This window comes from Actinoplanes xinjiangensis (genome assembly GCF_003148685.1).
In the GTDB taxonomy this organism is placed as follows: Bacteria; Actinomycetota; Actinomycetes; order Mycobacteriales; family Micromonosporaceae; genus Actinoplanes; species Actinoplanes xinjiangensis.
This window is the reverse complement of the sequence record NZ_QGGR01000001.1, coordinates 749,731-805,024: the sequence shown is the minus strand read 5'-3', so window position 1 is coordinate 805,024 and position 55,294 is coordinate 749,731. Positions and strand designations below refer to the sequence as shown.

At 71.7% G+C, this 55,294-nt stretch carries 48 protein-coding genes (1 of these 48 cut by a window edge); 32 read left to right on the top strand and 16 right to left on the bottom strand.

What is annotated here, in order from left to right:
• Positions 1-91: 91 nt before the first annotated feature.
• Positions 92-706 carry a hypothetical protein gene (locus BC793_RS03530; RefSeq protein ID WP_146246180.1) on the bottom strand — a complete coding sequence of 205 codons (615 nt, stop codon included), beginning with the start codon at positions 704-706 and terminating at the stop codon, positions 92-94.
• 229 nt (positions 707-935) lie between these two features.
• Positions 936-1,094 carry a hypothetical protein gene (locus tag BC793_RS49460; RefSeq protein ID WP_158319193.1) on the bottom strand — a complete coding sequence of 53 codons (159 nt, stop codon included), beginning with the start codon at positions 1,092-1,094 and terminating at the stop codon, positions 936-938.
• A gap of 405 nt (positions 1,095-1,499) precedes the next feature.
• Here BC793_RS49460 and BC793_RS03525 point away from each other — a divergent pair, with 405 nt between their 5' ends.
• Both BC793_RS03525 and BC793_RS03520 read left to right on the top strand, forming a co-directional pair.
• The gene (locus BC793_RS03525) at positions 1,500-1,964 is read left to right on the top strand and encodes an Asp23/Gls24 family envelope stress response protein (protein WP_109589039.1); all 465 of its coding nucleotides are present in this window, start codon (positions 1,500-1,502) and stop codon (positions 1,962-1,964) included.
• A 79-nt stretch (positions 1,965-2,043) separates the two neighbouring features.
• Positions 2,044-2,640: a hypothetical protein gene (locus BC793_RS03520; protein ID WP_109589128.1), complete on the top strand. Its 597-nt coding sequence runs from the start codon at positions 2,044-2,046 to the stop codon at positions 2,638-2,640.
• Here BC793_RS03520 and BC793_RS03515 read toward each other — a convergent pair.
• On the bottom strand, positions 2,633-3,526 hold the full coding sequence (locus BC793_RS03515) for a PfkB family carbohydrate kinase (RefSeq protein ID WP_239169745.1): 894 nt from the start codon (positions 3,524-3,526) through the stop codon (positions 2,633-2,635). The genes BC793_RS03520 and BC793_RS03515 overlap by 8 nt on opposite strands.
• 203 nt (positions 3,527-3,729) lie before the next feature.
• Here BC793_RS03515 and BC793_RS03510 point away from each other — a divergent pair, with 203 nt between their 5' ends.
• On the top strand, positions 3,730-4,512 hold the full coding sequence (locus tag BC793_RS03510) for a protein kinase family protein (protein WP_109589037.1): 783 nt from the start codon (positions 3,730-3,732) through the stop codon (positions 4,510-4,512).
• Between the two features lie 42 nt (positions 4,513-4,554).
• Positions 4,555-5,976 carry a protein adenylyltransferase SelO gene (locus BC793_RS03505; protein ID WP_109589036.1) on the top strand — a complete coding sequence of 474 codons (1,422 nt, stop codon included), beginning with the start codon at positions 4,555-4,557 and terminating at the stop codon, positions 5,974-5,976.
• Positions 5,977-6,143: 167 nt separating this feature from the next.
• On the opposite strand, the gene BC793_RS51035 is transcribed toward BC793_RS03505, so the two are convergent.
• Positions 6,144-7,766, bottom strand: coding sequence for an aminotransferase-like domain-containing protein (locus BC793_RS51035; RefSeq protein ID WP_239169746.1), 1,623 nt, complete (start codon positions 7,764-7,766; stop codon positions 6,144-6,146).
• On the opposite strand from BC793_RS51035, the gene BC793_RS03490 reads away from it, so the two are divergent.
• The 4 genes from BC793_RS03490 (at position 7,765) to BC793_RS03475 (ending at position 13,289) form a co-directional block, all read left to right on the top strand.
• On the top strand, positions 7,765-8,700 hold the full coding sequence (locus BC793_RS03490) for a DMT family transporter (RefSeq protein WP_109589035.1): 936 nt from the start codon (positions 7,765-7,767) through the stop codon (positions 8,698-8,700). The two genes, BC793_RS51035 and BC793_RS03490, sit on opposite strands and share 2 nt — an antisense overlap.
• A 29-nt stretch (positions 8,701-8,729) precedes the next feature.
• Entirely contained in the window at positions 8,730-10,331 is a 1,602-nt protein-coding gene (locus BC793_RS03485) for an N-6 DNA methylase (protein WP_203896056.1), read from the top strand.
• Position 10,332: 1 nt separating this feature from the next.
• Positions 10,333-11,955, top strand: a complete 1,623-nt coding sequence (locus BC793_RS03480; protein WP_109589033.1) for a TM0106 family RecB-like putative nuclease — start codon at positions 10,333-10,335, stop codon at positions 11,953-11,955.
• Between the two features lie 155 nt (positions 11,956-12,110).
• On the top strand, positions 12,111-13,289 hold the full coding sequence (locus BC793_RS03475; RefSeq protein WP_109589032.1) for an MFS transporter: 1,179 nt from the start codon (positions 12,111-12,113) through the stop codon (positions 13,287-13,289).
• Between the two features lie 1,344 nt (positions 13,290-14,633).
• Here BC793_RS03475 and BC793_RS03470 read toward each other — a convergent pair.
• Entirely contained in the window at positions 14,634-15,644 is a 1,011-nt protein-coding gene (locus tag BC793_RS03470) for a formylglycine-generating enzyme family protein (RefSeq protein ID WP_249037373.1), read from the bottom strand.
• Positions 15,645-15,762: 118 nt separating this feature from the next.
• Here BC793_RS03470 and BC793_RS03465 point away from each other — a divergent pair, with 118 nt between their 5' ends.
• A complete protein-coding gene (locus tag BC793_RS03465) occupies positions 15,763-16,788 on the top strand; it encodes an aldo/keto reductase (protein ID WP_170167188.1) in 1,026 nt (341 codons plus the stop codon).
• Between the two features lie 53 nt (positions 16,789-16,841).
• Complete coding sequence (locus BC793_RS03460; protein ID WP_109589030.1) at positions 16,842-18,443, top strand: methyl-accepting chemotaxis protein; 1,602 nt, start codon at positions 16,842-16,844, stop codon at positions 18,441-18,443.
• Here the strand turns inward: BC793_RS03460 and BC793_RS03455 are convergent.
• Entirely contained in the window at positions 18,433-20,709 is a 2,277-nt protein-coding gene (locus BC793_RS03455; protein WP_239169749.1) for a putative bifunctional diguanylate cyclase/phosphodiesterase, read from the bottom strand. The two genes, BC793_RS03460 and BC793_RS03455, sit on opposite strands and share 11 nt — an antisense overlap.
• Positions 20,710-20,815: 106 nt before the next feature.
• Here BC793_RS03455 and BC793_RS03450 point away from each other — a divergent pair, with 106 nt between their 5' ends.
• The 5 genes from BC793_RS03450 to BC793_RS03430 are packed head-to-tail and all read left to right on the top strand — an operon-like array spanning position 20,816 to position 25,857.
• Complete coding sequence (locus tag BC793_RS03450; RefSeq protein WP_109589028.1) at positions 20,816-22,450, top strand: ABC transporter substrate-binding protein; 1,635 nt, start codon at positions 20,816-20,818, stop codon at positions 22,448-22,450.
• Entirely contained in the window at positions 22,447-23,391 is a 945-nt protein-coding gene (locus BC793_RS03445; RefSeq protein WP_109589027.1) for an ABC transporter permease, read from the top strand. The genes BC793_RS03450 and BC793_RS03445 overlap by 4 nt, the downstream gene beginning before the upstream one ends.
• Complete coding sequence (locus tag BC793_RS03440) at positions 23,388-24,215, top strand: ABC transporter permease (RefSeq protein ID WP_109589026.1); 828 nt, start codon at positions 23,388-23,390, stop codon at positions 24,213-24,215. The genes BC793_RS03445 and BC793_RS03440 overlap by 4 nt, the downstream gene beginning before the upstream one ends.
• Positions 24,212-25,144, top strand: coding sequence for an ABC transporter ATP-binding protein (locus BC793_RS03435; protein ID WP_109589025.1), 933 nt, complete (start codon positions 24,212-24,214; stop codon positions 25,142-25,144). Before BC793_RS03440 ends, BC793_RS03435 begins: the two co-directional genes overlap by 4 nt.
• Positions 25,144-25,857: an ABC transporter ATP-binding protein gene (locus BC793_RS03430; RefSeq protein ID WP_109589024.1), complete on the top strand. Its 714-nt coding sequence runs from the start codon at positions 25,144-25,146 to the stop codon at positions 25,855-25,857. The genes BC793_RS03435 and BC793_RS03430 overlap by 1 nt, the downstream gene beginning before the upstream one ends.
• Here the strand turns inward: BC793_RS03430 and BC793_RS03425 are convergent.
• Positions 25,844-26,431, bottom strand: coding sequence for a TetR/AcrR family transcriptional regulator (locus BC793_RS03425; RefSeq protein WP_146246179.1), 588 nt, complete (start codon positions 26,429-26,431; stop codon positions 25,844-25,846). The two genes, BC793_RS03430 and BC793_RS03425, sit on opposite strands and share 14 nt — an antisense overlap.
• Before the next feature lie 79 nt (positions 26,432-26,510).
• Here BC793_RS03425 and BC793_RS03420 point away from each other — a divergent pair, with 79 nt between their 5' ends.
• The 3 genes from BC793_RS03420 (at position 26,511) to BC793_RS03410 (ending at position 30,170) form a co-directional block, all read left to right on the top strand.
• Positions 26,511-26,975, top strand: coding sequence for a DUF3237 domain-containing protein (locus BC793_RS03420; protein ID WP_109589125.1), 465 nt, complete (start codon positions 26,511-26,513; stop codon positions 26,973-26,975).
• Position 26,976: 1 nt separating this feature from the next.
• Entirely contained in the window at positions 26,977-28,659 is a 1,683-nt protein-coding gene (locus BC793_RS03415) for a CocE/NonD family hydrolase (RefSeq protein ID WP_109589022.1), read from the top strand.
• Positions 28,660-28,763: 104 nt separating this feature from the next.
• Entirely contained in the window at positions 28,764-30,170 is a 1,407-nt protein-coding gene (locus BC793_RS03410; protein WP_109589021.1) for an amidase, read from the top strand.
• Between the two features lie 16 nt (positions 30,171-30,186).
• Here BC793_RS03410 and BC793_RS03405 read toward each other — a convergent pair whose 3' ends face one another.
• The gene (locus BC793_RS03405; RefSeq protein ID WP_109589020.1) at positions 30,187-30,597 is read right to left on the bottom strand and encodes a MarR family winged helix-turn-helix transcriptional regulator; all 411 of its coding nucleotides are present in this window, start codon (positions 30,595-30,597) and stop codon (positions 30,187-30,189) included.
• 132 nt (positions 30,598-30,729) lie between these two features.
• Here BC793_RS03405 and BC793_RS03400 point away from each other — a divergent pair, with 132 nt between their 5' ends.
• Genes BC793_RS03400 through BC793_RS03385 form a run of 4 tightly spaced genes read left to right on the top strand, consistent with a single transcriptional unit; the run spans position 30,730 to position 34,431 of the window.
• Positions 30,730-31,611: an SDR family oxidoreductase gene (locus BC793_RS03400; protein ID WP_109589019.1), complete on the top strand. Its 882-nt coding sequence runs from the start codon at positions 30,730-30,732 to the stop codon at positions 31,609-31,611.
• Positions 31,563-32,480, top strand: a complete 918-nt coding sequence (locus BC793_RS03395; protein ID WP_373871192.1) for an amidohydrolase family protein — start codon at positions 31,563-31,565, stop codon at positions 32,478-32,480. Before BC793_RS03400 ends, BC793_RS03395 begins: the two co-directional genes overlap by 49 nt.
• Positions 32,477-32,935: a MaoC family dehydratase gene (locus BC793_RS03390; RefSeq protein WP_109589017.1), complete on the top strand. Its 459-nt coding sequence runs from the start codon at positions 32,477-32,479 to the stop codon at positions 32,933-32,935. The genes BC793_RS03395 and BC793_RS03390 overlap by 4 nt, the downstream gene beginning before the upstream one ends.
• Before the next feature lie 11 nt (positions 32,936-32,946).
• Positions 32,947-34,431, top strand: coding sequence for an acyl-CoA synthetase (locus BC793_RS03385; protein ID WP_109589016.1), 1,485 nt, complete (start codon positions 32,947-32,949; stop codon positions 34,429-34,431).
• 28 nt (positions 34,432-34,459) lie between these two features.
• On the opposite strand, the gene BC793_RS03380 is transcribed toward BC793_RS03385, so the two are convergent.
• Positions 34,460-35,218 carry an SIR2 family NAD-dependent protein deacylase gene (locus tag BC793_RS03380; protein ID WP_373871193.1) on the bottom strand — a complete coding sequence of 253 codons (759 nt, stop codon included), beginning with the start codon at positions 35,216-35,218 and terminating at the stop codon, positions 34,460-34,462.
• Between the two features lie 73 nt (positions 35,219-35,291).
• On the opposite strand from BC793_RS03380, the gene BC793_RS03375 reads away from it, so the two are divergent.
• Positions 35,292-35,507 carry a hypothetical protein gene (locus BC793_RS03375; protein WP_109589015.1) on the top strand — a complete coding sequence of 72 codons (216 nt, stop codon included), beginning with the start codon at positions 35,292-35,294 and terminating at the stop codon, positions 35,505-35,507.
• Positions 35,508-35,542: 35 nt separating this feature from the next.
• Here the strand turns inward: BC793_RS03375 and BC793_RS03370 are convergent, their stop codons facing one another.
• Positions 35,543-36,328, bottom strand: coding sequence for an alpha/beta fold hydrolase (locus tag BC793_RS03370; RefSeq protein WP_109589014.1), 786 nt, complete (start codon positions 36,326-36,328; stop codon positions 35,543-35,545).
• A gap of 88 nt (positions 36,329-36,416) precedes the next feature.
• On the opposite strand from BC793_RS03370, the gene BC793_RS03365 reads away from it, so the two are divergent.
• Together BC793_RS03365 and BC793_RS03360 are read left to right on the top strand one after the other, a co-directional pair.
• Positions 36,417-38,069, top strand: coding sequence for a GMC family oxidoreductase (locus BC793_RS03365; protein WP_109589013.1), 1,653 nt, complete (start codon positions 36,417-36,419; stop codon positions 38,067-38,069).
• On the top strand, positions 38,066-39,559 hold the full coding sequence (locus BC793_RS03360; protein WP_109589012.1) for a flavin-containing monooxygenase: 1,494 nt from the start codon (positions 38,066-38,068) through the stop codon (positions 39,557-39,559). The genes BC793_RS03365 and BC793_RS03360 overlap by 4 nt, the downstream gene beginning before the upstream one ends.
• A gap of 72 nt (positions 39,560-39,631) precedes the next feature.
• Here the strand turns inward: BC793_RS03360 and BC793_RS03355 are convergent, their stop codons facing one another.
• Positions 39,632-41,998: an RICIN domain-containing protein gene (locus BC793_RS03355; protein WP_109589011.1), complete on the bottom strand. Its 2,367-nt coding sequence runs from the start codon at positions 41,996-41,998 to the stop codon at positions 39,632-39,634.
• A gap of 285 nt (positions 41,999-42,283) precedes the next feature.
• On the opposite strand from BC793_RS03355, the gene BC793_RS49455 reads away from it, so the two are divergent.
• On the top strand, positions 42,284-42,442 hold the full coding sequence (locus BC793_RS49455; protein ID WP_158319191.1) for a hypothetical protein: 159 nt from the start codon (positions 42,284-42,286) through the stop codon (positions 42,440-42,442).
• 18 nt (positions 42,443-42,460) lie between these two features.
• Positions 42,461-43,552: a hypothetical protein gene (locus BC793_RS03350; RefSeq protein ID WP_146246178.1), complete on the top strand. Its 1,092-nt coding sequence runs from the start codon at positions 42,461-42,463 to the stop codon at positions 43,550-43,552.
• A 209-nt stretch (positions 43,553-43,761) separates the two neighbouring features.
• Here the strand turns inward: BC793_RS03350 and BC793_RS50485 are convergent, their stop codons facing one another.
• Positions 43,762-43,977, bottom strand: a complete 216-nt coding sequence (locus tag BC793_RS50485; protein WP_211340629.1) for a hypothetical protein — start codon at positions 43,975-43,977, stop codon at positions 43,762-43,764.
• On the opposite strand from BC793_RS50485, the gene BC793_RS03345 reads away from it, so the two are divergent.
• Positions 43,964-47,899 carry a polymorphic toxin-type HINT domain-containing protein gene (locus BC793_RS03345; protein ID WP_211340628.1) on the top strand — a complete coding sequence of 1,312 codons (3,936 nt, stop codon included), beginning with the start codon at positions 43,964-43,966 and terminating at the stop codon, positions 47,897-47,899. The two genes, BC793_RS50485 and BC793_RS03345, sit on opposite strands and share 14 nt — an antisense overlap.
• Positions 47,900-47,967: 68 nt before the next feature.
• Here BC793_RS03345 and BC793_RS03340 read toward each other — a convergent pair whose 3' ends face one another.
• Entirely contained in the window at positions 47,968-49,062 is a 1,095-nt protein-coding gene (locus BC793_RS03340) for a hypothetical protein (RefSeq protein WP_109589008.1), read from the bottom strand.
• A 348-nt stretch (positions 49,063-49,410) separates the two neighbouring features.
• Here BC793_RS03340 and BC793_RS03335 point away from each other — a divergent pair, with 348 nt between their 5' ends.
• From BC793_RS03335 to BC793_RS03320, 4 genes are all read left to right on the top strand, one after another.
• The gene (locus tag BC793_RS03335; protein WP_109589007.1) at positions 49,411-49,731 is read left to right on the top strand and encodes an SUKH-4 family immunity protein; all 321 of its coding nucleotides are present in this window, start codon (positions 49,411-49,413) and stop codon (positions 49,729-49,731) included.
• Between the two features lie 617 nt (positions 49,732-50,348).
• Positions 50,349-50,762: a hypothetical protein gene (locus tag BC793_RS03330; protein WP_146246176.1), complete on the top strand. Its 414-nt coding sequence runs from the start codon at positions 50,349-50,351 to the stop codon at positions 50,760-50,762.
• Between the two features lie 342 nt (positions 50,763-51,104).
• Positions 51,105-51,581: a hypothetical protein gene (locus BC793_RS03325; RefSeq protein ID WP_146246175.1), complete on the top strand. Its 477-nt coding sequence runs from the start codon at positions 51,105-51,107 to the stop codon at positions 51,579-51,581.
• Positions 51,578-51,883 (top strand): transcriptional regulator, encoded by a 306-nt coding sequence (locus BC793_RS03320; protein WP_203896060.1) that lies wholly within the window; start codon positions 51,578-51,580, stop codon positions 51,881-51,883. The genes BC793_RS03325 and BC793_RS03320 overlap by 4 nt, the downstream gene beginning before the upstream one ends.
• A 149-nt stretch (positions 51,884-52,032) precedes the next feature.
• Here BC793_RS03320 and BC793_RS03315 read toward each other — a convergent pair whose 3' ends face one another.
• The 3 genes from BC793_RS03315 to BC793_RS03305 all read right to left on the bottom strand — a co-directional run.
• Positions 52,033-53,718: a putative bifunctional diguanylate cyclase/phosphodiesterase gene (locus BC793_RS03315; RefSeq protein WP_109589004.1), complete on the bottom strand. Its 1,686-nt coding sequence runs from the start codon at positions 53,716-53,718 to the stop codon at positions 52,033-52,035.
• A complete protein-coding gene (locus tag BC793_RS03310; protein WP_158319189.1) occupies positions 53,715-55,166 on the bottom strand; it encodes a PAS domain-containing protein in 1,452 nt (483 codons plus the stop codon). The genes BC793_RS03315 and BC793_RS03310 overlap by 4 nt, the downstream gene beginning before the upstream one ends.
• Before the next feature lie 76 nt (positions 55,167-55,242).
• Positions 55,243-55,294, bottom strand: partial view of a globin domain-containing protein gene (locus tag BC793_RS03305; protein WP_109589002.1) — the 3' end only. The gene runs 1,163 nt beyond the window's last position; only the last 52 of its 1,215 coding nucleotides appear in the window; the start codon falls outside the window, past its right edge; its stop codon occupies positions 55,243-55,245.

The window sequence follows — 55,294 nt, the reverse complement described above, 5'->3', positions numbered from 1 at the left end:
TGACAATCTCCCCACCGAGCCGGCCTGTCGACCAGACCGACCCGGTGATCACCCATGCCCAAACAAGGCCGTGGTCAAGGTGTTTTTCCGGTCAGCGCGTGCCGACCGGGACGTTGCGGACCTGGTGCTCGATCAGGCGCTTGGCGAACCTGGCGATTTCCGCGTCCCGGCCCGCCGGGCTGAAGTCCTTACCGGGCTGCTGCTCGGCCACCCACCGTTCGGACCGCTCCACCATGCGCAGCAGATCGGTGACGGCGCCGGGGTGCTTGCGGCACAGGTCGACGGCGATCCGCAGCCGGCGTTCCGGGACACCCCGCAGGTATTCCGGCATGCCGGCCTTCCAGGCGAGCGGGTGCACCAGGTAGCCGGCGGGCAGGTTGCCGGGCCCACCCATCGGTTCGAGGATCTGCAAGGGATCGAGCCGTAACGGTGGCGCGTTGACACCCATCCAGGCGAGGCCGGCGAGTGCCAGCACGATCATCGCGAAGATCGCCGCCAGCGGGTTGCCGGTGCCGATCGCCACGATGATCCCGAAGCCGACCAGTACCAGGCCTCCGCCGGTGATCGTCCCGATGTTCCCGGTGGTGTCGCACGCCTCCCGCCTGGCCTCGTCGATGTACTTCTGGATCACGTTCTCCAGTAGGGGGTTCGACGGTCTCCATCGGTCACCCCGTACCGGAACAGTGCTGTCTGACAACTCGGTCATAGGGATTTCGAGTCCTCTCCGCTCGTCCGTGTGCGGTTTCCGGACCACGAGGCGCGGCCGTCCGTGGCCGCGCCTTTTCCGGTAGTGCCGCGAGAATCGGCACCGCGGCCGGGGACTTGAGCCGAATCCACCGGGCGTATGTCGGCAGACCGGTCGTGTCAGCCGGTGGGGTGCGGAGTACTCACGGCCGGTGCAGGGGACCGCGGTGGCCAGGCCACGGCGGGCCCGTTCAGCGCGGACGGCGACCTCGGCGACGTCCGTAGCGGGCGCCGGCCACCGCGATGACGATGACGATGCCGGGCAGCCAGGTCAGCGGGTCGGCGAACAGGACGGCCAGGGCGGCGTTGGCCAGGGTCACCGCGACGGTCACCACGGCCGGCAGCAGCATGGTCAGCAGCCGTTTCCACGCGGGGTAGACGACCGGGCCGATCAGGTACCGCGGGCGGTCGGCGTAGCCGTCGGCCAGCCGGTCGGGGTCGCCCAGTTCGAGCAGGGTCTGCTCGACGGCGGGGGTGCCCAGGCCGCCGACCGAAGGTCCGGCTGGCTCTCACCGCTGTCTCGAGCGTTCCGAGACAGCGGTGAGAGCCAGCCGGTTTCTCGGTGAGGGGCCGCTACGCCCGTGAGGCGCCTTGCGGTCCTGGTGGACCGGCCTCTGGCGCGGGGCGCCGCCGGGGGCGGGGCCGGTGCGGTGGGGGAGGTGTGGGCCGTACGAGAAGGTGCCCTCGGGGTTGAGGAGGTTTCACTAGTAGGCTCGGGGCCGTCGTGTTTCGGCGGTTCGGGTAGAGGGACGGATATGAGTGACGAGGCCGAGTTCCACGCGGACCGGACGCAGGAGTTCTACCTGCCGGCCGTGGTCCCGGCCGTGCCGCCGCAGCACGGTGGCGCCGAGGTGATCGAGATCGCGGCCTACCGCGGGGAGACCAAGTTCGAGCGCGAGGTGATCGAGAAGATCGCGTCGTCGGCGGCCCGGTCGGTGCCCGGTGTGGTGGAGCTCGGCGGCGACGTGGCCCGGTTCTTCAACTCGGTGCTGGACAAGATCGGCCTGGACAAGGTCGGCGACTCCACCCGCGGTGTGTGGGCCAAGGTGGACGGCACCGACGTGGAGATCACCGTCATCCTGGTGATCTCGGCGGGCGAGGTCGTCGCGGACGTCACCGCGGCGGTGCGCACGGTGGTGATCGAGGCCGTCGAGCGGTTCGGCCTGCACGTCAGCGAGTGCACGGTCAAGGTCGACGACATCAGGCTGCCAGAGCACTAATTTTTCCGGCATGTCCGGTATCTGGTTCTCGTCGAAGGTAACGTGCGGTCTGTCGACCGCATCTCACCCGGGGGGAATGATGATCACCGTGCCCGCGGGGAGCAGCCTCACGCTGCGATGCCCGGGCACGCAGCCCATCGTCATCGTCTCCCTGGCCGACGTGTCCGCGCCGTTCCTCACCGACCTGCCGCCGATCCCGGTCCTCAGCCTCGACGGCCCCGGCGTGCGCCGCCTCGGCGTCCTCGAACTCGTCACCTCGGCCGGCGTGACCTGGGTCGAGGCCGAACTGCGCAACGACCAGCTCACCGTCATCGGCGACGCACCCACCGACGTGGTGCAGCGGCGCGCGTCCGCCCGGCGCCCCGGTACCTATCCGGCCGTCGGCACCGCCCAGATCGAGAACGTCGACGGCCGCCAGCTGGTCCCGCTCACCGGCCGCGTCGAGGACATCTCCACCTCCGGCCTGCTGCTGCGCGCCACGACCGACGACAACCTGCCGTCCCTGCCGTACGGCATCGAGCGCACCCTGCTGCACGTCACGATGCCGTGGGGCGAACTGACCGCCGCGGTGACCACCGTCGACCAACGGGCCGACCTGCTGCGCGGCACCTTCGAATGGATCGACCCCAACGCCTCCGACGAGCTGTTCCGCTTCTGCGGCAACCGCCTCAGTTGAGCGGCGCTCCGCCCAGGTCGGGGCGGCCGCCCGGGTGGCGGACGGTCACGCCGGCCGCTTTCACCGCCGCTCGCGCCGCCGCCTCCGCAGGGTCGCCGCGCAGCAGGGCCGCGGTGAGCGCCGCCGTGAACGCGTCACCGGCGCCCGTGGTGTCGGCGACCTTCTCGTCGGTGAGGGGCAGCACCAGGTCGCCGGAGCCCCACCGCCGGTCGCGCCACGCGAACAGGTTGCCGTCCGGCAGCCCCAGCGCCACCAGTCCGGGCCCGGCGTCCAGCAGCTCGCGGGCCGCCGCCCGCAAGCCTTCGCGATCGTCGGCGGCGACACCGGTGAGCAGCCGCGCCTCCTGGTCGTCGGCGCGGAGCACATCGGCGAGGGCGAGGACCTTCTTCTCCGGTACGCCGTCCAGCACCACCAGCGCACCGCCGTCCCTGCCGTGCCGGGCGGCGGCCGTCGTCGCCTCCTCCGGCTGCTGCAACTGCACGAGTACGGCCCGCGCCGACCGCAGCCGTCCGGCGGCCCGGTCGACGTCGGCGGCCGTGAGCAGTTCCGGCAGATGCTGGAGGTAGCGCCAGTGCCCGTCGCCGTCGAGTGCCTCCACGATCAGTCCGGTCATCGTCCCGGGGCGCCGGACCACCGACGACACGTCGACACCGTCCCGCTCGGCCTGGGCCAGTAGGTCGTCGCCCACCCGGTCGTCACCGCAGACGGCGACGAGTGCCACCGGCACACCCAGTTGCGCGAGGCCGACCGCCTGGTTGGCGCCTTTGCCGCCGAGCATCTCCCGGCGCAGCCGCACGTCGGCAGCCGCTCCGGCCGGGGGCATCTCGTCGACCTGGAGCACCAGGTCCCGGGCCAGCTGTCCGACGACGACGGCATCAACGGTCACAGCGAACGGCGTACCCCCGGAGGTGGACCGGAAACGCTCAGCCGCCGCCGGCCGGCCCGGAGCGTCTCGGCCGGCATCTGGAGGTACTCGGCGACGGTTCGGCGCGGCCTGATGCGCGTCGGCCCGTGATGAGGCGGTCACCATGGGTTGCCGAACGGAAGGCAGGACCCTATGGTGACCGAGTGTTGTCGACCGGTGTCGATATGTATCCGGCTCGTGGTGAGGTCCGGGCCGGGACCGAGATCTTCCATCTCCGCAGCCGCGAGGAATGCGTGGCCGCGGACGGCGGCTGCCGGGTCCTGCGCGGAGACGCCCGGCAGGGCAGTACACCGGGCCGGGAGGTTCGGCTCGTCCGGCTGGACGTCGTTCGCGGCGGGGCCGGTGCCGAGCGGCGGCGGGCTGAGCTGAAAGCCGAGGCGCGACTGCACGATGCGGTTCCGGGGCTGCCGCGGGTGGTGTTCCGGTGCGAGGAACCCCTGTCGTTCACCTTCGCCACCCGGATGCCGCCGGGCGTGATGCTCACCGAACTCTACGGGCGGCCGCCCTGGGCGGGGGCGGTGCTGCGTGACGTCCTCCGGGGGATCGCGCTGGTCGGCCGTACCCTCCAAAGTCTCCATGAGTGGGGCAGAGCGCATCGCGCGCTGCGGCCGGAAGTGCTGTTCGCGTCGCGGGACCGGATGTGGCTGCGGGACGCCGGGCTGGCGGCGACACCACCGGAGGCGGGCGAAGGCGCCGGTGCCTACCGGGCGCCGGAGCAGCGGCGGGCGACCGGCGGCCCGGCCACCGACGTCTACCGGCTCGCGGCGGTCGTCTATCACCTCGTCACCGGGGAGGCGCCGGGCGTGGACCCGCTGCCGGTGTCGCGACTGCGGCCCGAATGGGCCGGATTGGACGAGCCGCTGGCCGCCGCGCTCGACCCCGAACCGCAGCGCCGCCCGGCCCTCGCCGACCTGATCAGTGACCTCACCCACACGGCGCAGCGGTGAGCTGACGGGCCGTCGACCGGCCGGCGACGTACCGTTGATCCGGTGAATGACGTATCCGCACCCGTCATCGCCCTCGGGCACCGGTTCGCCGACGAGCTGCCCGAGATGGCGGTCTCCTGGCAGGCCGCCCCGGTGGCCTCGCCACGGCTGCTCGTGCTCAACGAGCCCCTCGCCGCGGAACTCGGGCTCGACCCGCAGTGGCTGCGCACCGATGAGGGCCTGGCGTTCCTCACCGGGAACACGCTGCCCGAGGGCGCGGCGCCCGTGGCGCAGGCCTATGCGGGGCACCAGTTCGGTGGATATTCGCCCCGGCTCGGCGACGGGCGTGCGCTGCTGCTCGGCGAGATCGGCGGGCGGGACCTGCACCTCAAAGGATCGGGGCGCACACCGTTCGCGCGCGGCGGGGACGGCCTCGCGGCAGTCGGGCCGATGCTGCGCGAGTATGTGATCAGCGAGGCCATGTATGCGCTCGGCATCCCCACCACCCGGTCACTGGCGGTGATCGGCACCGGCAAGAGCATCGTTCGGGAGAACCTTGCGCCGGGAGCGATCCTGGTCCGGGTCGCGGCCAGCCACCTGCGGGTCGGCAGCTTCCAGTTCGCCCGAGCCACCGGGGACGACGGCCTGCTCCGGCGGCTCGTCGCGCATGCCGTCGAACGGCACTACCCGGAAGCGGGGGACGCGCTCGGGCTCTACCGGGCGGTTGTCGGCGCCCAGGCCGACCTCATCGCGCAGTGGATGCTCACCGGGTTCGTGCACGGCGTCATGAACACCGACAACATGACGATCTCCGGGGAGACCATCGACTACGGTCCGTGTGCGTTCATGGAGGGCTTCGATCCGGCGACCGTCTTCAGCTCCATCGACGAGGGTGGGCGGTATGCGTACGGCAATCAGCCCGGCATCGCCCAATGGAACCTCGCCCGGCTCGCGGAGGCGCTGCTCCCGCTCTTCGACGACGATCAGGACCAGGCGATCGCCAAGGCCACGGAGGCGCTCTCGGAGTTCCGGGGGCGGTATGCGGCGGCCACACTCCGCGGATTCCGGGCCAAGTTGGGGCTCACCGGGAGTGATGTCGATGATGCGGTGCTCACGTCGCTGATCGAGGACCTGCTGGCAGTCCTCCAGGCAGACCGGTCCGACTTCACCTCGTTCTTCCGAGACCTGGCCGGGAACGACGGATCTGTCGCCGAGGCGGCGGACGGCGACCTCGGCGAGTGGATCACGAGGTGGCGTGCCCTCGGACCCGACACCGACGCCATGAACCGGGCCAATCCGATCTACATCCCCCGGAACCATCTCGTCGAGGAGGCCCTCGCCGCGGGTACGGACGGTGACCTCGAACCACTCCACGGGCTCCTCGAGGCGATCACCGCACCGTTCGACGAGCGCCCGGGCCTCGACCGCTTCGCCCAGCCGGCGCCGCCGGACTTCGGCACCTACCGCACCTTCTGCGGGACATAGACCCATTTTGTACGAGCTACCCAAAGCGCCGTGGCCACCCCGCGACGCCGGCGAGACCTCACCGCCGCCAGCGCGTCTTTCGGGCGGAAGCGGACCGTGACGCCCTACGCCCGGCCATGACTGTGCCCGCGTGCCGACGGCCGGGCGTGGCCGATGGCGCCGCCGTTTCAGGCGGTGGGCGCCGAGTGGTGGGGGAGAACGGTCGCCAGGCGGCGGACGGCCTCGTCCATGGCCGACGGCGGAGCGGCGGCGTAGGTCAGGCGCAGGTACGGGGCCGGGGGTTCGGCGGGGTGCCACGGGCGGCCGGGGAAGACGACCACGCCCGCGTTGATGGCGGCGGTGGCCACGGCGACGTCATCGGTGCCGGCCGGCAGGGGAGTCCACAGGTGCAGACCGCCGGTGGGGATCGCCTGGGGGATCAGTTCCGGCAGGTGGCGGCGCAGGGCGGTGAGGAGGGCGTCGCGGCGGGTGCGCAGTTCGGTGCGCAGGCGGCGACGGTGACGGGACCACGCGGGGCTGGTGACGAACTCGATGGTCGCCTGCTGGAGGGGTCCGGCCACGAAGAAGTCGTCCAGGAGGCGGGCGGCGCGGAGGCGGGCTCCGGCCGGGCCGCGGGCACCCAGGGCGGCCACCCGCAGCCCGGGGGCCGCCGATTTGGTGAGTGACCGCAGGTAGATGACGTGGCCGTCGGGATCGGAGGCGGCCAGCGGCGGCGGCGGGTCGCCGTCGATCGTCAGGTCGCGGGCGTAGTCGTCCTCGATGAGGAACGCACCGGCATCACGGACGGCGGCCAGCACCGCGGGACGCCGGGCGCGCGACAGGGTCGCACCGGTCGGGTTCGCGTACAACGGCTGGCAGTAGAACAGCCGCGCACCGGTCCTCGAGAACGCCGCCGCGAGCTGATCGGGCAGCACACCGTCACGATCGGTCGGAACCGGGACGACACGCAGCCCGGCGGCGTGCGCGGCGGCCAAGGCGCCGAGATAGGTGGGCGACTCCACGAGCAGCGTGTCTCCCGGCTCGGTGAGGGCCCGCAGAGCCGACGACAGCGCGGCCTGCCCACCGGAACAGATGACCATGTCCTCGGCCCGTAGCCCACTGTCGAAGGGGGGCTGCGGCCCGCCGTCGGGGAAGTGCTGCGGCCCGCCGTTGGTGGCGGAGGGTGTTCCGGGGTCGGGGAAGTGCTGCGACCCGCGGTCGGTGGGGGACTGCGGTTCGGTGTCGGATAAGGGCTGCGGCCCGGCACCGGCGCGGGAGAGGTGCCCGCCGGAGCCCGGCGAGGAGAGGCGCCCGCCGGAGCCCGGTGCGGTGGTCTCGCGGGCGAACCAGGCCCGCAGGTCCTCGCGCCCCTCGACCGGCCCCCGCTGCCACGCGGCCGGCTGCCGGGCCGCCCGGGCCAGTGCCGCACCGAGCGCCGCCGTCGGCTGCAGGTCGGCGTCGAGGTAACCACCGCTCAGCGGAATCGCGCCCGACGGGGGTAACGCCAGTAACGCCTGCATCTCCTCCTCGCCGACCCGGCGCGGCCCGAGGGCGACCGTCTGCCACGACAGGTCCGGCGGTGACAACGGCGCCGCGGCGGGGCGCGCGGCGACGAAGGTCCCCCGGCCGGACCGGGTCTCCACCAGCCCTTCCGCCACCAGCTGCCGGATCGCCGCGGCGACGGTGACCGGGGAGGCCTGATGGCGGCCGGTCAGCTCCCGCACCGACGGCAGCCGGGTCCCGGCGGGGGCGGTGCCCGCGAGGCCACGCAACTCTTGGGCCACCCGATCGGTTGCGCTACTGTTGAACATGAGACACAAGAGTAGCGCTACTGCCTCCGGAGCGATAACACTCGGGGCCCTGGGAGTGCTCGCCTTCAGCATGTCGCTGCCCGCCACCCGCCTCGCCGTGCAACAGCTCGACCCGTGGTTCGTCGCGTTCGGGCGGGCGGTCGGTGCCGCCGTCCTCGCCGCGGCCTATCTGCGGATCAGCGGGGCGCCCCGGCCCACCCGCGGGCAATGGCGCCGGCTGGCGATCGTGGCGCTCGGTGTGGTGGCCGGGTTCCCACTGTTCACCTCGCTGGCCCTGACCAGCCAGACCTCGGCGCACGGTGCGGTCGTCATCGCCCTGCTGCCGGCGACGACCGCGGTGTTCGCCGTGATCCGGGCGGGGGAGCGGCCGGCGCCGCTGTTCTGGGTCGCGAGCGGAAGCGGGCTGGTCGCGGTGCTGACGTTCCTGGTCCTCAGCGGGACCGTGCGGGGCGGCGTGACGGTCACCGACCTCTACCTGCTCACGGCGGTCGGTCTGTGCGGGCTGGGCTACGCCGAGGGTGGCGTGCTGGCCCGGGAACTCGGCGGTGCCCGTACCATCTGCTGGGCTCTTCTCGTGGCCCTGCCGGTGACCGTGCCGCTGGCGCTGGCGGCCGCCGTCGCGGATCCGCCGCAGGCCGGCCCGGCCGGCTGGGTGGCGTTCGGTTATCTCACCGTGGTCTCCATGTTCCTGGGCTTCTTCGCCTGGTATGCCGGTCTCGCGCGCGGCGGCATCGCCCGGGTCGGCCAGATCCAGCTCGTCCAGCCGGTCCTCACCCTGCTGTGGTCGGCGCTGCTGCTCGGGGAGCAGGTGGGCCTCGCGTCGATCGCGGCGGCGCTCGCCGTGAGCGTGTTCGTGGTCCTGACCCAGCGGTCACGCACGCCGCAGATCATCCACCGTCCGTCTGTTGACACTGTCATGGCTGAGAGTCGTTGACCCGATGGTCAACGTGTAGGGTCAGGGCCGTGACGGGCCCCTCTTCGAGCACGGACGGCAGGTTGATCTCCGCCGCCGAGGTGGCGCGCCTGGCCGGCGTCACCCGCGCGGCGGTCTCCAACTGGCGGCGCCGCCACCCCGACTTCCCGGAGCCGGTCGGTGGCGGGCGCAACGCCCTGTTCGCCCTGTCCGCGATCACCGGCTGGCTGGACCGGCAGCGCAAGAACACCGACGTCTCCGACGAGGTGCTGGTCTGGCAGGAGCTGCGGGCCCTCTACGGCGAGGACATGACGAGCGCCGTCGCCGAGGTGGCCGCGTTCCTGACCGGGCAGGAGCCGGGCCGGCTCGACGAGGCGTCCCGGCTGCGGCTGCGCGCGATGGCCGGGGAGACCTCGGCCGCCGAGGTGGTCACCGCGTTCACCGACCGGCTGATCTCCTCGGGTACGGCGATGACCTCCACCCACCTGGCCGCGGCCGTCGCCCGGTTCGCCGGTCCGGTCGAGGGCACCGTGTTCGACCCGGCGGCCGGCGCGGGCACCCTGCTGCTGGCGTGCACCGCGACCCGCCGGGCCGGTCAGGACGGCAATCCGGCCGCGGCCGCTCTGGCCCGCGCCCGGGCCGGGCTCGCCGGTGCCGACCTGGAGATGCGGGTCGGCGACTCGTTCCAGCAGGACGCGTGGCCGGCACTGCGGGCGGAGCTGGTGGTCTGCGATCCGCCGGTCGGTCTCACCGACTGGGGGCGCGATGGTCTGCTGCTCGACCGGCGCTGGGAGTTCGGGGTGCCCACCAAGGCGGAGAGCGAGCTGGCGTGGCTGCAGCACTGCTACGCGCACACCGCACCGGGCGGGCGGGTCGTGTTCGTGATGCCACCGTCGGTCGCCTACCGCCGTGCCGGTAGACGCATCCGGTCGGAGCTGCTGCGGGCCGGCGTGCTGCGGACGGTGGTCGCGCTGCCGTCCGGCATGGTGGCGTCGCATGCTCAACCCGTACACCTGTGGGTCCTGCAGCGTCCCGCCGACGGTGGGCGGCCCGCGCCGGTGGTGCGGATGATCGATCTGTCCGGCGCCGACCCGGCCGGCCCGCTGGAGGCGGGACCGCGGCAGGTCGTGGACGTGCCGGTGATCGATCTGCTGGACGAGTCGGTCGACCTGACCCCGGCCGCGCACCTGTCGGCCGTCCGGTCCGGTCTGGCCGAGGAGTACGCCGCGGTCCGCGCCCGCATCCGGGAGCTGACCGGCCTGATCGCCGCGCTGCTGCCCGAGCTGCCGGCCGGGACCGGCGCGATCGAGGGCGGGCCGGTCCGTGTCGCCGACCTGGCCCGCGCCGGTCTCGTCGACATCGGTGAGAAGACCGCGACCTCGGTCAGCGACCAGCTGGACACCGACTTCCTGCGCGGATTCCTGCGCGGCCCGGCGACGACGGCACGCAACACCAGCAGCAGCGGCACCTACCGCAGCGACGTCCGCGCCGCCCGCATCCCGCAGATGGATCTCGACGAGCAGCGGCGGTACGGTGCGGCGTTCCGGGCCCTCGACGAGGCCGAGACGCTGCTGCGCGAGTTGGGCACGCTCGGCCCGGACGCCGTCGCCCGCGCCCGTGACGGGCTCACCACCGGCACCCTGCGGCCCTGACTTGCGGCCGATCCTGCTCAGCGGTTATGCCGCCAAGTCCTGCGCGCGGGCCGTCCACAACGCCTGGGACCCGACCGTGCCCCGCCCCGACGTGCCGGTCACGCCGGAACTACAGGCACTGTTCGACACCGGTGTCGACTTCGAGACCGCGGTCCTGGACGCGTGGGCGGCGCTGCGCCTGCCCGGCTACGTCGACCTGCGCGACCTCGACGGCGACAAACGTGTCCACATCGGCGCGACCCTCGGCGCCATGCGGGCCGGCGCAGCGATCATCGTCGGCGGCCGCCTGCCCGACGACCACGACGGCGCCCGTGCCGGCAAGCCCGACCTCCTGCTGCACGACGGCGACCGTGGATACCACCCGGCCGACATCAAGGCCCACCACGTCCTCGACCGCCGGTACGACAACGCACCCGCCGCCACGCTCGCGGCCCCGGCCTGGCGCGACGCCGTGCCGCTGTCCGACGGCGGCGCCCGGCACCGCGAGGAGGACCTGCTCCAGCTCGCCCACTACTGGCGCATGCTCCAGGCCTGCGGTCACCAGGCCGCCGAACCCCGCGGGGCGATCTGCGGCACCGACCGGCCCGGCGATCCGCTCCTCGTCTGGTACGACCTGGACAGCCCCGCCTTCCGCACCTTCTCCCGCACCGGCGGAGTGGCCACGCGCAGCGCCCTGGAACGGTACGACCACGAGCACGGGTTCCGCCGGCGGGTCGCCGAGGTGGCCCGGCAGCGGCGCGGCGAACCCGGCGACCCGGCGCCCCTGGTCGAACCGATCGGGCAGGACGAGTGCGCGAGCTGCCGCTGGGCACCGGTCTGCGTGGACACGCTGCCCGCCGGGGACCTCAGCGCCGAACTGCGGGGTGCTCTGGGCGTACGCGAATATCTTGCCCTCCGCGCCGCCGGAGTCCGCACCGTCGCCGACCTCGCCGCCGGGGATCCGGCCGCCCTGCTCGCCGGACCGTACGGCGGCGAGGTCGGCCACCTGCGCACCCGCGCGCACCGCCTGCGCAAGGCGGTGACCTCCGCCCGCCTCGCCCGCGACGGCCTGGTCGTGCGCCGCCGCGCCGGCCACGACGTGCCGCACGCCGACGTCGAGGTCGACATCGACGTCGAATGGGGCACCGACGACGTCGTCTACCTGTGGGGGCTGCTGGTGACCGAGGACGGCGTGTCCACGTACACCCCGTTCTTCGACCCCGCGGTGACCGACGAGGAACGTCTCGCGCGTGCCTGCCTGGACCACCTGGCCGCCGTCGCGGCCGGCGCCGCCGCCCGCGGGCGCAGCCTGCTCGTCTTCCACTACGCCTCGCCGGAGCCGCGGCACGCCCGCCGGTTCCCGCCGCTGCCGGCCGGCCCCGCCCACCCGGACCGGTGGATCGACCTGCTGCCGCTGGTCCGCGCCGCCGTCGACTCCCGTGCCGGGCACGGCCTCAAGGTGATCGCCCGGCACGGCCCCGGCGTCTCCTGGCGCGACCCCGATCCCGGCGGCCTCCAGTCCCAGCAGTGGCATGCCGCCGCCCGCGACGGCGACCCGGACGCCGCCCGCCGGCTGCTCGACTACAACGAGGACGACGTACGGGCGACCCGCGCCATCCGCGAATGGCTTAGGGTGCGGGAGTGACCCCGGTTCAGGCCATCGCCGCCGCCTACGCGCAGTGGACCACGCCTGACCTGCCGCTCTACGGCAACGACCACGACCGGGCCGACTTCGCTCCCTGACCGCCGGCGCACTCTCCGCCGCCCTCTGTCAGGTCCTGAGAACCGGAGCGATCCGTCATGCCCTCCCTCGCCACCGTGCTGCGCGCGAAACACGTGCGCGGCCTGCTCGTCTTCAGCCAGACCGGCCGTCTGCCGATGGCCGCCGCCCCACTCGCCCTGCTCCTGTACGCCCGCGAGGTCCACGGCCTCACCCTCGCCGGGCTGGTCGTCGCCGCGTACACCGCCGGCATGGCGATCAGTGCGCCACTGCTCGCCCGGATCGTCGACCGGTGGCGGCAACCGCCGGTGCTGTGGGCGTCGGCGCTGCTGTCCGGCGCCGGGTTCGCGGTCGTCGCCGCCAGCGGGCACCGCATTCCGGTGATGGTCGCCGGCGCGGTGGTCGCCGGATTCGGTACGCCACCGCTGGAGGCCTGCCTGCGCGCCCTCTGGCCGGCCCTCGTCCCGGGTGAACATGTGGTCGCCGCGTACTCGCTGGACCTCGCCGTCCAGGAGGTCATCTACGTGACCGGGCCGCTCGTCACCCTCGCCGCCGTCGGGCTCGCGGGCCCGGCCGCCGGGTTGCTCGTCATGGCCGTGCTCCAGCTCGCCGGCGTCGTCGGGTTCGCGCTCACCCCGGTCGTGCGGACCTGGCGCGGCGAAGCCGGCGAGCGGCACTGGGCCGGACCGTTGCGGGTGCCCCGGTTCGTCGTCATCGTCGCCGGGGTGATCTGCGCGGGTGCCGCCGTCGGCAGCCTGCCGGTCGTGGTCACCGGGTATGCCGAGGCCGCCGGCAGCAGGTCGCTCAGCGGTTGGCTGCTCGCCGCCCAGGCCGCCGGGGCCCTCACCGGTGGTCTGCTCTACACCCGCCTCGCACCGGGTGGACCCGGCCGTCTGCCGCTCGCCGCGGCCGCGTTCGCCGTCGGCTACCTGCCGTTGCTGCTGGTGCCGGGCCCGGTGCCGATGGCGCTGCTGCTCGCGGTCAGCGGGCTGTCGCTGCCGCCGCTGCTCACCGCCGTGTTCCTGGCCGCCGACCGGCTGACGCCGCCCGGCACCGCCGTCGAGGCCTTCGCGTGGATCATCACCGCGTTCACGGTGGGCAGCGCGGCGGGTGCGGCCGTCACCGGGCCGCTCGTCGCGGAGAGCATCCGGTACGCCTTCACGTTCGCCCCGGTCGCCGGCGCCGTCGCGGTGGTCGCGATGACCGCCGCGTCCCTGCCGCTGCCCCTGGCCCGGGCCGCCTCCTCTCACCGCGGCTAGGCAGCTTCCGGTGTCGAGGCCTGAACCCGTCCTTCCGCGATCGTGTCGAAGCCGTCACACCGTCATCGCGGAACTCGACAAGATCGTGGTGCGGGCCGCAGACCTCGACACCGGAAGCTCTCCGGACGCAGCCAGGCGCCCCGCCGCGTCGATACGGGTTGCCAGGGCCGCGCAAGCCCCGCAGTCGCTGCTGGCCAGGCCCCCGCCGCGTCGCACCAGCCCGCCAACGCCACCCACCCTCCTTAGTTGCTGCTGGCCAGGCGGCCGCCGCGTCGCGCCAGCCCGCCCGCGCCACCCACCCTCCGTAGTCGTTGCTGGCCAGGCGGCCGCCGCGTCGCGCCAGCCCGCCCGCGCCACCCACCCTCCGTAGTCGTTGCTGGCCAGGCGCCCGCCGCGTCGATACCGGCTTTCGGGGCCGCGCAAGCCCCACGGTCGCCTGCTGGCCAAGCCCCCGCCGCGTCGCACCAGCCCGCCAACGCCACCCACCACCCGCAGCCACTGCTGGCCAGGCGGCCGCCGCGTCGGTGCTGGTGGTCGAAGCCCTTCACGCTGATCAGCGCACACAATCGGCGAACGTGTGCGCTGGTCAGCGCTATCGCGACGGTAGAAGCGCACGATCCTCGGATCGTGGGCGCTGGTCCATGTCATGACGGGGACGAGCGCACACAAACCGCCATCGTGTGCGCTGGTCACCTTTGCCCGTCGCGCTTCCGGCAACCGGCCGCCGAACTGAACACCGACCAACCGACCACCGCGGACGGCGTCGACCACCGCACACACCGCACCCCGCCGCTGGCAAGCACCAACCGCCGACAGCAAGCGGCATTGACGCCGCGACCACATGCATCGCCGCCCTGCCGACCACCCCGGCCGCCCTGAAGACCACACCCGCCGCCCTGAAGACACCCCGGCCACACTGGAAAGACAGGACGGATGGCCAGAGGACACAGTCCGCGCCACGGTGGATCTTCCCGGCTGGTCCCCACCGCTGTCTCAAGCGCGCTGAGACAGCAGTGCCAGCCAGCCGGATCTTCCCGGCTGGTTCTCACCGCTGTCTCAAGCGCGCTGAGACAGCGGTGGCAGCCAGCCGGATCTTCCTGGCTGGTCCCCACCGCTGTTTCGAGGGCCGTGAGACAGCGGTGGGGACCAGCCGTGCAAGATCGGCGGCCACTCGCGTGCACCTGAAGCGGGCATTTGCGGCCAGAGGCAGCCAAGAGTGACTAAGCCGGCAAAGACTCCGAGAGCTTTCGGAGTCGAGGTCTGCGGCCCACATCTCGATCTTGTGGAGTGCCCCGTCATCGCGGAACTCCACAAGATCTGTGCGGGCCGGACGGGCATGGTGCTTCAGGCCGTCACGGCCGTGGCATTGCGGGCGACCCGGAAACCGATGTCGTCCAGGCGCAGGGTGGGGTGGCTGCGGCGGCGCACCGAGGCCCGGCAACTCCAGTGCTCGTCGAACCAGCCGCCGCCGCGCAGCACCCGGTAGGCGCCGTAGACCTCTGCGTCGTAGACGTCCCAGCACCACTCCCACACGTTGCCGAGCATGTCGTGCAGCCCCCACGGGTTGGCCTGCCGGGTGCCGACGTCGTGCGATCGTTCGCCGGAGTTGCCGCGGTGCCAGGCGACGTCGTCCAGCGGGCCGTAGCGGGGCCCGTCGGTGCCGGCCCGGCAGGCGTGTTCCCACTCGGCCTCGGTCGGCAGACGGTAGCCGTCGGCGCCGCGATCCCACACCACCCCGGGCTCACCGTCGCCGGCCCGGACGTCCCCGCCGGGCAGCAGCCCGTCCACCGGCGACAGGGGACCGTTGCGCTCGATCGGCCCACCTGGCGGCCCACCTGGCGGCCCACCTGGCGGCCCACCTGGCGGCCCACCTGGCGGCCCACCTGGCGGCCCACCTGGCGGCCCACCTGGCGGCCCGCCTGGCGGCCCGCCTGGCGGCCCACCTGGCGGCCCACCTGGCGGCCCACCCGGCGGCCCACCTGGCGGCCCACCCGGCGGCCCACCTGGCGGCCCACCTGGCGGCCCACCTGGCGGCCCGCCTGGCGGCCCGCCTGGCGGCCCACCTCGCGGGTCACCCGGTGCCGGGGGCTCGTCGGGCACCGGCGCGGTCAGGCGGTAGGCCGGGGTCAGGCCGTCGCGGACGGACAGGGCGTTGCAGAAACGCAGGGCGTCCCACCAGGACACCGTCTCGACCGGCAGCCGGTCGCCGCGGGCGGCACCCGGCCGCTCCCCGGTCACCTCGGCGTAGAGAGCGCGGGTGACCGGCACGGCGGCCAGCGCGAACGGCGCGACCGGGGCGGTCCACCGGCGTCGGCTGCGGCGGTCCGACAGGGCGATCTCCCCGCCGGCCACCATGATCATCGGTACGGAACTCCGGTTCACCATCACCACTGATTCGATCACGGGCCGTCGTGGCGATCGCCGGGGCGGCGGGTTGACCTGGAGCGCGCTCCAGGTCATAGCGTCGATGACCATGAGTACAACGCGTATCGGAACGATCGAACTGGGACGGACCGGCGAGCAGGTCAGCAGCCTCGCACTCGGGGCGATGCAGATGGGCAGCGCCACCGCGGAGCCGGAGGCGGTACGCATCCTGGACCGCTATCACGAGCTGGGCGGGTCGTTCGTCGACACCGCGGACTGCTACGAGTGGTGGTCGCGGCCGGGCAGCCGGGGCGGGGAGAGCGAGGAACTGCTGGGCCGCTGGATGCGGGACCGCGGCAACCGGGACGAGATCTTCCTGGCCACGAAGGGAACCGCACTTCCGGAGTATTCGCCGGATCTGTGGGCGGCGGACGGTACGGCCGACTGGGACCTGGCGCGGCGGACGTTCGCCGGCGCGGGCGCGGACACTCTGCGGCATGCGCTGGACGGCAGCCTGCGGCGGCTCGGGACCGACCACGTCGACCTCTACTACGTGCACGTCGACGACCGCGCGACACCGTTGGAGGAGACCCTGGAGGCACTGGCCGGGCTGGTGTCGGCCGGCAAGGTCCGCCATCTGGGCTGGTCGAACGTGCGGACCTGGCGGCTGGAGCGGATCCGGCAGCTGTGTGACCGGCACGGCTGGCCGGCGCCGGTCGCGGTGCAGCAGCAGCATTCGTATCTGCGGCGGCGGGCGGGCCTGAGCAACGCGTCGATCGTCGACGACGAGCAGCTGGACTACCTGACCGAGCACCGTGATCTGACGCTGGTCGCCTATTCGCCGATCGTGAAGGGCATCTACGACGACCCGGCGCGGCGGGCCGAGCACTGGATGATGGAGTCGTACGCCGGACCGGACGCCGACGCGCGTCTGGAGGCGGTCACGGGTCTCGCCGCCGAGCTCGGTGTGACCCCGAACCAGCTGGTCCTCTCGTGGTTGCTGCACCGGTCGGAGCCGCCGGTGCTGCCGCTGATCGGTCCGCGTACCCCGGAGCAGTTCGAGAACCTGCTGCCGGCGCTCGACATCAAGCTCGACGCCGGTCAGCTGGCGCGTCTGGACCAGGCGGGTGCGTGAATTCCCGGACTAGGAGGGCGAAACGGTATTAGCTAGACATCGGGGGTGACCGCATGGCGCGCAAGGGTGGCTGGGCCGACCTACCGGTCCTGTTCAAGGTACTGGCCGTGGTGATGGTGGCCGCGTTCGCCGCGACGGTGGCGGGCGTGGTCGGCGTCGTCAAGCTGGGCGAGGTCGACGAGACCGGTGGCGGCATCTTCGAGCGCAACCTGATCCCGACGGCGCAGCTGGCCGAGGTCGACGGCCTGGCCAACGAGGTCCGTGCGACCATCCTGCGGCACGTGGTCGCGATCAGCCCGACCGAGATGGCCGCCCGCGAGGAGGAGATCACCCGGTTCCGTGCCGAGCTGGACACGGCGTGGAAGGAGTACACCGCGACGCCGGAGGCCGACGGCGAGGCGGCGCTGCGGGGGCAGTTCGAGGACGCGATCGAGGAGATGTACGCCGTCGCCGACGAGCAGGTGCTGCCGCTGAGCCGTCAGGACCGCAGGGCACAGGCGACGAAGGTCGAGGAGGAGTCCTTCGACCCGGCCTTCGACAGGGTCAGTGACGCGCTCGGCGCCCTGGAGGAGATCCAGCAGCGGGAGGGTACGGCCGCCGCGGCCGCCGCCGAGGACGCGTACCTGTCGGCGCGTACCGAGTTGATCGTCATCCTGGTCGTCGGCATGGTGCTGGCGGTGGCGGTGGGCGTCTACGTGGCCCGCTCGATGAGCGGTGGGCTGGCCCGGGTGGTGGCCGTGCTGCGCCGGGTGGAGCAGGGCGACCTGACGGCGACCGTGGACGTGCGGTCGGGGGACGAGGTCGGCCAGCTCGGGTCGGCCCTGAACGCGACGACGGCCCGGCTGCGGTCGGTGATCGGCGGCGACATGTCGCGGACCGCGGTGAGCCTGTCGGCGGCGGCCGAGGAACTCGCCGCGGTGGCCGCGCAGTTGCAGGCCGGGGCGGGCGACGCCTCGATCAAGGCGACGAGTGCGTCCCGGGCCTCGGAGGAGGTCAACGCCGGCGTGCAGTCGATCGCCGCGGGGGCGGACGAGATGAGCGCCTCGATCACCGAGATCGCCTCGAACGCCGGGCAGGCCGCGCAGGTGGCCACGAAGGCGATGACGGTGGCCGAGCGGACCAACGCGCAGGTCGCCGAGCTGGGTGAGGCGAGCGCCGAGATCGGCGCGGTGGTCAAGCTGATCACCAGCATCGCCGAGCAGACGAACCTGCTGGCCCTGAACGCGACGATCGAGGCGGCCCGGGCCGGTGAGCTGGGCAAGGGCTTCGCGGTGGTGGCCGGCGAGGTCAAGGAGCTGGCGCAGCAGACCGCGAAGGCGACCGAGGAGATCACCGCCCGGATCGCGGCGATCCAGTCGTCGAGCAGCGCGGCGGCCACGGCGATCGGGGAGATCACCGAGGTGATCGGGCTGATCGGGGACTACACCACGACGATCGCGTCGGCGGTGGAGGAGCAGACCGCGACGACGGCCGAGATGAGCCGGTCGGTGGCGGAGGCGGCCGGCAACAGCGGCGAGGTGGCGGTCACCGTCAGCGGGGTCGCCGACGTGGCGGCCGCCACCGCCGACGGGGCCCGCACGACGCAGCAGGCCGCGGACGAGCTGACCCGGCTGGCGTCGGAGCTGACCGCGATCGTCGGGGGGTTCAGGCACTGATCGCGGTCGGCGCGGTCAGGATCTCCAGGATCCCGGTGGCGTCGACCGGATGGGCCAGCAGGAAGCCCTGGGCGTATTCACAGCCCAGCTCGGCGAGGACGGCCAGGTCGTCACGGTCGTCGACGCCCTCGGCCAGCGAGGCCATGCCGAGCGCGTGTGCCATCCCGATCATGGCGTCGGCGAGTGCCCGGCGGGCCGGATCGCCGGCGATGCCGTTCACCACGGTCTCGTCGATCTTGACGATGTCCCAGCCGTGGTCGGCGACGCGGGCCATCGACGAGTACCCGGTGCCGAAGTCGTCGACGGCGATCTGCACCCCCGCACGGCGCAGCGGGCCGAGCGCGGCCTCCACCGTCTCCGGCATGGCCAGGCCCATCTCGGTGAGTTCGAGGGTGAGCGCGGACGCCGGGGCACCGGCCCGGTCGAGGGCGGCCAGCACCACCTCGGCGGTGCCGGCTTCGATCTGGCGCGGGGACAGGTTGACCGCGACCGGCACCCAGCGGCCGGTCCGGTTGTACCAGGTCCGCTGCTCGTGCAGGGACTCGTCGAGAACGACCGCGAACAGCTGGCCGACCGTGCCGGTGGCCTCGGCGACCCCGACGAACGCGGCCGGCAGCAGGACGCCCTCGGTGGGGTGCTGCCAGCGGGCCAGTGCCTCGACCGAGCTGAGGCTGCCGTCGTCGACCCGGAACACCGGCTGGTAGACGCAGAACAGCTCGCCCGGCTGGGCCAGCGCCCGGCGGAAGTCGGCGTCGCGCCGCAGCCGCCGGGACGCCTCGGTGCGGCTCTGCACGTCGAAGCGGACCATCCGGCCACGCCCGGCCGCCTTGGCCTGGTACATCGCGGTGTCGGCGTCCTGGAGCAGGGTCTCCGGGTCGGCGTTGAGCTGGTCGGTGGTGCGCAACCCGATGGAGAGGGAGGCGAAGAACTCGCTGCCGTCGGTGAGGCGCAGCGGCCGGCCCAGCTCGGCGGCGACCCGGTCGGCGACGGCGACGGCGTCGTCCTCGCTGACGGCCGGCATCAGGATGACGAACTCGTCGCCTCCGAGCCGGCACGCCACGTCGCCGGGGCGGACCGCGCCGTGCAGCCTTCGTGCGATGGCGACCAGCAGCTGGTCGCCGGCGTCGTGGCCGAGGCTGTCGTTGACGTTCTTGAAGTGGTCGAGGTCGCAGAAGAGCAGGCCGACCCGGGTGGACCCCTCGGACGGCAGCGAGGCCAGGGCGAGGGCGAGCCGGTCCATCAGCAGGGCGCGGTTGGCCAGGCCGGTGAGCGCGTCGTGGCCGACCCGGCGGGCCAGGTCGTGGATCGGCGCGAGCAGGCGCAGCGCCACCAGGGCGACCGACACCCAGGCGCCGATCACCAGGGCAAGGTCGGCGGCCGGCTCCCAGAACAGGCGTACGGTGGGCAGCAGGAGGGCGGCGCCGAAGAGGGTGAGCGCCCGGGTCACGGTGAGGGTGCTGACGCCGGCGCGGTGGGGTTTGGCGTAGACCATCGACGGGTGCAGGCCGGCCGTGGCGATCAGGATCGGCATGGCCATCCAGCCCAGGTCGATCAGCCTGCCCTCGACGTACGTGCCGGTCAGCACCTGGTGGGTGTAGAGGGCGTCGGACACGAACCAGGCGATCAGGCCGCCGAGCAGCCAGCGGACTCCGGGGGCGCGCAGTTCGACACCGAGCGCCAGGGCGAGCGCGCAGTAGAGCACGACCAGGGTGCTGGCCGGTGCGGCGACCGCGACGAACCGGGCGAGGCCGGTGCCGCCTTCGGTGACCAGCGGGTTCACCACGAGCAGCCAGGCGATGCTGGCGAACGGGGCGAGCAGCACCGCGGAGTCGAGGAACGCGGTGCGCCCGGAGCGGGCGGCCAGCAGTGCCGCACCGGCCGCGATGGCCAGGTGGGCCGCCAGGTAGAGGGCGTCGGCCACGGAGGGGAACGGCGGGCTGACGCCGTGCGCGGTGTACGAGGCGAAGATGATGTCGCCGATTCCGGAGAGCGCGAGTCCGAGCACGATGATCTGCCAGCCGCGCCGGCGTTGCGGTGCGTTGCGGGTGAGACCGATCCAGGTGGCGATCGGCGCGGTGCAGTTGATCAGCACATACACCCAGCGGGTGGCGGCGTTGAACGGGGTCAGCACGTAGGCCGCTGCCGCCGTCGAGGCGAGCACCAGGTAGATCCACCACAGGTGGCGGAGGAACCCGCTCATACGCATGCCGGACGTATCGGCCGGGGCGGCGCCGGGACGAGGAGAACCGGAGTTCTTCGTCAGCACGATACCCCTTCGACGAGCGCAATTAATAGTTGATTTCCAGGATTGACAATCTACGGCCCGGCGCGGAACCTGAGGCGGACACCACACCGCCCGCCCAGGGGGAACAGTGAAGCTCAGATATGGAACGGCGACGGCACTGCTGCTCGGCCTCGCCCTGACCGCCTGCTCGGGCAGCCCGGGAGCCGGCCCGGCCGCCGCCACGACGATCACGCTGGTCGAGACGACCCCGGCCGCGACCGGTGACGTGGCGACGGTGACCTGGGCGCTGCCCTCCGGCGAACCGGCCTCCCTCGACCCGGCCCGCACCGGCGACTACTCGGCCAACACCGTCGGCACCAACCTCTGCGAGAGCCTGCTGCGCCTGGAGACCGACTTCTCCACGAGCCCCGGCCTGGCCAGTGGGATCGTGCAGAAGGACCCGGTCACCGTGGTGATCACCCTGCGCGACGGCGTCACGTTCTGGGACGGCAGCGCGCTCACCGCCGACGACGTGGTCTACAGCCTCAGCCGCCACCGCGACCCGGAACTCGCCTCCTACGCCGCACACGTCTTCGCCAACGTCGCCGCGATCGAGGCCACCGGCGCCCTCGAGGTCACCGTCCGCTTCCGCAAGCCCGACATGCAGTTCGTCCCGGACATGGCCGGGGTGCCCGGTGCGATCGTGCAGAAGGCCTTCACCTCCAAAGCCGGACCGGCGTTCGGTACGGCCACCGGTGGCCTGATGTGCACCGGCCCGTTCAAGCTCGCCGGCTGGCGCAACGGCGCACGGATCACCCTGGAGCGCAACGACAGCTACTGGGACGCCGCCCGCCGGGCCAAGGCCGCGAGGTTCGACTTCGTCTTCCTGACCGACCACAGCACCCTGACCAGTGCGCTGCTCGCCGGCGAGGTGGACGGCGTCTACGGCGCCCCGGTCGGCAGCATCGCCGCCCTCCGGCGCTCCGGCACCGGCACGCTGTACTTCGGCCCGAGCACCGAGACGTTCAGCCTCGGCGCGGTCGCCGCCGACGGCCCGGCCGCCGACCCGCGGATCCGGCAGGCCCTGGACCTGGCGATCGACAAGACCTCCTACGTGGCCGGCGTGCTCAAGGGCGCCGGTGAGCCGCTGCGCACCTTCACCCCACCGCTGTCCTGGCAGGGCAGCCCGGCCAAGGCGGTCTACGACGCCGGGTACGCCGCCCTCCCCGACACCTCGAAGGCCGACCTGGAGGCCGCGAAGAAGCTGGTCACCGCGGCCGCCCCGAGCCGTACCGACCTGGTGATCGCGACGCCGGCCGGTGACCAGTCGCTGCTCCAGACCGCCACCATCGCCCAGGACGCCGCCCGGCAGATCGGCCTGACCATGACCGTCCGGCAGCTCCAGCCGGCCGAGTTCGCCGGGCTGTTCTACGACCCCGCGCTGCGCCAGGGCATCGACTTCATCGCCACCACCGGCTATCTGGAGGTACCGGGCGCGCTCTACTACGCCCCCGGGTTCGTGCTCGAGGGCGCCCCGTTCAACTGGACGAACTACGGGGACGCCGGTGTCACCGCGAACCTCGTCGGTGCGGTGTCGGAGACCGATCCGGCGAAGTCGGCGGAGCGGTTCGTCGCCGCGCAGGCCGTCTTCGGCCCGGCGAAACTACAGATCACGCTCGCCGGGTCGTACAACCGGCTCTTCCTGAACAAGCGGATCACCGGGGCGCCGGCGTCCTTCTCCTACATCAGTTCGTCGTGGGCGGCACTGGTCGGGGCGGCATGACCGGGTTCGTCCTCCGCCGGCTCGCCGGGGTGGTGACGACCGTCGCGGTGGCCAGCGTGGTGATCTTCGGGGCGCTGTATCTGGCGCCCGGGGACCCGGCGAGCCTGCTGGCCGGGGGCAACCAGCCCGACCCGGCGGCCCTCGCCGCGATCCGCGAGCGCCACCACCTCGATGATCCCTTCCCCGTCCAGTACTGGCACTGGCTGTCCGGCCTGCTCAGCGGTGACCCGGGTGTCTCGCTGGTACTGAGGGAACCGGTCACGGCCCTGATCGGGGCGCGCATCGGCACCACGCTGCTGCTCGTCGCGTACGCCGCCGTCCTGATCCTGACCCTGGGGGTGGCCACCGGGGTGCTCGCCGCCGTCGGCGGGCGACGGGTGGACCGGGCGCTCACCGTGCTCACCACGGTGCTGATGGCGGCGCCGGCGTTCGTCGCCGCGATACTGCTGATCTGGCTCTTCGCGACCACGCTGTCGTGGTTTCCGGTCTTCGGGTCGGGGACCGGGTTCGCCGACCGGATCCACCACCTCACGCTGCCGGCGCTGGCGCTCAGCGGAGGTTACGTCGCCTATGTCAGCCGGATCACCCGCAGCGAGGTCCGCGCCGAACTCGCCGCCGACCACGTCGCCGCCGCCCGGGGGCGCGGGCTGCCACGCTGGACGGTGCTGCGCCGCCACGTGCTGCGCAACGCCGCCCCGCCGATCGTCGCGGTCTCCGGAGTCACGGTGGCCGGGCTGTTCGCCGCGACCGCGGTGGCCGAGCAGGCGTTCGGGGTGGCCGGGCTGGGTTCGCTGCTGGTGCAGAGCGCGGCCCGCCAGGACCTGATCGTCGTGCAGGCGCTGTCGCTGCTGCTGGTCACCGTGTTCGTGGTGGTGAACATGCTGGTCGACGTCCTGAACGCGACCCTCGACCCGCGGCTGGCGAAAGAGGGTGCGCCATGACGGCCCTCGCGATACCGGTGGTCCGCCGGGCGGTGCCGTTCGCCGCGGTGATCTGCCTCCTCGTCGTGCTCACGGCGATCCTGGCACCCTGGATCGCGCCCTACGACCCGAACGCCATCGACCCGCTCAACGCCTACGCGCCGTTCTCCGCCGCGCACCCGCTCGGCACCGACGACCTCGGCCGCGATCTGCTCTCCCGGCTGATCCACGGTTCCCGGACCAGCCTGGCCGGCCCTCTGATCGTGGTCGTCGCGGCCGGCACCATCGGCGCGACGCTCGCGATCACCGCGGCCTGGTTCGGCGGCTGGTTCGACGCCCTGATGTCCCGGGCCCTGGACGTGCTGTTCGCCTTTCCCGGCCTGGTCCTGGCGATCACCGTGGCCGCCCTGTTCGGCAGCGGTTTCATCACCCCGGTGGTGGCGCTGTCGGTCGCGTTCGTGCCGGTCATCGCCCGGGTGATGCGGGCCGCGGCGCTGCGGGAGCGCAACCTGCCCTACATCGAGGCGCTGCGCGTGCAGGGCTTCGGGGCCTGGCGCATCTGTCTGCGGCACCTGGTGCCCAACCTGGCACCGCTGCTGATGGTCCAGGCCGCGATCGGCTTCGGCTACGCCATGATCGATCTGGCGTCGATCTCGTTCCTCGGCCTGGGCCTGCAGCCTCCGGCCGCGGACTGGGGGCTGATGATCGCCAACGGTCAGCCGTCGATCCTCGCGGGATTCCCGCAGCAGTCCGTCACGGCCGCGGTCGCGGTGGTGATCACCGTGGTCGCCTTCACCGCCGTCGCGGAACGGCTGGCCACGCGCTTCGGAGGCGATGTGCGATGACGTTGCTCCAGTTCGATCGGCTCACCGTCGCCGTGTCCGGCCGGCCGGTCCTGCGGCGGGTGACCCTCGACGTCGCCGCCGGTGAGGCGGTGGGCCTGGTCGGCGAGTCCGGCTCGGGCAAGTCGATGACCGTCCGGTCGGTGATGCGCCTGTTGCCCGCCGGGGCCACGGTCGGCGGGACGGTCCGCTTCGACGGCGCCGACGTCGGCGCCCTGGACGCGGCCGGGCTGCGGCGGATGCGGTCCCGCGACGTCGCCATGGTCTTCCAGGATCCCCGCGCGGTGGTCAACCCGGTGCGCACGGTCGGCGACTTCCTCACCGAGGTGCTGCGCGACCAGGGCACCGGCCGATCGGAGGCGACGAGGCGGGCCGCCGCCGCACTGTCCGAGGTCGGCGTCGGCGATGCGATGCGACGGCTTCAGCAGCGGCCGTACGAGCTGAGCGGCGGCCTGCTCCAGCGGGTGGTGATCGCGGCCGCCCTGCTGACCGGGCCGCGCCTGATCCTGGCCGACGAGCCGACCACCGCCCTGGACACGACCACCCAGGAGGAGGTGGTGGCGATCCTCGCCGAGCAACGCCGGCTGCGCGGGACCACGCTCATGTTCATCACCCACGACCTGGAACTGGCCGCGGCCGTCTGCGACCGGATCGCCGTCATGTACGCCGGTGAGATCGTCGAGATCCTCCCGGCGGCCCGGCTGCACTCCGATGCCCGGCATCCGTACACGCGGGCGCTGCTCGGCTCCCGTCCCGGTGCGGTGGCACCCGGCGAACGGCTGCGGACCGTGCCCGGCGTGCCGCAGTCGGCGCTGACCGCCCCGCCCGGCTGCGTCTTCGCCGACCGGTGCCCGCATGCCGAGGCCCGCTGCCGCGACGTGCGGCCCGTCTTCACCGGCTCGGCGGCCTGTCACCTGCTGGAGGTGCTGTGATGCTCGACGTGCGTGACCTGCGCAAGGAGTACCGGGGCGCGATCGCCGTCGACGGGGTCAGCTTCGCCGTGCCGGCCGGTGGCTCCCTGGCCGTGGTCGGTGAGTCCGGCTCCGGCAAGACCACCTGCGCGCGGATCGTCACCGGGCTGGAGAAGGCCACCTCCGGGACGGTCACCCTGCACGGCTCGGTCCAGATGGTGTTCCAGGACCCGTACCAGAGTCTCGATCGTCGCCAGACGGTCCGCGGCTGTCTCGCCGAGGTCCTCGCCCACCACGGCCGGGACCGGTCCCGGCTCGGCGAGCTGCTCGACCTGGTCGGCCTGGACCGCCGGCTCGGTGACGCGCTGCCCCGGCAGCTGTCCGGCGGGCAGCGGCAGCGGGTGGCGATCGCCCGTGCCCTGGCCGCCGAGCCGCAGCTGCTGGTGCTCGACGAGGCGGTCGCCGCCCTCGACGTGTCGATCCAGGCGCAGATCCTGAACCTGCTGGTGGACGCCCGGGCCGCCACGGGCGTGGCCTACCTGTTCATCACCCATGACCTGTCGGTGGTGCGGCACGTCTGCACGGACGTCGTGGTGATGTCGCGGGGGCGGGTCGTCGAGTCCGGGCCGGTGGAGCGGGTGCTGCACGAGCCGGAACACGGGTACACCCGCCGGCTGGTGGCCTCGGTGCCCCGGCCCGGCTGGGTACCGCGGCGGGCGGTCAATCGTGACTGAGCCGCTCCAGCAGCTGTTCGGCCGCGGTCCGGATCAGACCGCCGGACGCGACCGGCAGCTGCAACTCGGCCATCGTCGAGTTGCCCAGCGCGAGACACCACAGCCCGTACGCCACCGACCGTCGCGCCCCCGGCGAGGCCGCCGGGTACTCGGCGGCCAGTGCCTGCTCGACCGCCTGCACCGCCTGGAGGTAACGCTCCTGGAGGGTGGCCCGGATGCTGTCGTCGGTGATCCCGGCGGTGATCAGCTCGCGGATCACCGTGTCGTCGTCACCGATCGGCAGGAAACCACTGCTGAACAGGTAGTCCATGGCGATCGGCAGCTTCTCCCGGTCGGGCGCCGCGGCGATCTTGCCGGTGAACTCCGCCTCGTAGCCGGTGTAGAGCCAGTTCGCGAACGCGCGCAGCAGGTCGTCGCGGTTGCCGACGTAGTGCCGGACGTGGCTGCGGCTCAGCCCCGACTCCTCCGAGACCCGTTCCAGGGTCGTCCCGGCCAGGCCGTGTTTCTGCAGGCAGCGGGCGGTGGCCTGCATGATCTGCTCGGTTCTCTGCGCGGCCATGCTCGGACGTCCCACGTGGCCTCCCTCCTGACCTCAGTGTGCCCGCCGTACAGCCTAATTGATTGTCATTGTGAAAAAGAAAAGGGAGATGCCGATGTTCGAACTGCCTGATCCCCGGCTGGTCCTCGCCTTCGAGGCGCGCGTCGACGTCGCCGAGACCCTGCACGTCGGGCGTGGCCCGGACGAGGTGCTGATGTTCACCTCGATCACCGGCGGCACCGTCGCCGGCCCGCGCCTGACCGGGACCGTACTGGCCGGCGGCGGGGACTGGTCGACCACCCGCGGGCAGGTCACCGAACTCGACGCGCACTACCTGCTGCGGGCCGACGACGGGGCGGTCATCGACATCCGCAACCGGGGGTTCTGGCGGGCCACACCGGAGATCCACGCCCGGGTCGAGGCGGGGGAGGACCTGCCCGAGACCGAGTACTACTACCGGACCAGCCCGGTCTTCCGTACCGACGCGCCCGCGCACCGGTGGCTCGCCGAGTCCGTCTTCGTGGGCCTGGCCCGCGGCGAGCGCGGCCAGGTCTGCATCCGCTTCTTCGAGGTGCTGTGACATGACGATCGAAGTACAGCGCATCGGGCCGGGCCCGCTGTCCCCGGACGCCACCCAGTACATGGTGCGGATGCGCGACGGCGTGCACCTCGCCACCGACGTCTATCTGCCCCCGTCGCCCGGCCCCGGGCCGGCCGTCCTCACCCGCCTGCCGTACGACAAGTGCGGCGAGTACACGTTCATGCCGCAGATCGCCGCGTACTTCACCGCCCGCGGCTACCGGATGGTCGTGCAGGACGTACGCGGCAAGTTCCGCTCCGAGGGTGAGACCCTGCTCTTCGTCAACGAGGCCTACGACGGCTACGACACCCTGGACTGGGTGATCAACCAGCCGTGGTCGGACGGGACGGTCGGCATGTGGGGCGACTCCTACTACGGCTACACCCAGTGGGCGGCCGCGTCGACAGGGCATCCGGCCCTCAGGGCGATGGTGCCCCGGGTCACCGGCACCCGGCTCGGCGAACTGCCGGTCCCGGCCCCCGGGCAGCGCACCCACGACGTCGAGATGTCGGTGCACCGGTTCTATCCACTGTCGATGTTCCACGACCGGGACATCCTCGACTGGCGGATCGACTGGACCCGGCGGCCGCTCGCCGCGCAGGTCGAGGAGTTCTTCACCGCGGTCGGCAGCCGGTCCGCGTCGTACGACCTGTGGTTCCCGCACCCGGTCAGCCTGCGCCGGTTCCCGGCCGGGAGCCCGTTCGACGCGCCCGCCGTGCCGGTGCTGATGACCATCGGCTGGTGGGACAACTGCGCTGCCTGGCAGTGGTCCGACCACCGCGAGCTGCAGCGCCGGCCGGCCTGGGCCCGTAACGAGTACCTGCTGCTGGAAGCCATCGACCACGAGAACACCAGCCACTTCGAACCCGGGGTTCCGGCGTCGGTGCAGGCGATGGCGGGCCGCTATCTGGACCCGGCGATCGAGTTCTTCGACGTGTTCCTGCGCGGGCGTGACGCCGACATCCCCCGGGTGCGGTGGCAGTTGGCCAACACCGGGGACCCGGCACTGCGCCCCTCGCCGGCCTGGCCGCCCGTGTCGGCGTACGAGAGGGTGTGGCGACCGGCCGGCGCCGGGGCCGCGGTGGGCGGACCGCCGGGCGGAACCCTCGACCCGGTCCCCGGCGACCGGGCCGCGCCGTCCGGGGAGATCGCGCTGTCCGGGCCCGCGGGGGAGATCGCGACCTGGATCCACGACGCCGCCGACCCGGTGCCCTCGCCGGTGACCGACCCGTTCGCCTTCCTGCGCGAGTTCCCCGACGAACGGGACCTCGCCGGGCGCCCGGACGTCCTCGTCTTCACCGCCGCCGCGGTGCCGGCGCCGCTCGACCTGGCCGGGCCGGTCCGCCTGGACGCGGTGATCGGCTCGGACGGGCCGGAGATGGACCTGTTCGCCCGGCTGCTCGACGTCGCCCCCGACGGCACGGCCCGGCTCATCGCGCGCGGCCAGCAGACCGTTCTGGAACCCGGCGCCGCCTTCGCGGTGACGATCGATCTCGGTCACACCGGCTACCGGCTGCCCACCGGTCACGCACTGCGGCTCACCCTGGCCAGTTCCGACGCACCCGAATTCGTGCCCGCGCCCGGCACCGGCGAGCACCGCTGGACGGCCGTCAAGACGACCCCCAACCGGCAGCGCCTGGCCCTGGACCAGACCCGGTTGACCTGCACCGTCCTCCCCGGCTGAGGCCCGCCCGGACCCCGGCTGGGCGACGGCCGTCGTCGCGGCGGGCCGCTCGTATTCAACAACCGGCGTGAGCGACGGCTGGCGCCTCGAAAGGACCGAATCTGATGGATGTCACCGAACTCACCGCCACCGAGATCGCCGCCGGCGTGCGCGACGGCCGCTTCACGGCGACCACCGTCGTGGAGCGGCATCTGGCCCGCATCGAGGAGGTGAACCCGCGGGTCAACGCCGTCACCGTGGTCCTCGCCGAGAAGGCCCGGGAGGCGGCGGCGGCCCTCGACGCCCGGATCGCCGCCGGACGGGACCCGGGCCCGCTGGCCGGGGTGCCGATCACCGTGAAGGAGAACATCGACCTCACCTCGTCGGCGACCACCTCCGGCCTGCCGTTCGCCGCGAACCATGTGCCGCCCGCGAACGCCACGTTCGTCGACCGGCTGCTCGCGGCCGGCGCGATCCCGGTCGGGCGGGGCAACATGCCCGACTTCGGACTGCGCTGGGACACCGACAACGACCTGTTCGGACGGACGATCAACCCGTGGGATCCGGCCCGGGTGCCGGGCGGTTCCAGTGGCGGTGACGCGGTCGCGGTGGCCACCGGCATGGCCGCCGCGGGGCTCGGCAACGACTACGGCGGCTCGTTGCGGCTGCCCGCGCACGCCGCCGGGATCACCGCGCTGCGGCCCTCGGCCGGCCGGGTCGCCGCACCCGGGCGCGGTGTCGAGCCGCTGCCGCTGTCCCTGCAGCACATGGCGGTGAACGGCCCGCTCGCCCGGTCGGTCGCCGACCTCGATCTGATCTTCGGGCTGATGCACGGCGCCGACGACGTCGACCCGCTGTCGGTCACCGTCGCGCATCCGGCGGGGTACGACGGCCCGCGCCGCGTGGCCGTCACCGTCGACCCGGCCGGGTGGGGTGACGTCGACGCCGGGGTGATCGCCGCGATCCGGTCGGCGGCCGGGGCCCTCGCCGCCGCCGGCTGGGAGGTCGAGGAGGTGGAGCCGCCCGCCGTGGACCGCTGCGCCACCCTCTGGCGGCAGCTGTCGTCGACCGAGAACGCGCCGATGCTGCTCACCCCGGGCCTGCTGCCCGGGCCGCTGTCGGAGGGCACGCTCCGGTACTTCCGGGACAACGTCGCGGAGGTGGACCTGCTCGACACGTCGGCCGCCTATCAGGCAGCGTGGGCCGAACGGTTCGTGCACGCGGCGGCCTGGCGGGCGTTCCACGCGCGGTACCCGGTGGTGCTCGGGCCGGTGACCACGCGGCCGATGCCGGAGATCGGCTACGACCTGAGCGGCCCGGCGGCGGCCACCGCGCTGTGGCGGGCGCACCGGCTGCTGGTCACGGCCAATTTCCTGGGGCTGCCCGCGGTGGCCGTGCCGACCGGGACGTCCGGGCGGCGGCCGCTCGGCGTGCAGGTGATCGCCCGTCTGCACGGTGAGCACATCGCGCTGGCCGCGGCCCGCGACATCGAGGCCGCCTTCCCGGCGATCACCCCGATCCGCCCGGCCTGATCACCTCCCGCGGGGGTCAGGCCAGCGACTGCCAGGCGGTGATCAGGGACTGGCGGAAGCCGTCCGCCTGGTCGGCGGTCAGCTTGGAGATCATCCGGGCCTCCAGGTCGCGGACCGGGGCGTCGACCGCCGCGAGCAGGGTGCGCCCTTCGACGGTGAGGTGGATGAGCAGCTCGCGGCGGTTCGCCGGGTTGCGTTCGCGGCGGATCAGGCCACGCGTCTCCAGGGCCCGGACCAGGTCGGCGGTGGACTGGGCGGTGACGAACGAGTCGCGGGCGAGCTGGGCCGCGGACAGGCCGTCGTGGCGTTCCAGGACGGTGAGCGCCGTGTACTGCAACGCGGTGATGCCATGGCCGCGGACCACCTCGTCGAGGCGGGCGCGCACCGCGAGTTCCAGCTGTTTGACGAGGTAGAGCAGTGATGGCATGGGCGGCACATTACCCCATTGACAGGAAACCTGATCGTCATCCAGGATCAGATCGACAGGATTCCTGTTGATCGTGGTCGTCGCCGAAAGCGTGGGTCGACCACGTCCGTCGTCCGTGAGAGGTTGAAGAGTATGGATCTGAGCGGCAGGGTCGCCATCGTGACCGGCAGCGGCCGCGGGCTCGGTCTGGCCTACGCCAGGGCGCTCGCCGCGGCCGGCGCGTCCGTCGTCGTCAACGACGTGGACCAGGCCGTGGTCGACGCGGCGGTCGCCGGGATCGGCGGCGACACGATCGGGGTCGCGGCGGCGGTCGGCGACACCGAGAGTGCCGAGAAGCTGGTGAACGCCGCGGTCCAGGCGTTCGGCCGGCTCGACGTGCTGATCACCAACGCCGGCATCCTCCGCGACCGGGTGCTGTGGAAGATGACCGACGACGACTTCGACGCGGTCGTCCGGGTGCACCTGCGCGGCACGTTCACCTGTGCCCGGGCCGCCGCGATCCGGATGCGCGAGCAGGGCACCGGCGGCCGGATCATCCTGATCGGCTCCCCGGCCGGGCAGCGCGGCAACTTCGGGCAGACCAACTACGCCGCCGCCAAGGCCGGCATCGCCGCGATGGCCCGTACCTGGGCGCTCGAACTGGCCCGCAACGAGATCACCGTCAACGCCGTGATCCCGATCGCCGCCACCGAGATGACCCGGACGATTCCGGCGTTCGCCCCGGTCATCGAGGAGGCCGAGCGCACCGGTACGCCGTACCCGGCCTGGCTGCGCCACGACGAGGGCCTCGGCACCGTGGAGGACGTCACCGGTCTGATCACCTTCCTCGCCTCGGACGCCGCCAAGGGCATCACCGGCCAGGCGATCGGCGTCGGCGGCGACCGGCTGTCGCTGTGGTCGCACCCGGCGGAGAAGGCCGTCCGTTTCCAGGAGGGCGGCTGGTCCGCCGAGCAGATCGCGAACGGATGGGACTTCGAGCCGGAGACCTACGGCATCCCGGCGCCGAAGAAATGAACGCCGACGAGCTGGTCGCCATCGACGTGCACACGCACGCCGAGGTCAGCCGGGACGGCCACAGCTCGCTGAGCCCCGAGCTGCTCGGCGCCTCCGCCGACTACTTCAAGGCGCACGGCCACCGCCAGCCGACCATCGACGAGACGGCCGCCTACTACCGGGAGCGGACGATGGCCGCCGTCGTCTTCACCGTCGACGCCGAGCACGCCACCGGCCACCCGCGGATCCCGAACGAGGAGATCGCCGAGGACTGCGCGAAGCACCCGGACACGCTGATCCCGTTCGCGAGCATCGACCCGCACAAGGGCCGGGCCGGTGTCCGCGAGGCCCGCCGCCTGGTCGAGCGGTACGGCGTCCGCGGCTTCAAGTTCCACCCCAGCATCCAGGGGTTCGCCCCCGACGACCGGCTCGCCTACCCGCTCTACGAGGCGATCGAGGAGCTCGGCGCGGTCGCCCTGTTCCACACCGGGCAGACCGGCATCGGCGCCCGGGTGCGGGGCGGCGGCGGGATCCGCCTGCGGTATTCCAACCCGATGCTCGTCGACGACGTGGCCGTGGACTTCCCGGACCTGCGGATCATCCTGGCCCACCCCTCGTTCCCGTGGCAGGACGAGGCCCTGGCCGTCGCCACCCACAAGGAGCACGTCCACATCGACCTGTCCGGATGGTCGCCGAAATACTTCCCACCGCAACTGGTCCGGTACGCGAACAGCCTGCTCCAGGACAAGGTGCTGTTCGGCTCGGACTATCCGGTGATCACCCCGGACCGCTGGCTCGCCGATTTCGAGAAGCTCGACGTCAAGGACACGGTCCGCCCGAAGATCCTCAAAGAGAACGCCGCACGCCTACTTTTCCGGGAGCAGTCATGACCACCACCGTCAACGGCCTCGACGGACTCAAGAGCCTCGCCGGCCGGGACCTCGGCCACAGCGAATGGCTGGAGATCACCCAGGAGCGCGTCAACACGTTCGCCGACGCCACCGGCGACCACCAGTGGATCCACGTCGACGTCGAGCGCGCCCGGACCGGCCCGTTCGGCGCACCGATCGCCCACGGCTACCTGACCCTGTCCCTGGTCATCCCGCTCTTCACCCAGCTCCTCCAGGTGGACGGGATCGCGATGGGCGTCAACTACGGCCTGGAGAAGGTGCGTTTCCCCAGCCCGGTCAAGGTCGGTGCGAAGATCCGGCTCGCCGCGAAGGTGGTCAGCGTCGAGGACGTGGCCGGCAACGGCGTGCAGAGCACCTTCGACTTCACCGTCGAGGTGGACGGCTCGGACAAGCCCGCCTGCGTCGCCCGCCCGGTCTACCGCCACTACGCCTGAGGACGGCGACGATGCGCAACGCAGGGCTGGGGTCATGGCCGGGACGCCGGGCGGCCATGTCACCCGGCCACACCGCCCTGATCTTCGGGGAGCGGCGTACCACCTACGCCGAACTGCACGAACGCTCCGCGCGCCTGGCCACGGCCCTGCGTACCGCCGGAATCCAGCCCGGTGACCGGGTCGCCTACCTCGGCCCCAACCACCCGTCGTTCGTCGAGACGATGTTCGCCACCTGGATGCTCGGCGCGATCTTCGTGCCGCTGAACTTCCGGCTCACCCCGCCGGAGATCGAGTACCAGCTGCGGCACAGCGGGACGGCCCTCCTGGTCCACGCGATCCCGGTCGACGCCCCGGTCCGTACCAGAATCGCCCTGTCCGATCTCGATGCGTTCCGCGCCGCGGAACCGATCGCGGACGAGGCGGAGACCGGGCTCGACGACGTCGCCTGCATCCTCTACACGTCGGGCACCACCGGGCACCCCAAAGGGGCGATGCTCACCCACGGCAACCTCATCTGGAACTGCTACAACCTGCTCGTCTGCGTGGACGTCGCCAGCGACGAGATCACCCTGGTCAGCGCGCCGCTCTTCCACGTGGCCGCGCTCAACCAGTGCCTGCTGCCGACGTTCCTCAAGGGCGGCACCTCGGTGATCATGCCCGGCTGGGACGTCGACGGCTGCTTCGACGCCATCGCCGGGCACCGGATCACCTGGATGTTCGGCGTCTCGCAGATGTTCGCCGGCCTGTCGCAGTCGCCGCGCTGGGCGACCGCCGACCTGACCTCGGTGCGCTGCCTGATGACCGGCGGCGCACCCGTCCCGGAAGCCCTGATCCGTGCCTACCAGGAGCGCGGGCTGGCGTTCTGCCAGGGTTACGGCATGACCGAGACGGCGCCGGGGGCGACGTTCCTGGAGGCCCGGGAGAGCCGGGCCCATATCGGGTCGGCGGGACTTCCGGTCTTCTTCACGGACGTACGGGTGGCCCGCCCCGATCTCACCCCGGCCGATCCCGGCGAACCCGGGGAGGTGCTGGTCCGCGGCCCGAACGTGACTCCGGGGTACTGGAACGACCCGGCGGCCACCGCGGCCGCCCTCACCGACGGCTGGTTCCGCTCCGGCGACCTGGCGATCGTCGACGAGGCCGGCCACTACCGGATCATCGACCGCACCAAGGACATGTACATCTCCGGCGGCGAGAACGTGTACCCGGCCGAGGTGGAGGCGGCCATCTTCGAGCATCCGGCGGTCGCCGAGGCCGCGGTCGTCGGCGTGCCCGACGAGAAGTGGGGCGAGGTCGGCCGCGCCTTCGTCGTCCCGGCCCCCGGCTCGTCGCTGTCGCCCGGCGACGTCCCGGCGTTCCTGGCCGGCCGGCTCGCCAGGTACAAGATCCCGGTCTACGTCGACGTCGTCGACGACCTGCCGCGCACCGGCTCCAACAAGGTGCGCAAGGGCCCGCTGCGGACGAGGCCCCTGCCCGGCCCGGCCGGGCCGCGCTGACACTCCCGGCTCCGGGTCCGGCCCGCTGCTAGTCCGGCCAGGCCGCGCTGACCAGCTCCGGCAGCACGGTCGCCGCGGTGCCGTACAGGTTGATGCCGGCGACCTCGTCCAGCGGCGTGGGCTGCGGGTTCACCTGGATCACCGTGCCGCCGAACATCGACGCCACCTTGGGGATCTCGGCCGCCGGGTAGACCACGCCCGACGTGCCGACGGTCAGCAGCACGTCGCACTCGGTCGCCGCCTGCACCGCCTCCTCCAGGGCCTCCTCGGGCAGCGCCTCGCCGAACCACACCACCCCCGGGCGGATCGCACCGCCGCACCCGCAGCGCGGCGGTGCCAGCCGGCGGCCCTCCTCCGGCTCGTCGGCGGGGCCCGGATCGGCCGCCCGCGAACAGGCCGCACAGCGTGGTGTGAACAGGCTGCCGTGCAGGTGGACCGGCGACCGTGAGCCGGCGCGCTCGTGCAGGTCGTCCACATTCTGGGTGACCACGACGGTGTGCGGGGCCCGGGCCTCGATCGCGGCGACCGCCTCGTGCCCGGGATTCGGGTGGACCCGCTCGATCAGGGTGCGGCGCCACTCATACCAGCCCCACACCAGATCCGGGTCGTCCTCGAACGCCTGCGGGGTGGCCAGCGCCTGCGCGTCGAACCGTGCCCAGAGACCGGTCAGCGCGTCCCGGAAGGTGGGCACTCCGCTCTCCGCCGAGATGCCCGCGCCGGTGAACACCACCACCCGCCGCGCCCCGGCCAGGGCCTTCGCCGCCTCGCGCACGTCCACCATCGCCATCCCCCAGCCCGAATCACCGCACGAACGAGTGTCCCAGCGTCCATTCCGCCGGTGGCTCGTTGACCGGTCGAGTATGGAGGTTCTGTTGCCGTCGTCCAACCGGGATAACGCCCGCCGTCGTCTGCGCCATGCGGGCGACCGGCTGCTGACCGCGGTCGGCGACTGGACCGCGCCGGGGGACCGGCCCACCTTCTCCGACGACAGCCTGAGCACCCTGATCCGGGCGGTCACCCTGGCGGCGGCCGGGGTCTTCCTGGTCGCCATGCTGATCATCTGGCTGGTCCGCTGAGCACCGCCAGGCACGCCTGCTGGTCGCCATGCTGATCATCTGGCTCCTCCGTTGAGCACCGCCAGGCACGCCTGCGGGTCGTCGGCGAACGGCAGATGACCGCAGCCCGGCAGCGTGACGTGGCGGGCGCCGGGTAGCAGCGTGCGGGCTCGGCGCGACTGTGGGAACGGCAGTACGGCGTCCCGGGTGCCCCAGGCGATCGTCACCGGGTGGCTCGTCCGCTCGTACCGCCAGGGGGTCAGATCGGCGAAGGCGTCCCGGGCCGCGGTGAAGCCCGGCGCGGTGGCCAGCGCCCGGGCCGCCGCGACCGCATCGCCGGGGTCGAGGCGGTGCGGCCGGGCGTAGAAGAGCGCGCAGAAGGCGGACCGTCCCGTCGTGGAGGCCATGATCCGGGGGAGCCGGGCGTCCAGCCGGCCCGCGGCGACCCGGGCCGCGGTGACGACCGTCTGGGACCAGCGGCGGCCGGCGCCCGACCAGAAACCGACCGGTGCGAACGCCGTGACGGCGGACGCGCGGCCCCGCCGGCCGAGTTCCAGGGCGATGCCGCCGCCCAGCGAACTGCCCGCCACCTCGGGGTTGGCGATCCCGAGCCGGTCCAGGAAGGACTCGACCTGGTCGGCGAGGTGGGGCACCGAGCCCGCGTGCGGGGCGGGCGCCCACAGCGGTGACCCGCCGAACCCGGGCAGATCCAGGGCGATCACGTCGCGGCCGGTGGCCAGGCCGGCCAGGATCGGCGTCCACACCTGACGGTGGCTGCCCAGCCCGTGGATCAGCACCAGCGGCGGCCCGGATCCGCGACGGTCGTACGACAGCTCGGTCATCCGTCTTTTATGAGACCGTTTCGCGCTTTGCGCAAGACCTGGAGACCCATTGTTGACATGTTGCCAATAAGGGTGTGATGGTACGGCGATGTCGTACGACTACGACGTCCTCGTCATCGGCTCCGGGTTCGGTGGCAGCGTGACCGCGCTGCGCCTGACCGAGAAGGGCTACCGCGTCGGCGTCCTCGAGGCCGGTCGCCGGTTCACCGACGAACAGTTCGCCAGGACCTCCTGGCGGCTGCGCGACTACCTCTGGGCGCCCGCACTCGGCTGCTACGGCATCCTGCGCCTCACCCTGCTGCGCGACGTGATGATCATGTCGGGGGTGGGCGTCGGCGGCGGGTCGCTCGGCTACGCCTGCACCCTCTACGAACCACCCGCCGCGTTCTTCGCCGACCCGCAGTGGGCACACGTCACCGACTGGCAGACCGAGCTGGCCCCCTACTACGACCAGGCCAGACGCATGCTCGGGGTGACGGTGAACCCGGTCGCCACGGCCGCCGACGCGGTGCTGCGGAAAGTCGCGGAGGATCTCGGCGCCGGCCACACCTTCCGCCACACACCGGTCGGCGTCCTCTTCGGCGACACCCCCGGCGCGGAGGTGCCCGACCCCTTCTTCGGCGGCGCCGGCCCCGACCGCCGTACCTGCACGCTGTGCGGTTCGTGCATGACCGGCTGTCGCGGCAACGCCAAGAACACCCTGGTGAAGAACTATCTCTACCTGGCCGAGAAGGCCGGGGCGGTGGTCCACGAGCGGACCACGGTCACGACCGTGCGCCCCCGGCCCGACGGCGGCTACGCGGTGCACACCCGGGGGCGGGTGTTCACCGCCGGGCAGGTCGTCTTCGCCGGCGGCGCGCTCGGCACCCAGCGACTGCTGCACCGGATGCGCGACCGGGGATACCTGCCGCACCTCTCGCCGCGGCTGGGCGAGCTCAGCCGTACCAACTCCGAATCGATCCTCGGCGCCCGCACCCGCCGCCGGGACCGCGACTACACGCACGGCGTCGCGATCACCTCGTCCATCCACCCGGACCCGGTCACCCACGTCGAACCCGTCCGGTACGGACCCGGCAGCAACCTGCTGGCCCTGCTCGCCACCGTCCTGGTCGACGAGGGCCGACCCCGCTGGTGGCACGCCCTCAAGACCCTCGCCCGGGCCGGCCGCGACCTGCGGCTCTACACGTCCCCGCGGAACTGGTCGAAGGAGACCATCGTCCTGCTGGCCATGCAGCCGCTCGACAACTCGATCACCGTCCACACCCGGCGCGGCCTGTTCGGCCGGCGGATCACCAGCCGGCCCGGCATCGGCGAACCCAACCCGGTGTGGGTGCCGGCCGCCCACGACGTCGCGCGGCGGGTCGCGGCCGAGATCGACGGCGTCGCGACCGGCGCGTTCACCGAGATCGTCAACCGGCCGGTCACCGGGCACTTCATCGGCGGCTGTGCGATCGGCGCCACCGCCGAGACGGGCGTCGTCGACCCGTACCACCGGCTCTTCGGCCATCCCGGCCTGCACGTCATCGACGGCTCGACGGTCGCCGCGAACCTCGGCGTCAACCCGTCGCTCACCATCACCGCCCTGGCCGAGCGGGCGGTGGCGCTGTGGCCCAACGCCGGCGACGCCGACCCCCGGCCGGTCTCCGGTTACACACCGGTCGCCCCGGTGGCACCCCGGCACCCGGTCGTCCCGCCGACCGCGCCCGCGGCCCTGCGACTGACCATCGGAAGGCGGCCATGACCAGGATCGCGATCATCGGTGCCGGATTCGGCGGGGTCGCGGCCGCGGTCGAGCTGCTCAGGGCCGGCTCCGGCGACATCGTGATCCTGGAGAAGGCGGACCGGATCGGCGGGGTGTGGCGCGACAACACGTACCCCGGCTGCGCCTGCGACGTGCCCGCCCCGCTCTACTCGTTCTCGTTCGCCCTCAACCCGGACTGGTCCCGGCGCTACCCGCCGCACCACGAGATCCTCGCCTACCTGGAGCGGGTCGCCGACGAGAAGGGCGTCACCCCGCTCGTCCGGTTCGGTGCCGAGGTCGCCTCCGCCGACTGGACCGGCACCCACTGGCGGATCACCCTGACCGGCGGCGCCACCGTCGACGCCGACGTGCTGATCCCCGCCGTCGGCCAGCTGTCCCGCCCGGCGATCCCGGTACTGCCCGGCGCCGAGACGTTCACCGGCGTCGCCGTACACACCGCACACTGGACGCCCGGCATCCCGATCGACGGCCGGCGGGTCGCCGTGATCGGCACCGGCGCCAGCGCCATCCAGCTGGTCCCCGCCATCGCCGGGAAGGCCGCCCACGTCACCGTCTTCCAGCGCACCGCCCCCTGGACGGTCCCGAAACCCGACCGCCGCTACGGCCGGATCCGCCGCGCCCTGTCCCGCCGGATCCCCGCCCTGATGCGACTGTCCCGCGGCGCGACCTGGCTGCTCACCCTGGTGCAGGGCGCCGCGCTGCACGGCAACCGGACGCTCAACGCGGGCATCCGCGGTTACGCCTGGATCCAGCGCCACCGGCAGGTCCGCGACCCGGAACTGCTCGCCAAAGTCACCCCCGGCGAGCCGCTCGGCTGCAAACGGCTGCTGTTCACCAACGCCTGGCTGCCCACCCTCGGCCGCCCCGACGTCGACCTGGTTACCGAGAAGATCATCACGATCACCCCGTCCGGCGTACGCACCGCCGACGGCACCGACCACCCGTGCGACGTCCTCGTCTACGGCACCGGTTTCGCCGCCACCGAGTTCCTCGTCCCGATCCGCGTCACCGGCTGCGACGGCCGGCTGCTGTCCGACGAGTGGCGCGAGGGCGCCCACGCCTACCTGGGGCTGGCGGTCCCCGGCTTCCCGAACATGTTCCTGGTCTACGGCCCCAACACCAACACCGGCAACACCTCGGTCATCTACTTCCACGAGGCCCAGGCCCGCTGGATCGCCCAGGCGGTCCGTGCGGTCGCGGCGGGAGACACCCTGGCCGTACGTCCGGACGTGGCGGCCGCCTACGACAGCGAGATCCAGTCCCGCCTCGCCGGAAGCGTCTGGACGACCTGCCAGAGCTGGTACCGCACCGCCACCGGCCGAATCGTCACGAACTGGCCGGGCAAGGCGAAGGAGTACCGCCGCCGAACCGCCACCCTCGACCGCGCCGACTTCCTCCCCGCCGCAGCCCCCGGCAGCCGGACAACCAGGCGCTGTCCTGGCTGCGGTGTCACCCCGGGATGCAGCTGACAGCGGCGGGGCTGAACCGGTGTTCAGCCCCGCCGCTGTCAGGTTGTCTCGCTGGTGAAGCCGGTCAGAGGTTCACCACTTCTGGTTGCCGCCGCCGTTGCAGGTCCAGGTGGTGAGCTTGGCTCCGTCGTTGCGGTTGCTGCTCGGGATGTCGATGCACAGGCCCGAGTTGACGTTGCGCCAGGAGTTGTCCGTGTAGTACTCGAACTTCTGGGCCGCGCTGTCGTTGCAGGTGTAGAGCTGGATGATCGTGCCGTTGGTCTTGCCCGAGCCCTTCACGTCCATGCACTTGCCGTTGAAGCTCACGAAGCTCTTGGTGCGGTCCCAGATCCACTGCTGCGCGCTGCTGTTGTTGCAGGTGCGCATCTCCAGCTGCAGGCCGTTCTCGAACGTCGTGCCGGGAACGGTGATGCACTTGCTGTTCCACCGGCTGACCATCGTGTAGTCGTAGACCGCGGAGCTCCAGATCGCCTCGCCGGTGGCGTTGCGATACAGGACCAGGTTGCCGTCCTTCTGCATCTTGAGGGTGCTGGGCCCCTTGCCGTAGGTGCCGGACGACCAGATCGCGACGCCGTCGGACTTGCGCAGGACCAGGTTGCCGTCCGACTGGTTGATCAGTCGTACGCCCGTGGTGGTCTTGGTGTCCCAGATCGGCCGGCCACCCTTGGTGATCACCACGTTGCCGTCGTCCTGCAACCGCACGGCGTGCCCGATGAGCGAGTTCAGGAACTTCGCCTCGCCGAGTTCCTGGTCGAACAGCAGTTGGGTGTTGGTGGGGTGCCAGTTCTGGTTGGTGCCGCCGTTGACATCGAAGGTGAGGAGGCCGGCACCGTGGTCACGGCTGGCGTTCTGGACGGTGATGGCCCGCTGGGCGAACCCGTTGGTCCAGACGTAGTTCTCGCCGTTCTTGGTGTACTTGAAGGACTGGTCCGCCACCTCGGAGATGCTGCAGGTGCGGATCACGAACTTGATGTTGTTGGCGGCGGTCCGCTCGGCGAGCGTGACGCACTTGGTGCGGTCGGCGGCGTTGATGATGCGGTACCGGTCGGGCGTGTTGTACACGCGCATCGCGATCCACCGCTGCCTGTCGCTGTCGGCGCAGTTGGCCTGGACCAGTTGCGTCTCGTTGCTGAAGTTGTCACCGGCCGCGGCGAGGCACTTCTCGGAGTTCTGGTTGCGCCACTGCCAGGACTTGCGGCTCGGCCGGTTGTCGTGGTCGGGGGCGACGCGGTTGCGGCCGACGCGCACGAAGTCGTTGACCACGTCGGGGCCGGCGACGGCGAGGGCCTGGGTGGCCGCGGTGACGAGGTTGTCGAAACCGTCCGCGGCCGCCTTGGTCCGGATGCTGTCGGCGTTGCGGCGGTCGGCGGCCTCGGCCTCCGCCTCGAGACGGGCGCGGTCTGCCCGGTTGGCGGTGTAGATGCCGCTGTTGATGAACGCGATCCAAACGGCGCTCTCGCTGCTGCGGAGCGCGGTCCGGGCGGCGTTCGCGATCTCGACGCGACGCGGGTCGCCGTCGGTGAGGTCCCAGATCCAGAAGATGAAGTCGTCGTCGGTCATGGCGAGCTTGCCCGCGTCGGGGATCACACCGAGCACGGCGGCGGCAGCGCGCAGGTCGCCTTCGCGTTCGATGCGCCGCTGCTCGGCCTCGCCCTCCTCCTCGGCGGCCTTGATGGCGTCCTGCACGTCCTGGTCGGCAGCGACCTGTACGCCGGTGAGCAGGAAGGTGCGCCGCTCCTCGGCGGTGTCCCTGAGAGCGGCGTCGGCGGCGGCCACGACCCGAGGGCCGGTGGCCTTGGTGAAGATTTCGAAGACGGTGTCGCGTTCGGAGAGCACGAGCATGTACCCGTCGGCGTCCAGCGGGATCTTGGCGGCGGCGTAGGCGTTGCGCCGTAGCTCGCGGGCCTCACGGGCGGCCGTCTCGTCGCTGATCTTCTTGGCGTCGTCGGCGATCTTGGCGTCGAAGATGCCCTGACGGATGAAGACGCGGCAGACGACCCCGATGGTCTTGTCGTCGGCTGACAGCGCCAGCTCGGCGGCGTTGCGGATCAGGGGTTGATCGGCGGTGTGCTGCCAGATCTTGAAGACGAAGTCGCGGTCGGACTTGTTGAGCCAGTCGGCGCCGGGCTCGATGTCGATCGACCGGGCGGCTGCGAGCTTCTCCGCGAGGGTGGTGGGCAGTCCGTCGTCCTCGACGGGATCGTCCGCAGCGGCCCGAGCCTCAGGGACGTCGGCCGCCGACGTGGTGGCCGGCGCGGCTTCGCGAGTGGCCGTCTTGGGTGTCTTCGGCGCGTTGGTGGCAGAAGGTGTCGGTGAGGGCACCGGGGCCGGTGGGGTCACGGCGACGGCCGGGCTGGTGATCAGCGTCACCAGTGCTGAGGCCGTGACCGCGACGAGCAGCCCACGGATGGCGAGTGGTCGCCGGGTGGAGGTGTGCATGAAATCCCCGTTGGTTGTTGAACGAACGTGCTGGTGCCGCCCTTGTGAAGGCGGAATCGGCCGAGGCGGGAAGTGGCCTGCGAGGGCGTATGAGAACGCGGCCGCGCATTCGACCTGGAAGCGCGAACGGTACGGACATCGTGAATGTGCGTCAATGGCATTACGCGCGGCCTTAATCGCGGGTTCATAGTTGTAACAATTCAGGAAATGGCTTTCCCAGATTGATTCGAGCGGGGTGGCGAGCCGGTCCGGGGTCGTGTTAGATCGAGCCAGGTCTCGGCGGGCATGAATGAAAGCTGGTTCGCCGTCGCTGACCCCGTCATCGCGAATTCCCTGCTGTTCGGCCTGTCAGGCGATGCCTGCAGGGTGTGGGGACGCATGCGAGCGCCCGCCCCGATTTCGGTGTCGGTGCTGGTGGAGGCCACTCTCGACGGGGTGAAGTGAAACACGGGGGATAATTTAATGAATTCTCGAGCAACGGCCCGTGGGGCCGTTCTTCTGGCTGCCCTGATGGCGGCGCCGGGCCTGGTGACCGCCGGGCCGGCACCGGTATGGGCGGCCACGCCGACGTCGATGATGGCCGCGACGGCCACCAATCGGGCGGCGGCGGACCTTGCCTACGTGACCCATCTGGCGCTGTACGACACGCGTTTGCTGGTGCGGGTCGCGGCCGGCAACGCGATCGTCGTCCAGCCGCATCTGGTCAATGCGGCGGTGACACGCTTCCTGAAGTCGGAGATGAAGTTCGCGGTCGACTATTCACGGGAGAGGAACGCCGCGAACGTCGATTTCGCCGAGCGGATCCTGGCCACGCACACGCCTGAGTACGCGCCCGAGGTGCACGCCGCTGCGGCGTTCGCGCTGTCACGGGGCGCGGCGGCGTTGGATGTGTTCGCGCGGACCGGTTACGAGGCCGCCAAGAAGCGGGATCGTGTGACGCGGGAGGCGGCCGGCGAGCGGGCGGCGGCGTTGCGGGCTGAGGACCGTGCGTTCGTGGTGTTCCTCCACGAGAAGGATCCGGGCCCGAACGTGAAGGCCGCGGCGGGGTACGCGTTGCGTGGTGATGCGACCGACGCGGATGTGGTCGAGTTCTTCGCCTATGACTGGGCCGCCGCCGCCGCGTCGGACCTGGAGACGTTGAAGGTGCGCTGCGGGGACGCCGACATGGTGGGCCGGGCCTCCCTGATCCAGCTGGAGTCCAGCGCCCGCAAGGCGGAGCAGGCCGCACTGCTGGCTGCCGACGAGGTGAAGGCGCAGAAGCTGGCCCTTGCGGCGCGTGCGTGGGAGCTCGTCGGTGAGCAGGCCGACCCGATGGCCGGCACGTGGGACGAGGCCGAGCGGGTCGCGATCGAGCAGGCGGCGCACTGGCGGCAGATCGCGGTGGACGCGGCCGCGGCGGCTGTCGACAACCCCAACTGGTCCTCCATGGCCGAGTCGGCGCAGGCCACGGCGCAGCAGTGGCAGCTCGAACGCGACAACGCCGCCGAGCAGGCCGCCTTCTGGGCCGCCCGTTACCAGGAAGCGCTGGCCGGCGAGCTGCGCATGCAGCCCTGACCCGTCCGCTCGCACCCTCCACGGTGTCCCGCCGTCCTCACCAGCCTTTCCGTAGAAGGAACCAGGTGCCATGAACAGCTTCCGCGTGCCCTCTGACGGGGTCGTGACATGAACTTTGTGAAAAGAGTCCGTTCGGCGGTCCTGATGTCGCTGGCGGCCACGCTCGTGGTGACGAGCGTGCACGTGCCGCCGGCGGTGGCCGGGCCGCGTCAGGCGGTGGCACAGACGGCGAGGCTCGCCGACATCCCGGTGCCGCCGCTGGTGACCGATCCGTGGGACGGCAGCGAGGGCGTCTCGGAGGAGGACGAGCGGTGGCGGCAGTGGGTTGCCGACCAGGCGGAATGGGCCGAGGAGCCGGAGATCCGGGACGCGGCGCTGGCGGCTCTGGCCACCGGCGACAGCGCGGTGATCATGAAGTTCGTCATGGAGGACATGCCGGTCCTGGACGAGCAGGTCGCCGACCGCAAGCGCAAGGAGGCCGCGGACAACCTGGCCAAGGTCAAGGCGATGCGCGGCACCGGTGTCGCGGGTGGCTACTTCAACGCCGAGGTCGAGCGGGTGCTGGCCGCAGGCCCGTACGACCGGGTGTTGTTCCTGGCCTATGGTGCGCGGATCGCGCGGGAGCGTGACCAGCAGGCCGGCCGGCAGAACCAGGACCGGGCCGTGCAGTTGCGGGCGCGGGTGCAGATGATCGCCGGCGGCGCGCCGGAGCAGTCGCAGGTCCGCCGGGCCGCGGAGGCGGCACTGGCCGCGGGTGACACGGCGATCGCCGCGTTCCTCAAGACCGGCTATCTGGCCGCGGCCAACGCTGACGCCGCCGCGTGGGAGCAGCATCTCAAGGACCTGGAGGAGCGCACCAAGGCCGCCGAGGCCCTGAGTGACCTGGCGCAGCGGTCGGAGCGGGCGAACCAGGCCCGCCGGCAGTTGATGATCGCGCACGGCGATGCTGTCAAGGCGTTGATGCTGGCCGCCAACGCGATGGGTGCCGCGTCGAACAACGCCCGGGAGGCTTCGCGGATCATCGCCGGTAACGCGACGGTGGCGGTCAAGGCGAACCAGTTGGGTACGGCCAAGGACCTGACCGCGGCCGAGTTGACCCGGGTGGAGAATGCCGCGGAGCAGACCCGGGTCGCGGCGTCCAAGGCGACGGCGGCGACGGATGTGCTGGTCGAGACCGGGCTGGAGTACGGGATCGAGTGGGCGCGGATCACGCAGGGCATGAACGAGGCCGCCACCGCCGCGGTCCAGGCGACCCGCACCGCCGCGCACGCGATCGATGCGACGATCGCGACGAACAACGCGCAGGGTGCCCAGGCGCAGGCCGAGGCGCGGGAGCAGCAGGCGATCACCTGGAACCACCACGCTGAACAGCACGCCCGTGCGGCCGCACGGTTGGCGGCTGCGGCGGAGAAGCAGGCTGCCGCGGCGAAGACCGCTGCGGCGCGGGCGAAGACGGCGCGGGAGCAGGCCGAGGCGGCCGAGCGCAAGGCGGCGGCGGAGGCGGCGAAGGTCGCTCAGCAGCGCAAGATCGCCGAGGACCAGGCCGCTGAGGCAGCCCGGCAGCGCAAGGCCGCCGAGGAGGAGCGCGCCGCCGCGGAACGCCATCGCATCGAGGCCGAGAAGCAGGCCGCGATCGCCAACAGCGCCCGCGGCGAGGCCGATCGGCAGGCCGGCATCGCCGCCCAGTCACGTGGTAGGTCTGAGGCGGCTGAGGAAGCAGCCGCAGAGGCCGACCAGAGCGCCTGGCAGCAGGAGGACGCCGCTCGGCAGGCCCGCGACGCGGCGAACATCGCCGAGCGTAACGAGCAGACCGCCAAGGCCAAGGCGCAGGCCATGCGCGCGGCGGCGGCGTCGGCGGACACCGACGCGGAGCGCCGTGAGGCCGAGGAGCAGGCGGCTGTCGCCGAGCGGGAGGCCGTCACCGCGGGTAACGCCGCCAGGTCGGCTCGGGCGGCGGCGAACACCGCTACCGGGGCTGCTGCCAACTCCCGGGCCGCCGCAACCAGGGCTCAGCAGGCTGCTGATGCGGCGTGGGCGGCCTACGAGAAGGCCCAGGCGGCGGCGAAGGCTGCTGATGCGGCCGCGGACAAGGCCGAGTCCGGTGCCCGTGCGACGCATGCGGCGCGGGTGAAGGCCGATGCGAAGGCTGCGCAGGCGACAGCTCAGCAGGTGAAGGCTGCGGAGGCGGCGAATGCCGCGCAGCGGTTGGCGTCGCAGGCCAACGATGAGGCGGGTAAGTCGTTGCGGGCCGCCGAGCGGACGCGGGATGCGGCGCAGGCGGCGATGAGCGAGGCGGTGGCGGCCAGTGCGCAGGCCGACGACGCGGTTGCCGCCTCGCAGGCCGCGGCGACCTCGGCTGCGGGTATCGCCGCTCCGGCGAACACGGCGATCGCGATGGTGCGGCCGTTTGCCGGCGCCGACATCGACGCGGACTTCGTCGTGCGTGTCGCGGAGCAGGCGAAGGTCATCGGTGCGGAGCAGGCCGAGGCCGCGCGTATCCGGGCGACCGAGGCGATCGAGGCGGCCCGGTTGGCCACCGAGGCTGCCGTGCGGGCGGAGCGTCACGTCAAGTTCGCCTACGAGGAGGCGGCCAAGGCAGCGGGGTCGGCGGCGAACGCGGCGAAGTCGGCGGCCGAGGCCAAGCAGTCCGCTGCCGAAGCCGCCGCGGAGGGGGCTGCCGCCCGGCTCGCGGCCGCCAACGCCGCCCGGCACGACGCGCAGGCCCGGGCTGACGCCGCCGCGGCCCGTGCCTCGGCCAACGCCGCGGCCAGCGACGCCAACGCCGCCGGACGCAGCGCCCAGAATGCCCAGGACGAAGCCGACCGCGCCGACCAGGCCGCCACCGCAGCCGAAGCCGACGCCGCAGCCGCTCAACAGGCCGCTTCGCGGGCGGAAGCCGACGCCTCGGCGGCACGCACGGCAGCCGACAACGCTCAACGCCATGCCGAAAGTGCCGGGCAAGCCGCGAACAATGCGCTGCAGCACGCCGTTGACGCACAGGCAGCCGCCGATCGCGCTGAGGAGGCAGAACGTCAGGCCCAGGCCCAGGCCATCGCCGACGCGGCAGCCGGCGGCACCCTCGACCCTCTCGACCCGGACTTGCTGAAGTACCTCTCACCCGAGGAACAGGCCGAGTTGCGTCAGGCACACGCCGACGCCGGGCTCAGCATCCTCGACTTCCTCAAGGCCGAGGCCGCCGACCTGCTCTGGGAGCTGTCCGGCGCCGGTGACCTGGTCGGCTGCTTCCGCGACGGCAACATCGAAGCGTGCCTCTGGAGTCTCGCGGGCCTGCTCGGCGGCATCAAAGCCGTCCGCGCCGGCTACAAGATCATCAAGGCGCTCCCGAAGATCATCAACTTCATCAAGAAGGTCAAGGACGCCAAGAAGCGCCGCGACGTCCTTCTCGAACTAGCACGACGCCTGAAGAAGGAAGCCAAGGACAGCGATCCCGACTGCAACGAGGACAACAGCTTCCTTCCCGGCACCCCGGTCCTGCTCCCAGGCGGAGCCGTTCGCCCGATCGAGCAACTGAAGATCGGGGATCTGGTTGTCGCAACCAACCCGCGGACGGGTGAGACGACCGCCAAGCCTGTCGTCGACACCATCGTCGGTAGCGGCGCCAAGAAGCTGGTCGACGTCACCATCGACACCGGCGACGACCGTCCCGCCACGATTACGGCCACCCATAACCACCCCTTCTGGGTGCCGGCGCTGTCCGAATGGATCGTTGCCGAGAAGCTGTCGCCCCAACAGTGGCTGAGGACCAGCGCCGGTACTCATGTTCAGATCACAGCGATCCGGCATCACGCGGCTGACGCTCGAGTCCACAACCTCACCGTCGCCGATGTTCACACCTACTATGTGGTGGCGAATTCGACCGCGATTCTGGTCCACAACTGCTTCCGTCAGGATGCAATCGACGCCCAGAAACGTGCGCAGAAGATGGCCGACACGTGGGGCAGGGGCCACAGTTGGTCGACCGTCGCTGTCATCGGTGTGCGCCACAAAGTGACCGGGAAGATCTCGAAGAAGGTTTCGCTCGCCGGGGGCAAGGACATCAGCGCTGTTGGCGAGAACGTCCTGAACTCCGGGGAGGATTTCATCCTCGGGCAGTTGGTTCCCGGCCGGGTCACCGCCGCAGGGAAGCCGGCATACGAGCACGCAGAAGAAGCAGTGTTCAACTGGGCGAAGAAAAATGGTTATGAGGTTGTCTACGGCGGAACCTCACGGAATGTGTGCCGATCGGTCTGCGCTCCACTGGTCGAGCAGGAGATGACACTCGACGGGAAGCCGTTCAGAGGACGAGCGGACAAGACCAAGTTCCGAACCTTCTGGCTCGTGGAGTGAGAAGCCTGTAGTGAAGAGACGAACCCGGCCCGCCGTTCACCACGCGGGCCGGGTTCGTCGTTCGGAAGTCAGTCGCGAGTCAGTTCCCAGAAATGGATCTGGTCTCGCTCCCTGGAAAGGGTGTACCAGAGGTTGCCGCCCGCCGAGCGAGGGGGACCGGTGATCGAAAATGGATAGTCGATCTCGTCCTCCAGACGCATCTCGGTGGTGTTCACCAGCCAGTGGCGGCCTTGGCCGTAGCGGGCGTCGCACTCGGAGGTGCCGGCGATGACGGCGGCGCCGTCGAGGAATGCCGCTTCGAAATCCCAGTATGTTCTGCCGTCGTCCGAGTTGAGTGGGTGCTTCGGCACTGCGTCGGCGGCGTCCAACTCTCCTGCCACGGAGTCCGTCCGGAGGTCGTGACGGATCAACGACCATTGACCTACCGATGTCGTCAGAACATGTCTTCCGGCCGGGTCGGCGTCCAGGATCACCCGTTCGATGCCGATCTCGTCGACCGTCAGTTCACTTCCGTCCCATTGGCCCCAGAGCGCCGGCGAGCCCTCCTCGCCCTCGCCGATGCTCAGTCCCATCTGTCCTGTGTCGGGGTGGTGGGTGTGCGCGGAGTTCGACGCCGTGGTCGACGTCTCCACGTGGCCGAGGACGGTCCCGCGTCCCGCGTCCACGACCACCCACAGTTCCTGTCCGTCCTCCGTCTCCGGATCGCTCTGCAGGGGGCCGATAACGTGTGCCCAGACGAGGAGTCCGTCCGCACTCACCGCCGCGGATCCGCTGTCGGCATGTTCGTGGGCCTCCTCGAACAGATCGTCGTCCGGGTTCGCGGAGGGGTGAGTGTCGCTTCCCGACCAACAGCCGTGCCTGACCTCCCACCGGACGGCACCAGTGGCCTCGACGGCGCGCACCCCGTGAACTCCGGCGAACACGGCGATGTCCTGGTCCGGTGCGGCTGTCACAGCCCCGAAACGACGTGGCCAAGGCGCTCGAAAGCGCACCTCCGAAGTCGGCTCCCCAACGAGTCGATCGAGGTTTTGGGTCACCAGTTCGGTGTCACCACGCTGGACGAGCAGTCGTCGGCCGGGCCAGTGCAAGACCCTGGGGGCGTCGGCCGAAGACGGGTCAAGGGGGGCGGCAACAGTGGAAACGAGACGGGCAGTACGTGCCATGCAGGACTCCTCAGGAATTCGCGATCCAGCCGTCGCCCTGAAATGCCGGGTGCCGGGTGCCGGTGTCAGTGCAGGGCTGATCGAAGGCGTCGTGCGCCGCGGAACGGCTCGCGGGTTCTGTGATCACCATCTGTATACCTGTCCGCTCGGGATCCGGCTGACCGATAGGGCGAGATCCACACGACATCGAGCCGACGCGAGCGATGACCGCGGTCATCCGGTTGGCGTACCGCAACAGCCATGAGCCACGCGCCCTGATCCAGGCGCGCGGGTCGAGAGAAGCGATACCGGATGACCCGAGCACTCCGGGGTGGAGATCGGGAATCTTGACGGCTGTGGTGACGCAGCCTGGGGCGGTACGAGGACGGCGTCAACACCTACTGGGTGAGGTTGCAGGACGGCGCGGTCTGGATGCTGTTCGGTTACGACGACGTTCCGCAGAGGACCGCTCGGATCAATACGTCGGTAGCGGCGTTGCAGACGATCCTCACGCTGTGGGACGGGTTCGTCGGGTCCGGCGTTCATGAGGACGACGACGGCTATGAGGAGTTGGTCGGGGAGGTTCTGCGCCGTGCCGGTGAGGCGGATCCGGAGATGTTCGAGAACGAGGAGTCCTGGTGGTCGCGGGTCTTCGAGGAAGTGGAGCTCGGAGTCCTGGCGCCGGAGTGAAGTATTGCGGTCCCGGGTCGCGGGTGCACCGACACGCACCCGTGCCCGAGGGTTGATGCCGAGGTGACGCGACGTCGATCCGGGCGATCGGACGGACGCCACGCAGCAGGCGGGACGGGGCGGCCCGGGTGTCGAGGTGCCAGTTGGCTCTGTATTCGCCACGCCCTTCGGTGCTGCTTCCCGTCCTGGCGTGTTCGGGGATGGACGGGCGTCCACCTTCGCCCGGCTCAAGGCGGGCTGCGATGGACGAGCGGGGACGATGCGATGATGATCAGCGCGTAAGGGTGGGCGGATTCTCCGAATGTGTTCGGGTCGTCACCGAGTGCTGGCCTGATCGGAGCGGGATCGACGATGTCGACTACTGTGAAGTGATTGCCCCCCCGGATTCGAGATCAGATAGATGCTGTTGACGATTTCGCGCAGGACACAGATACGGAACGCTTCTGAAAGACATTTTATTCGGATGTCAGAATCGGCGTGTATCTCGAGTGATCTATGCGGCGGAAGTGTGGTTTTCGGAGGCTTGCTGATCCCTCGCCGGCCCGTCATTTCTCTCCGTGGCCGCCGCCATATCCAATCTGGAGTGCCGTATCCGGCGGCATGCAGGGGCGGAACCCTTGAAGGAGGCATTGATGGGTGATGAGAGCGGGGACCGCTCCGGTGTGATCTTGGCGTTGGAGGTCGAGGTCCGTGACGTCCTGACCCGCGCCGGCTTCGTGGTGCACGGGCTCGAGGACGAGCGGGACGCCGGCGTGCGCGTGTACTCCGACGTGATGCCTGATGCCGGTGCGGGAGTCCATGTGCAATGGATGGTCTCCGATCAGTTGCGCACGGCGGCGCAGGCGGCGTTCGGTCGCGGTGACAGCACTGACGGGTCCCGTGGTTTGCACAGGACTGCGAACGAGGTCATGAGTAAGGCGTTGCTCGAGATCGTCGTCTCGGCCGGGTTCGCTGCGGTGCTGGCGAACGATCCGGTTCCGTACGTGGTCCAGGTCTATCTACCGCACGAGAACGGATCGGCGTCGGGCTGATCACGTCTACTCCACGTTAGAGGTGATGACCTTGATGCGGCCCAGGCGGATCATTTGCTGGGCCGCATCCAGTCCCCTCCACTTCGACGTGGCGCAGGACGAGGAATGAACTGGTCGATGGGTGCATGGGTTCCGGTGCGTGCGGCGCCGCGCGTGATGCCGGCGCCGGAGTTCGCGCTTCTGGCGCCTTCGATGGCCCGTTGGTCTGCGTCTCAGGAATGGTGGACGGAACTCGCGGCGTGTGTCTGTGCATCGTCCACATCGGTACGCCCCTTCCCGGTGGACCGGGTTCGGTGACGTTCCTACTTTCCATGATGGAAAGTTTGGGGCATACTTTCCATCATGGAAAGCAACTCGTCCCCCTCCTCGTCCTCCGTCGATGCCACCGATGCCCGGGCCGCGCTGCGGCTTGTGGCGGAGACCCGGGCCCGTACGGCTTCGCGTGCCGTCGTTCCCTGGTGGCTGCATGCCGGCCTCGGGGTCGTCTTCACCGTCGCGTTCGCGTCCATGAGTTTTCGCGGCATCATCGGCTCCACCGGGTTTCCGCTGGCCATGGCGGCGGCGGTGGGCCTGTTCCAGGCGGTCCGGATCAAGACCGGGCTCTTGTTCGACCGCTACACCGCGACGCCGGGCACCCGGCGGCTGTCGCTGATCTGGCTTGCCGGGCTGCTGGTGATCAGCGTTTCCGCCATGGTGCTGGAGTGGGGCTTCGGCATCCGCTGGTCGCTGGTGGTCGCCGGGGTCCTGATCGGTCTGATGACCGTGGTGCTCAGCCCGGCGATCGATCGGGTGCTGCGCCGAGAATCCGGGGCGGCGTGACGGTGGGCCGCTTCAACGAGCTGATCCATGCGCCCAACCGGCTGCAGATCTGCGCCGTGCTCGCCGGGGTCGAGGCCGCCGAGTTCTCGGCTCTCCGTCAGCTGCTCGATGTCAGCGACTCGGTGCTGAGCAAGCACATCAAGGTGCTTCAGGAGGCGCAGTACGTCACGGTGCGGAAGTCGGCGCAGGGGCCGCGGACGACCTGGCTGGAGCTGACTCCGCTGGGCCGGGACGAGCTGACCACGCACCTGGAGGAGCTGCGGCGCATCGCCGACCAGGCGTTGCCCGTCAAGCCCGCCTGACGGCCCGGAGGCACGAGCGGACCCGCCGGGTGGGACACCATCCCCGGCGGGTCCGGCAGGGCGGGTCCGGCAGGGCGGGTCCGGCAGGGCGGGTCCGGCAGGGCGGGTCCGGCACGGCGGCCCCGGCAGGGCTGATCAGGCCGGGCGGATCAGGCCGGGGTCAGGGGAGCGGTGGGGATGCCGGGAAGGGTGGGGATGACGTCGGGGGTCTGGGGGCGGTTGAGGCCGAAACCCTGGAGCAGATCGACGCCGGCGGTGGTCAGGTCGCGGGCGGTGGGCTCGTCCTCGACGCCTTCGGCGACCACGGTCAGGCCCAGGGCCTTCGCGATGGCGATCACCGAGGTGATGATCGTGGCGTGGGCGGGTGAGTCGTGCATGCGGATGACGAAGCTCCGATCGATCTTCAGCTCGTCGATGGGCAACTGGGGGAGCAGGCCCAGGGACGTGTACCCGGTGCCGAAGTCGTCGATGGCGACGCGGATGCCGCGGGCCCGGAGCTGGGTCAGCTGGGCGGCGACCTGTTCCTGGTTGGTCAGGACGGCGGTCTCGGTGATCTCGACGGTGAGCATCGTGGCGGGCACCTGCTCCAGGTCGAGGAGGGTGAGGATGGTGCCGACGGCCCGGTCCTGGGCCAGGTACGCCGCCGGCAGGTTGACCGAGACCGGCAGGTGGTGGCCCTGCGCGTGCCAGTGGGCGGCCTGGCGCAGTGACTCGGCCAGCACCCAGTCGGTGAGTTCCAGGATGACGTCGGAGCGTTCCGCGTCGGGCAGGAAGACGCCGGGCGGCAGCAGGCCGCGCTGCGGGTGCTGCCAGCGGACCAGCGCCTCGACACCGTGGATGACGCGGCTTCCGGCGTCGTGCAGCGGCTGGTAGTGCAGGCGCAGGTGGCCGGCGCGCAGGCCGGTCCGCAACTCGGTGAGCTGCCGCAGGTCGACCCGCTGGTTGGTGTCGAGCTTCGGGGTCCATTCGACGACGCCGGTGCGTTCGTGTTTGGCCCGGCGCATGGCGGCGGCGGCCCGGCGCATCAGGACCGTGACGTCGTGGTGGTCGGCGTGGCTGATGCCGATGCTGGCTTCGACGCTGATCGGCAGGCCGTCGACCGGGTGCGGGCCGCGGATGCCGGCGGCCAGGCGGCGGCCGACGCTGTGCGGGGTCTGCCCGGCCGGCAGTTCGGAGAGCAGCACCACGAACTGGTCGCCGTCGAGGCGGGCGGCCAGGTTGCCGGCGCCCCGGGCGGCGCCGAGCGCGGTGGCGACCCGGTGCAGCAGCGTGTCGGCGCCGTGGTGGCCGAGCACGTCGTTGGCGTCCTGGAAACGGTCCAGGCCCAGGTGGATGACGGCGATCAGGTTGCCGGCGTCGAGGCGGCGCCGGCCCTCGGCCTGGAGGGTGGCCCGGTTCGGCAGGCCGGTCAGCGGGTCGGTGCGGGACAGCTTCGCGAATCGGCCGGCCATCGCCGCCAGCAGGTCGACGATCGGCGCGATGCCGTAGCGGCCGTCCGGCCAGGAGACCAGGACCGGCTCGTCGCGTTCGGCGGCCGGGCGGGCCAGGGCGGCCTCGGCGGCGGCCTCGATGTCGGTGTCGGCGGGCAGCTCCAGGCCGGGCGCGCCGGCCAGGTCCCCGGCGGTACGGACCGCGGCCGTCCGGGCCCTGTCGATCATCGCCCGGCTGAGCAGCCGGTACCCGGAGGCGACCTCGACGATCACGCCGGGGGCGAGGGCGTCGGCGTCGAGACCCGCCATGACGTCGGTGACCGCGGTGCCGGCCGGCAGCGGGGTCATCGGGATGCCGATCACCCCGAGTTTGCGGGGCAGGTAGGGGCCGCCGGTGGCGGTCACGCCGGCCCGTCCAGCCGGAAGCAGGAGACGCCGATCTCCCCGGCACCGCGCGGGCGCAGCCGGACCAGCAGGCGGCCGTCGTGGCCGGCCAGGATGGTGTCGGCGCGTTCGCGGCGCAGCGCGGTGCGCCACAGGTCGGACAGCGCTTCCCTGTCCCGCTCGGCCACCAGGCGGGCGAGCTCGGCGACGGGCTCCGGATCGGCGGGGGCGGTGACGGAGAGTACGGCGAGACGGTCGACCAGGTCGGCGAGGTCGTTACGGACGGCTTCCAGGTCGAGTTCGGTGCTGCGCTCCCGGGTCCGGTCGAGCAGCATGCCGTCCCAGACGACGGCACCGCCGGGCTCCCGGTGCGGCCGGGAGACGCCGTACAGCCAGCGGCGGGATCCGTCGTGCCGGACGACGCTGCCGCGCCAGTCCCACGGCTCCAGGGTCGTCGCCGACTCGGCGACGGTGGCCGCGAAGACCGCCCGGTCCTCCTCGGCGATCATGTCGAGCACCTGTCCGGCCGAGGCGACGAGGTCGTCGGGGTCGAGCCGGAAGATGTCGCGGCAGCCGTCGGACACGAAGGTGAACGACGGCTCGCCGGTCGGTTCCATCCGGTACTGGTACAGCATGCCGGGCGCATTGTTGACGGTGTTCCAGAAGCGCTGTTCGCCGGCCGCGATCACGTCCTCGCTGCGCCGCCGTTCGGTGTCGTCGATGGCGATCGTGCACACCCCGTAGACGGAGCCGTCCGGGTCGGTCAGCGGCACCCGGGTGACCAGGTACTGGCGGATCTCGTCACCGAACGGGACCTCCTCCAGCACCGTCCTGGCGGCACCGGACCTGATGACCTGCTCGTCGTGGCCGCGGCCGACGGCGGCGACCGAGGCCGACACCAGGTCGCTCTCGGCCCGGCCGACCATGTCGGCGGCGGTGACCTGGAAGATCCGCTCGTACTCGCCGTTGACGAACAGGTAACGGCCGTCCAGGCCCTTCGCCGAGATCATCGCCGTGGTGTGCTGGAGGATCGCGGTGATCAGCGTGTGACTGCGCTGTAGTTCCTGCTGGGCGCGGTGCCCGTCGGTCTGGTCGGTGACGAAGGCGAAGAACCCCTCGTCCTCGAGCGCGTCCACGGTCATCGAGATGCGCAGCTCGGAGCCGTCGCGGTGGAGCGCCGGCACCTCCATCGGGTGGCCGAGGCCGCCACTGTCACCGCCGACCAGCCGGCGGGCGAAACCGGCGTTGTGCGCGGAACGCAGCGCCGGCGGGATGATCGTGTCGGTCAGGCGCCGGCCGATGATCTCCGCCCCGGTCCAGCCGAAGAGCTTCTCGGCGGCCGGGTTCCAGTCACGGATCACCCCGGAGCGGTCGACGTGGAGGAACGCCAGCGCCGACGCGTCCACGGCACGGTCCCGGAGGCCGGCCGCCGGCGGGGCGGTGATCTGAGGGGCTTCGACGGTGAACACGTCCCGCTCTATCGACCCGTCGGCGACCGACTTGAGGGCCGTCCGGCGGCCGGGGACCGACCGGTGGCCGGGACGGTCAGACGGCGGCCGGTGCCGGGGCGGGCCGCCACTGCTCGGAGCCGAACACC

What these genes read in the sequence shown, in the direction of transcription:
- BC793_RS03370 (WP_109589014.1), bottom strand. Translation starts at nt 36,328, where the DNA reads ATGACCGAGCTGTCGTACGACCGTCGCGGATCCGGGCCGCCGCTGGTG.
- BC793_RS03475 (WP_109589032.1), top strand. Translation starts at nt 12,111, where the DNA reads ATGCCCTCCCTCGCCACCGTGCTGCGCGCGAAACACGTGCGCGGCCTG.
- BC793_RS03400 (WP_109589019.1), top strand. Translation starts at nt 30,730, where the DNA reads ATGGATCTGAGCGGCAGGGTCGCCATCGTGACCGGCAGCGGCCGCGGG.
- BC793_RS03430 (WP_109589024.1), top strand. Translation starts at nt 25,144, where the DNA reads ATGCTCGACGTGCGTGACCTGCGCAAGGAGTACCGGGGCGCGATCGCC.
- BC793_RS03345 (WP_211340628.1), top strand. Translation starts at nt 43,964, where the DNA reads ATGAAGTTCGTCATGGAGGACATGCCGGTCCTGGACGAGCAGGTCGCC.
- BC793_RS03325 (WP_146246175.1), top strand. Translation starts at nt 51,105, where the DNA reads ATGGAAAGCAACTCGTCCCCCTCCTCGTCCTCCGTCGATGCCACCGAT.
- BC793_RS03385 (WP_109589016.1), top strand. Translation starts at nt 32,947, where the DNA reads ATGCGCAACGCAGGGCTGGGGTCATGGCCGGGACGCCGGGCGGCCATG.
- BC793_RS03520 (WP_109589128.1), top strand. Translation starts at nt 2,044, where the DNA reads ATGATCACCGTGCCCGCGGGGAGCAGCCTCACGCTGCGATGCCCGGGC.
- BC793_RS03510 (WP_109589037.1), top strand. Translation starts at nt 3,730, where the DNA reads ATGTATCCGGCTCGTGGTGAGGTCCGGGCCGGGACCGAGATCTTCCAT.
- BC793_RS03435 (WP_109589025.1), top strand. Translation starts at nt 24,212, where the DNA reads ATGACGTTGCTCCAGTTCGATCGGCTCACCGTCGCCGTGTCCGGCCGG.
- BC793_RS03440 (WP_109589026.1), top strand. Translation starts at nt 23,388, where the DNA reads ATGACGGCCCTCGCGATACCGGTGGTCCGCCGGGCGGTGCCGTTCGCC.
- BC793_RS03490 (WP_109589035.1), top strand. Translation starts at nt 7,765, where the DNA reads ATGAGACACAAGAGTAGCGCTACTGCCTCCGGAGCGATAACACTCGGG.
- BC793_RS03415 (WP_109589022.1), top strand. Translation starts at nt 26,977, where the DNA reads ATGACGATCGAAGTACAGCGCATCGGGCCGGGCCCGCTGTCCCCGGAC.
- BC793_RS03380 (WP_373871193.1), bottom strand. Translation starts at nt 35,218, where the DNA reads ATGGCGATGGTGGACGTGCGCGAGGCGGCGAAGGCCCTGGCCGGGGCG.
- BC793_RS03525 (WP_109589039.1), top strand. Translation starts at nt 1,500, where the DNA reads ATGAGTGACGAGGCCGAGTTCCACGCGGACCGGACGCAGGAGTTCTAC.
- BC793_RS03420 (WP_109589125.1), top strand. Translation starts at nt 26,511, where the DNA reads ATGTTCGAACTGCCTGATCCCCGGCTGGTCCTCGCCTTCGAGGCGCGC.
- BC793_RS03375 (WP_109589015.1), top strand. Translation starts at nt 35,292, where the DNA reads ATGGAGGTTCTGTTGCCGTCGTCCAACCGGGATAACGCCCGCCGTCGT.
- BC793_RS03410 (WP_109589021.1), top strand. Translation starts at nt 28,764, where the DNA reads ATGGATGTCACCGAACTCACCGCCACCGAGATCGCCGCCGGCGTGCGC.
- BC793_RS03395 (WP_373871192.1), top strand. Translation starts at nt 31,563, where the DNA reads ATGGGACTTCGAGCCGGAGACCTACGGCATCCCGGCGCCGAAGAAATG.
- BC793_RS49455 (WP_158319191.1), top strand. Translation starts at nt 42,284, where the DNA reads ATGAATGAAAGCTGGTTCGCCGTCGCTGACCCCGTCATCGCGAATTCC.
- BC793_RS03470 (WP_249037373.1), bottom strand. Translation starts at nt 15,644, where the DNA reads ATGGTGGCCGGCGGGGAGATCGCCCTGTCGGACCGCCGCAGCCGACGC.
- BC793_RS03340 (WP_109589008.1), bottom strand. Translation starts at nt 49,062, where the DNA reads ATGGCACGTACTGCCCGTCTCGTTTCCACTGTTGCCGCCCCCCTTGAC.
- BC793_RS03530 (WP_146246180.1), bottom strand. Translation starts at nt 706, where the DNA reads ATGACCGAGTTGTCAGACAGCACTGTTCCGGTACGGGGTGACCGATGG.
- BC793_RS49460 (WP_158319193.1), bottom strand. Translation starts at nt 1,094, where the DNA reads ATGCTGCTGCCGGCCGTGGTGACCGTCGCGGTGACCCTGGCCAACGCC.
- BC793_RS50485 (WP_211340629.1), bottom strand. Translation starts at nt 43,977, where the DNA reads ATGACGAACTTCATGATCACCGCGCTGTCGCCGGTGGCCAGAGCCGCC.
- BC793_RS03465 (WP_170167188.1), top strand. Translation starts at nt 15,763, where the DNA reads ATGAGTACAACGCGTATCGGAACGATCGAACTGGGACGGACCGGCGAG.
- BC793_RS03390 (WP_109589017.1), top strand. Translation starts at nt 32,477, where the DNA reads ATGACCACCACCGTCAACGGCCTCGACGGACTCAAGAGCCTCGCCGGC.
- BC793_RS03405 (WP_109589020.1), bottom strand. Translation starts at nt 30,597, where the DNA reads ATGCCATCACTGCTCTACCTCGTCAAACAGCTGGAACTCGCGGTGCGC.
- BC793_RS51035 (WP_239169746.1), bottom strand. Translation starts at nt 7,766, where the DNA reads ATGTTCAACAGTAGCGCAACCGATCGGGTGGCCCAAGAGTTGCGTGGC.
- BC793_RS03350 (WP_146246178.1), top strand. Translation starts at nt 42,461, where the DNA reads ATGAATTCTCGAGCAACGGCCCGTGGGGCCGTTCTTCTGGCTGCCCTG.
- BC793_RS03460 (WP_109589030.1), top strand. Translation starts at nt 16,842, where the DNA reads ATGGCGCGCAAGGGTGGCTGGGCCGACCTACCGGTCCTGTTCAAGGTA.
- BC793_RS03365 (WP_109589013.1), top strand. Translation starts at nt 36,417, where the DNA reads ATGTCGTACGACTACGACGTCCTCGTCATCGGCTCCGGGTTCGGTGGC.
- BC793_RS03355 (WP_109589011.1), bottom strand. Translation starts at nt 41,998, where the DNA reads ATGCACACCTCCACCCGGCGACCACTCGCCATCCGTGGGCTGCTCGTC.
- BC793_RS03445 (WP_109589027.1), top strand. Translation starts at nt 22,447, where the DNA reads ATGACCGGGTTCGTCCTCCGCCGGCTCGCCGGGGTGGTGACGACCGTC.
- BC793_RS03360 (WP_109589012.1), top strand. Translation starts at nt 38,066, where the DNA reads ATGACCAGGATCGCGATCATCGGTGCCGGATTCGGCGGGGTCGCGGCC.